A 57671-nucleotide genomic window follows, 5' to 3' on the forward strand; every position below is an offset into this window, starting at 1 on the left:
ACGAGCACGTCACCGATCATCGAAGCTAGTGACCCTGTCACCGCGACCGTGACGTGGCGCGATCAGCCGACGGTATCGACGATTGCGGTCGTACCAACGCCCTGGGGCGTCCGCATTGTGCGAGCCACCAGCGGAGGTCAGCTCACGCTCGCCGGTCGGCTCGAGGCGAGGGTGGCTCGCGGAACGTTTGGCCAGGTCGAACAGTACTCGAGGGTCGGCAGCGCCGAGACCTGGGACCCGCTGAGGGATCTGTCGGACTATCCGGCTCGCGGCATGACGTCGCTCGTTCTTGGAGCAGACCCCACCGTGTGGCCTCGTTACGGGTACGTGTTGCCGGGAGGCTTCACCTACGGGCGCGTTCGTGCGGGTTCGACGGTGTTTGATCCGCGGACGGCGGTGGTCACGTATCGGCAGAGCTTCGCGGGCGACATCCTTGAAGTCCCCGACGATAGCGACCAGTTCGTTCGCCTTGGGGCGTCGGTCACCGATAGAACCTACAGGCCGAAGGTGGCACCGCGCCTGGGGAGGCCGACCGTCGCGCAGAGAATGGGACGAGGCACGAAGTCATGGACCGCGACGATCTCGGACGCAGCGAGGGCCAAGGCGCCCGTTCGGTGGGCGCTGTATCGGAAGAAGGCCGGAGTCGCCGCAGGAACCGTCCCCGCCACGGGCTGGGCTCGCGTCGCCAGAGGCACGGCGCGCTACAGCTCTCTGTCCGGGCCGCTCTCCCGGTACCGGGTTACCGTTCCGGTGTCGAAGAGCGGAACGTACCGGCTCGACGTGACCTACCCGGGCTCGTCAGTGGCTCGTCCCGATGGCTTCTCGAAGTCCTTCAGCGCGCGATAGCCCAGGGGCATCAGGTTCAGTTCGGCAAAGGGCCTCCGCCGCCAAGGACGGAGGCTCTTGACGTGCGGCCGACAGCGGAATAGTATGTGCGTACACCATGACTTAGCACATACTAAGTCCTTCGCACAGGGAGCCTTCAATGCCCGAAACCGAGCGCACTCAGATCGACCCTCTTGCGTGCGAGACGTGCGCACTGTCCAGCGCTCGCGGTGGCGATCACATCGAGATCATCGCGGTCGAAGATGAACACGCTCGGGTTCAGGCCCTGAGATTCGGCATGGCGGAAGGTGCATGTGTGCAGTGCATCACCCGTATCCCGGCGGGCCCCATCGTGATCAGAAGCGGCCGGCAGGAGATCGCGGTCGGCAGGTCACTTGCGGACCGCATCCGAATCCGCCGCACGGCCCGCAGCTAGCGCCAGCGCGACGGCCGCGTGGAAGAGACCCAGCGACTGACCCGCAAGGAGTTACTAGATGACGCCCACATCTGACCCCACAAAGACCGCCGACGCGCTGTGCCACTGTCACCCGAGCGGCACGGAGGCGAGGCAGGGCGTCGACACCGTCGTCCTTGCGGGCAACCCGAACGTAGGCAAGTCGGTGGTATTCGCCGCCTTCACCGGCACGTATGTGGACGTCTCGAACTTTCCGGGCACCACGGTCGAGCTCATGCGGGGCCGCTTCGGCGACATCGACGTCATCGACACGCCGGGTGTGTACGGAGTATCGAGCTTCAATGACGAGGAGCGCGTCGCCCGCGACATCATCCTCACCGCTGACGTGGTGGTGAACGTGGTCGACGCGGTCCACCTCGAGCGCGATCTCTTCTTGACTCTGCAGCTGATCGACATGGGCAAGCGCATGGTGGTCGCGCTCAACATGGCCGACGAGGCGCGCAAGCGTGGAGTCGGCATCGATCGGGACCTGCTCGAAGACCTTCTGGGCGTTCCGGTCATCGAGACGGTGGCCGTCACCGGCGCGGGCATGGAGGAGCTTAAGACGTCGCTCGCACGCGGACGCTCGGGACACGCCGACCACGAGCTGGAGTCCGACATCATCGAGATGGCCACGCTCGTAGGCACGCGGGCGGAGGCCCTCATGGTGCTTGAGGGCGATACGGTCGTCAGTGAGAGACACGGCATCGAGCCGCGAGCGCTGCGTGACGAGATCTACCTCAGGCGGCGCGACCGCGTGAACGACATCTGCCACCACGTGGTCACCGAGACCACGCAGGGAGCGTCGTTCTCGGCTCGGCTCTCGCACTGGATGATGCACCCGGCGACGGGTCTGCCGATGCTTCTACTGCTGCTGTGGGGGATGTGGATCATCCTCGGGCAGTGGATAGCCGGCGGTGTGGTCGGCGTGCTCGAAGAGAGCCTGATGCTTGCCTACTGGGTTCCGTTCGTCCAAGGCCTCGTCGAATCGGTCTTCGCTACGGGATCGGCCATGTACACCATCCTGGCCGGGGAGTTCGGCGTGCTCACCATGACCCCCACGTATCTTGTCGGGGTGATCCTTCCGCTTGTCGTCGGCTTCCAGCTGCTGATGGCGCTCTTGGAGGATTCGGGCTACCTGCCACGCGTTGCGGCGCTCGCCGATCGTTCGCTTACCAGTGTGGGGCTCAACGGACGGGCGATCATTCCGCTGATCCTGGGCCTGGGCTGCGTGACGATGGGAACGCTCACCACGCGCATCCTTGGCAGCAGACGTGAGCGCTTCATCGCCACCGCGCTCATGGCCATCGCCGTTCCCTGCTCCGCGCAGCTTGCCGTCATCGCCGGCTTGATGGCCAGGACGGGCCCCTACTACTCCGCGCTGTACGTCTTCTTTCTCGTCGTGGTCTTCGGAGTCGTTGGGGCGGTGCTCAACCGGTTCGTGCCGGGGCAGTCCACCGATCTGCTGATCGACCTACCGTCGCTGCGGATACCGCGGCTGGACAATGTCGTGCGCAAGAGCGGCACCAAGGTGTGGCACTTCATGAAGGAGGTCACCCTGTTCTTCGCGGCTGGTGCGTTGATCATCTCGGTGCTCGAGGTGACGGGTGTCCTCGGCTGGATCATCACGGTAGCGGCGCCACTGACCGTGGGCTGGCTGGGGTTGCCCGCGGAGGCGGCGACCGCCTTCGTGATGGGCTTCGTGCGCCGTGACTTCGGCGCCACCGCGTTCTTCACGATGGAGCTCACCGACGCCCAGCTGCTCGTCGGCATGGTCACCATCACGCTGTTCGTGCCGTGCATCGCCTCGGCCATGGTCATCCTCAAGGAGCGAGGATGGGGCTTCTTCGTCGGCCTGTTCGCCGGATCGATCGGGGTCGCGTTTCTCGTGGGCGGGCTTATCGCCCGGCTGCTCGGGGTGGTGTAGACGATGACGATCCTGCCGGTCTGCCCCAGCTGCGGGCTCGAGTCACCCGAGGTGCGCTGCCCGCGCTGTAACGCGCTCAAGGCGATTGGTTGCAGCGGCGCGTGCACGATGTGCGGCTCCAAGAAGACCTGCTCGACCGGGAGCGCGCCCGCGGGCACTGCACGGCCCAGCGACGAGGCGCGCGAGGACGAGGAGCACCCGGGCACGCCGCTCGAGCGCTGAGGGCACCTGGCGGGTCGGGGGTGGCGGGCTGCGATACACTCGCAACCATGGACAACTCACTCTTCATCCGCCGGGCGGGCGAGGCCGACATCGGAGTGCTCGTCGACTTCAGGCTCGAGATGTTTCGCGCTATGGGCTGGACCGACGAGGGCCGGCTCGTTGAACTGGCCGAGCGCTACGACCTCTACGTCCGCGCCGCCATGGTCAGCCGCGACTTCGTGGGGTGGATCGCCGAGCTGGACGGAGAGGCGGTCGGATCGGTGGCCGTGCTGTGGGAGGTCGTGCCGCCGACGGTTCGCAATCTGAGCGGGCGGCAGGCGTACATACTGGCGCTCTACGTGGTGCCGGCAGCCCGACACCGCGGAATCGCGACCCAGTTGCTTGAAACCGCAGTGGGTTACGCCCGGGAGGAGGGCGCCGACGTGGTGTCGCTCCATTACAGCCCTGCCGGGCGCAGCCTGTACGAGCGCTTCGGGTTCGCGTCGTCTCCGGAGATGCGCCTGTTCACCGATCCGGATAGCGCCTCATGGGCGCCTGTCGCACCCGCACACACGGATGCTGACGACGCGGACTGAAGGAAGCCCCTTTCAGATCGCGGGCACGCTCCGGACCGCCGACACGCCTGAGAGCGCGGCGATACGATCGGAGGTCGCATCATCGACCTCGGCATCCGTCTCGATGAGCATGAGCGCACGAGCGCCCCGGCGTTCGCGGGACACGCTCATCCGCGCGATGTTGACCCCGCTTTCGGCGAGAATACCCGTCACGGCCGCTATCTCGCCCAGCCGGTCCTCATGCTCAACCACGAGGAGGGGCATTTCGCCTTCGATCTCGACGTCGAAGCCGTCGATGGCGGTGATGAGGACATCACCCCCTCCGAGCGAGGACCCGCATACCGACATCGTGTGACCATCGTGCGCGCGCAGCATGAGCCGCGCGGAGTTCGGGTGCACCTCGCCCAGGTCCGCTTCGGCGAACGTGACCGTGAGCCCGCTGTGCGTGGCGAGTTCGAACGCGGTCACGATGCGCGCATCGTCGGGCGTGAGTCCCAGCAGGCCTGCGACCAGTGCCAGATCGGTGCCGTGACCGGTGCCGGTGGAGGCGAAGGACCCGTGGAGTTCGATGTGAGCGGCTTGGGGCGTTCCGCCGAACACCGCGCGCGCGAGCGCTCCGAGCCGGACCGCACCCGCGGTGTGGCTGGAACTCGGTCCGATCATGATGGGACCGACGACGTCGAAGATGCTGCGTTGGCGTGCCATTCGCTCATGGTACACCGCAGTTCCATGGTGTACTCGCTGTACCCGGGAGAGTATGCTGTGTCGGCGCGTGAGCGCCGTTCAGGCAGGCAGGGAGAAGGAGAATCGAATGACAGAGCAGACCCAGAGTTCGAACCAGCAGACCATCGTCATCGGTCTGGTGGTCATCGCGGCGCTTCTCGCGGTGATCGTGGGAGTCTTGGTGTATCAGCAGACCCAGAACGCGATTCCGGCACCGACCGTCCAGTCCGCACCCACCGGCGCGGCAGGCGACGCGGCAGGACAGCAGATGCCTCCCACCGGAATGGGCGGAGCGGCGATGGGCGGCAGTGCCGCGCCGGCTGAGTTCGACCCGAAGACAGCCACCGCAGTACCGGAGGGCACCGAGCCCGAAGCGTTCGTCGAGGGCTACTACAAGGCATGCGAGGACGGCGACTGGACGGGCGCGTTCGACGCTCTTCCGGTAGACAAGAAGGCCGGCAACTCGCCGGACGCTCTGAAGGAGCAGGTCAGCGGCTACGGCATCAAGGGTTTCAAGATCACCGGTGCGACGACCGAGGGTGACAAGAGTATCGTCAAGGTCGAGCAGGTCACCGGCCAGTACGGCACGTTCGAGAACACGTGGACGTTCGTCAAGGGCGACAAGGGCGTCTGGCTTGTCGAGAGCAAGGCCGTCACCGGCATGAAGTAGTGCCCACGGCATGAGTGCACGACAGTGCGGCCGCCCCGAAAGGGGCGGCCGTTTCGTGTTCGGGGGAAAGGCCGCGCAGTCGGTGGCGAGTGCTACGCTGGCGCGTATGCATCCAGCCCTTGCACAGATCATCGTTCCCGGGACCGACGACGACGTGAGCGCCGCCTACGCCACGCTTCCCGAGCGCGCGCGCGATGCCGTCTTCGGGTTCGAGGACGAGGTGTGTATCGTCGATCTGGAGACCACCGGCTACGACGCTTCGCGAGATCGCATCATGGAGATCGCCGCAGCGGTGATGAGGGGTCCCGAGGTTCTTGACCGGTTCGCGACCTTCGTCGACCCGCTCATGCCGGTACCGCTGGAGATCACCAAGCTCACGGGAATCGACGACGCGATGCTTGAGGGGGCCCCTGGAGCGGAGGTTGCGGTGGGTCGGCTGCTCGAGTTCATCGGCGATCGGGACGTCGTCGCTCACAACGCATCGTTTGACCGCTCGTTCGTCCGGAGCGTGACGGGCTCACTTCCCGGCCGCGGCGAGTGGATCGACTCGCTGGTGCTGTGCAGGCTGGGGATGCCGCGGCTGCGGAGCCACCGGCTGCAGGATCTGCGGCTGGCGTTCGCCCCCGAGATCGATGGTGCCGCACATCGAGCAGACGCCGATGTGGAGGCGCTCTGTCACGTATGGAGATGTGCTCTTGTGGGCATCTCCGACCTCGATCCGGGGGTGTTGTCGCGAATCGTCGGCCTCGGCGACGGCGCGGCGTGGGCAGAGCGCGGCTGGCTTGCCCGGATAGCCGCCGCCAACACCAGCGCGGGCTACGACCTCAAAGAGGTGCGTCGCCGAAGGGTGGCTGCAGACAAGGCCGAGGTGCTGGACGACGCACACGAGGTCGCCTGCGTCTGCCCGGATGTCGAGAGCGTATGCGCCCACTTCAGCCAGACCGGTGCAGCCGGGCGCATGTACGAGGGATACGAGCATCGTGCCGAGCAGGTGCAGATGGCGCGCGCGGTCATCGCTGCGTTCGAGCACTCCACGATGGCCGCCATCGAAGCCGGGACCGGCGTGGGCAAGTCAGTGGCCTATCTGGTTCCGGCGGCCCTGTTCGCCCTGGAGAACCGGGTGGGCGTCGGAATCGCCACTAAGACGAACGCGCTCATGGACCAGCTCGTCTACCACGAGCTGCCCCGGCTGAAGACCGCTCTGGGCGAGGATCTACGCTACGCGGCGCTCAAGGGATACGACCACTACCCGTGCTTGCGCAAGATGGAGCGGGCGGCCGGCGAACTCGACGACACCGCCGAACCGGAGTACGTGGGGGCCCTTGCGATGCTTCTTGCCTGGTCCAGTCAAAGCGCCTGGGGCGATCTGGACGCCGTCAACCTGCACTGGCGTCGGGAGCTTCGGGCGGCGGTACAGGCGAGTCAAGCCGACTGCACCCATCGGCGCTGCCGCTTCTTTCCCAACCTGTGCTATCTACACGGCGTGCGCAGGCGGGCCGCGAGCGCACATATCGTGGTCACGAACCACGCGCTGCTCTTTCGCGATGTGGTCGCGCAGGGAGGCATCCTGCCGCCGATCAGGCACTGGATCGTGGACGAGGCCCACTCGGCTGAAGCTGAGGCGCGCAAGCAGCTGACCGTCGGAGCGGCGCACCTCGAACTGGCCACCGTGCTCTCCGGGCTTCATGGCCGGCGTGGCGGGGTCCTCGACGCTATCGGCCGCATTCTGAAGGGCCGTGAGGGCGCGGAGTCTGCGCTGGTGCCGATCGTCCGGATGGAGGAGGAGTGCCAGCGGTGCGCGACGCTCACTGACTCGCTGTTCGACTTCGTCAAGGACCTCGCACCGCTGGCTGGATCAAGCGAGTATGACTCGGCCGAGGTGTGGGTGACGCCGGAGATTCGCCAGAGTGGTCCCTGGGGCACCGTCGCATCCACGGGCGCGTCGCTCGCCAAACGGCTTGCGCGGGTGCTCGAAGAGGGCAAGACCCTTGGCGGAGCGCTCGAGGACCTTGGTCCCGAGCTGGCCGATCAGCGGGCGGACCTGAGCGGTCTGCTGGCTCGTCTGGCGGACCAGAGGGACGGGCTGGTAGCGGTTGTCGACGGCGAGGACGGGACGCTCGTGTACTCGGCCGTGCTGGACCGGCGACGGGGGGTCGATGCCGAACGGCTGGTGGCGGCTCGTCTCGACGTGGGCGAGGTGCTGGCCGACGACCTCTTCGGTCGCGTCAGCAGCGTGGTCTTCACGTCGGCCACCATCGCCGCAGGGGACTCCTTCAGTCACTTCGCACATGGGGTCGGGCTGGATCTGCTGCCCCCCGATCGCTGGGCGACGCTGCGGTTGGCCTCAAGCTACGACCTTGAGCGCCAGATGGCGGTGTTCGTCCCGACAGACCTGCCGCCGCCGAACGAAGACGGCTACCTGGAGGTGCTCGAGGGGCTGCTCGAGGAGGTGCACGTGGCGATGGGGGGCAGCGTACTCACGCTGTTCACGAACCGAAGAGACATGGAGCGCCTCCATGCCCTGCTGGAGCCGCGCCTACGTGGCGAGGGAATCGACCTGATCATGCAGCGGCGAGGCACGTCGGCCAAGCGGCTGCGCGACGAGTTCCTCGCGGACGAGCGGCTGAGCCTGTTCGCGCTCAAGAGCTTCTGGGAGGGGTTCGATGCCAAGGGCGACACGTTGCGCTGCGTCGTCGTCCCTCGCCTGCCGTTTGGGCGCCCGACCGATCCCTTGTCGTGCGAAAGAGAGCGCCGGGAGGGGAGGGCGGCGTGGTCACGGTACGCGCTGCCGGAGGCGGTCATCGAGCTGAAGCAGGCCGCCGGCAGGCTGATTCGCTCCAACGAGGACACCGGCTGTCTCGTCATCGCCGATGCACGCGTGGTGCAGAAGGGCTACGGAGCGCGGTTCCTCGACGCGCTCCCGGTGGCCGACGTGGAGCGTATGCCTCGAGCCGACGTGATCGCCGAGGTGCAGCGACGCTTCGGGCGCGCGGCGACTGACTGAAGCGTCGGGTGAGAACCGCGTGCCTGCGACGCGCCGGGCGGTCAGTTCTTCCGCGTGTGCGTTGCCAGCTCGCTCGCGGCCAACTCTCCGACAGCACGCCGCACTTCCTCGGGCGCGAGGACCTCGACGCCGCCGAGCCGCGCGACCACGTGGCGCGCGATCCAGCCAGTACCACCGTAGGGGACTTCGACGGTGAGCGCGCCGTCGCCGGCCGCTTCCGTCACGACGGCTCCCGGCCACTCGCGAGCGAGGAACTGGGCATCAGGGCCGAAGCGCAGCACCGCCGCGGGAAGCCCCGCCAGGCGTTGCAGGTTGCCGCGCTGCGGACTGCGTGCCGCGTCGGTGCGTGGCTCGAAGCGCTCGCCGGTCGGGCTGGCCGACCGGATCCGGTCCACGCGGAAGGTGCGCCAGCTCGTGGTCTGCCGGCACCACGCCGTCAGGTACCACGCGCTCCGCTCGGCGTAGAGCGATGACGGTTCGACTGCGCGCCGGGAGGACTCGCTCGCACCGGCTCGTGCGTACTCGAGGTGCACGACATCGTGGACTCCGATCGCCTGCGCCAACACGCCGAAGACCTCGGCCGAGTGACCGGTGGAGGCGGACCGGATCGTGTGTTCGAGGTCCTCAGGATCGAAGTCCGCTGCACCGGCGCCGGTAAGCAGCCTTGCCAGCAGGCCGTCGTCGGCACTGAAGCCGGCCGACCGGAGTGCCGCGGCCAGAGCCCGTGCTTCGTTTCCCGACAGGCGCACCGGGCCGCGCAGCCCCGGAAGCTCACCCGTGACAAGCAGCCACCCGTTCTGGACGATCAGGGGAAGGCAGTCGTCCGGGTCGTAAGGCGCCACACCGCAGACCGCCAGTACCTTGAGGCTCTCGGTGAGCGCGATCTCGTCGACGCCAAGCGTGATGGCGAGGTCGGAGATGCGGTGCTTGGTCATCGGTTTGAGCGTATTGAGCAGGGCTATCAGATGGCGGGCGGGCACCTCAGGCATGAGCGCCCTCCACCCTCTTGAGACCGGCGACGATCGCGTCTCTCACACCAAGGGGCTCGAGGATGGCGAGGCCGGGACCGTTCTCGACGGTAAAGGTCGCGAGCCGGGCCACCGAGCAGGCCGACACCGCCCACAAGGCAGAGCCATCGTCTTGTACCGCAATCGTCCCATGAGCGGAGGCGACAGCGGGCGCTCGCCAAGCGACCGCGGGTGCGAAGCGAATCACCGCCTCGAAGGGCGGGTCATCGCCTATCTGGAAGGGTAGCGCGACGTAGGACGAGACATCAAAGGAGTCCGGCCTGTCGAAGTCCGGGGTGCGCGGCTTCGCCCGGTTGGGGCTGACCTCGCTCATCCGGGCTACCGCGAACGTGCGCACCGCGTCCTTGGCCGGGTCTCTGGCCACGAGGTACCAGCGCCCGTCGTGGACGAACAGCCCATACGGTTGGACGGTGCGAGTCGAAGGCCGTCCACCGGCGTCGGTATAGGAGAGAGAGACCCACTTGCACGCCTCAACGGCGCCGCTGAGCTCCGCGACGACCGAGCCCTGGCGCTCCGGGTCTTCATCCGCTATGAGCGCCGTGACGGGGTCTCGTCGGGAAGCGGCGGACACCTTCGCCAGGGCGAGGCGGAGATCCTCAGGGAAGGGGAAAGAAGGGTCGTCCAGCAGCGCTGTCCCCGCGACGCGGAGCGCGGCAGCGTCGGTGCCGGTCAGGTCGAATGTCGACACATAGGTGGCCGAGACATCGAGGCGGTAGCGCCCGGATTCGTCGGATTCGATGGAGAAGCCCATGCGGCGCAGGTCGTCCTTGTCGCGCTCGAACATACGCAGGAAGGCGACCTCTTCCTGGTCGTCGGGGTAGCCGTACACTTCGCCGCGCACGTCGGCCGCGGTCACCGGCTCGCGCGCGGCAGCCAGATAGAGCGCGAGATTGACGAGTCGTTCGACAGCCATCGACACGTGGATGATCCCCTCGTTCAGCGCAATCGCGCCTCAGCGCGTCTCGACGTCGATTGTAGCGCCTGCGAAGGTCGAAGGACTCATGCCCGGAAAAGGAAACGAGGCGCGTGGGGGGCGCGCCTCGTTCAATATTCGAGCGGGCGGGCCCCACCTATGAGGGGGGGAGGAAAGGCGGGTCGCCCAGCTCGCCCATGTGGAAAGCAAGGCGCGTGCCGACTTTGCATGACTGCTGAGATTCATCTGCGTGGGAGCTCTGACCCAAGGGGACGGCTTTGCAGCAAGGCGATGAGTGCGGTACAACTCGACGGGGAGGAGAGCGATGGCGTCGGACCGCACACAGCAGCTGGAAGCGTTCTCAGTCGGCGATGCCGGAGCCGTGCTCGAGGCACTCATGCGGAGGTCGGGGGAGTGCATCCACGTGCTCGATCTTGACGGTCGGGTCGTACGATGGAACGCGGCCTGCGAGTGCACGTATGGCTGGCGCGCTGCTTCGGTGCTGGGGGAGGTACTGCCGTTTGCACTTGAAGCGCGCAAGTCGCGCGTCCTCCACGATATCCGGATGCTGGCGGCGTCGGGGAAGGTGACCGAACGTGAGGGGACCTTCGTGCGGCCCGACGGCAGTAGGATAAGGGCTCGAATGACGGTCATCCCAGTGTCTGATCACGATGGTCTGCCCTGTGGAGTGGCAGTGGTTTCGCGGGAGGCGTTGTCTGACGAGAGGCTGGATCGCCAGAGAAACGAGATCGCCGATTACGTCGCACAGGGGCTGGCGGCCCCTCTCAGTGTCATCGCCAACACTGCGGCGCTCATGGCGCGCGCTGAGGTGGGTGGCGACCCCGCCCGCCGCGCCCGCCTCGTTGCCTCGATCCAGGCTCAGGCCCGCATAGCGGGTGAGCTGGTGAACGATCTGACGAATGTGTCGCTGCTTGCGCGGGGAGAGCTACTGCTGAACCGTGAGCCTGCGGACGCACGAGCGATCGCGTCGCGGGCCGTGGCCTCGCTTGGCCAGGACGGACGGCGTGTCGTGGTCGACTTCGATCCGACGGTCCAGCCCCTACCCGTGGACGCCGCGAAGGCCGAGCGCGCCATACAGCTGTTGACGCGCCAGACGATCGACTCGCTGCCCGCCGGAGGACTCGTGAGCGTGAGTGTGCTTGATGCGGATGACGAGGTCATCATCAGGATTGTCGGCCGAACCCGGCCGCAAGGCGACGATGAGTCCAATGAGTACGTGGCGCGCCCCGCAGGAACCGACGACGGCATCGGCGCCGCCGAAGCAGGTGTGATGCGATACTTGGCTCGCGGGCTCATTGAGGCCCACGGGGGAACGATGAGCGCCGATATACTGGAGGCGGGGGGCCGAGCGTTTGAGCTTCGCCTCCCCGCCGACGGAGGACCCGCCCGCCTCAACGGAAGAACGAACCTTGGCTGAGCCGACGAACAGCCCCGACTTGACGCCAACGCGCCGTCCGCGTTGGGTCGTCTGGGTGATTGCTCTTGCGGGCGTCGCCGTCGCTCTAGGCTTGGTCTGGGCGGGGGTGACCGTCACGCAAGGGCGCGCCGCAAGCGGCGAGCTTGACCGCGCCACACAGCTCGTCGAAGAAGCCGACGTGATCGTGGTGGAAGTGGACAAGGTGATCGGGAGCCAGGTGACCTCCGAGCTTGCCACGGCGGCGGTGACGGCGCGGGCGAGCGTGGCCACCGCATCGGCCCTTCTGAATGAAGCGGTCGCGCTCATCGACAGCTCTGAAGCGGGCCTGTCCGGCAGCGAGGCCAAGCGAGGCGAGATGCTTCGAGAATCGGCCGAGGCGCGCCTGGCGATGATGCTCCAGGCGCCGGCGATCCTCGACACGAACCTCAGGGCTGCGACCGCCCTTCCCTTGGCACAAGAGGCATGGGACCACGTGGTTGAGGCGGACCGACTGTCCGACGGAGCGGTTGTCGCGTACAACCGGCTCACCGGCAAGGGAGTCAGGGAGTCCATGCGGCTGAACAAGCGCGCTGCTGCCAAGCTCGCGCAGGCCCGAGACGGGTTCGAGGCGGCGGAGCAGGCGTTTCCGGAGGCGGCCTTCGAGGCCTACCTGGCGTACGTGGCGATGAGGGTCGAGCTCAACGGGTTGTCTATGCGCTCGGACGCGGATTGGATCGCGGGCCGACTGGAGCAGGCGAACGCCGCTATCACGACGTACAACGATCTGGACGGGAAAGCCGTGGCGGCGGCCAAGGCGCTGCCGACGACCCCCGGCGACGCGGTCGCGGCGGGGTACGCAGCTGTCGCGAAAGCGGCCACCGACGAGTACTACGCAGCGCGGAGGCGAGCGACGAGCGCCGATGCGCAACTCAGGGGCCGCTAGCAGGCCAGGCGAAGGAGACACGATGACGTCGGTTGAGTTCTGGAGCAGCTGGTGGTGGCCTGCGCTGACCGCAGTGACAGGGCTCGTGTTCGCCGCGCTCGTCTTCGCGCAGTGGTTGGCGCGTCGCAAGGCTCACCAGTTGTGTTGGGCTGTCGGTCTGTTGATGTACGCGGTCGCGGCGATGATGGAGGCATGGTCCGAGTACACCGGTGTCTGGGATCCGACGGTCTATCGCATCTACATCGTGCTGGCGGCGTCACTGGTCGGATATCTCGGTAGCGGATCGGCATACCTGATGATCCACAAGCGGCGTTGGGTCGCGCATGTGTATCTCGCGTATAACATCGTGCTCACAGCGATCTTTCTGATCGGAGCCTTCACCGCCGAGCTTCGCATGGAGTACCTGGTTCCCGGGATCACCGTCGGAGGCCAGGCCCTGGGTGCGCCGGGGTCGTTCCCCCGGTACCTGTCGATGTTCATCACCATCCCCGGTACGTTCTTCTTGCTGGGAGGTGCGATCGTCTCGGTGTGGCGTTTCGCCCGCAAGAAGGAGTACGCGTACCGGATGTGGGCGAACGTTCTCATCGCCGCGGGCACGGTGCTCATCGCCTGGGCGGGCTCCCTGGCTCGTGCGGGGCAAGCGGTCGGGCTCTATCCCGCTGAGATGGTGGCGTCGGCACTCCTGCTGGCGGGATTTCTCATGGCGGGCGACCTGAAGAAGGGTGCGCATGCCGCGATCGAAGCCGGTCAACAGCGCCGAGCCGCCCAGGCCGAAGCTGCCGACGGGGCGGCCCAGAGGCCCGATCAGCCTTCGTCGTAGCCGCTGCTCACGCTGGCGAGGGCGCGCACGTCGAAGATGGTGATGGTGCCGCCGTGCACCTCGAGAATGCCGTCGTCTTTGAGGCGCGCGAACGCCCGCGAGAGCGTTTCGGGCACGGTCCCGAGCGCCATCGCGAGCTCGCTTTTCTTCATGCCGAGTTCCACGACGAGGCCTTGGGGATCGGGCTTACCTCCCTGCAGCGCGCGCTGGAAGAGGTAGCGGGCGAGTCGACCGGGCACATCGAGCGCGAGGGTGTGGACGACGCTTGTGAAGTTGACCACGCGGTTGGCCAGGTCGGCGATGAGCGTGCGGGCCACCTGCGGCTCTGACTCGAGCAGGTCGAAGAGCGCCTCAGACGGCAGGAGGGCCACCGTGGCGGCGGTCGCCGTCTCGATGTGCGCGGGGTAGCGCCCGCCGGACAACGATGCGACGGCGGCAAGCGGGTCGCCGGTCTCCATCGTCTCGAAGGTGAGCTGCTTTCCGTCTGCTCCCAGGTAGAACGCCCGGGCTCGTCCGGCGATCACGATCCCAAACTCACGCGCGGGCTCTCCTTCGACCGCGAGAGTGGTGCCCCGGGGCACGTCCCGGACCTGCGCGCGATGCGCCAGCTGCACCACCGCCTCATCGCTTGCCGTGCGCCACAGCCTGCAGGCGCGAAAGGCGGACCAGACGTCGGCTCTGAGCTCTCTCTGGGCGCTCACAGGCTCTTCCTCACTGGTTACCTGACTGCAAGGGTAAGAATTCTCCGCCCTCTTGACCTGCATCAAGGATACGGCGAAGCGGCGTGGGTAGCGTAGCAGTCGCCGGGGGCCTTCAGGGTTTGCGGCAGGAAAGGAGTTCTCAGATCGTGAACGAGCGATTCACCGGGAAGATGGCGGACAAGCAGGTGGCGCACGACGTCACCGTGCTCGCGGACTTCGTGCAGCTCTGGTGCGATGGGCACCACGCGGAAGGTAAGCGCACGCTCGTGGAGACCGATGCTGCCAGGCTGGGCGTCTACGGACGCAAGACGCCCACGTTGTGCGCAGAGTGCGTAGCCCATCTCGCGTATGGCGAGAAGCGCCGCGCCTACTGTCCGAAGGACCCCAAGCCGTTCTGCGCACACTGCGACACCCACTGCTACTCCGCCGAGGAGCGGCTCTGGCAGCAGCAGATGATGCGCTACTCCGGTCCCCGATCGTGGCGCAAGGGCCACGCGATCGATGGCATCAAGCACGTGTTAGGGGCGCGCACGTGGCGCCGAGAGATGGCGCGACGGGCCGCCCAGGCCCCCGCGAGACGAGAGGAAGACTCATGACAAAGACGGTCAACCGCCAGATCGTGCGGATCGACGAGGAACTGTGCAATGGATGCGGCGTATGCGTCAGCCCGTGTGCCGAGGGCGCCATCGTGCTCGTCGACGGCAAGGCGAAGGTGGTTCACGAGGAGCTGTGCGACGGTGCCGGCTTCTGTCTAGGGGTGTGCCCGACCGGCGCACTGACCCTTGAGTATCGCGAGACGGTCCCCTTTGACCATGACGCCGCCGCGCCGATCATCGAGGAGAAGAAGGCGAACTACATCGCCCAGCACTGCTTCAACTGCAGCGCTTCCGAGGACGAGCGGCCGCTGCTGCCTGTACGCATCAAGGGTGATTCGACGTGGGTGTGCACGAGGTGCCTGCCTGCGCTCATCCACGGCTGATTGGGTCAACGACCCTACCCAGACACCCCAGACCCGACGAGAGGAATCGCATGACAACCCAGCTATCCGAGATGTTCTGTAACCAGTGCGAGCAGACGGCCAAGGGAACAGGCTGTACCAAGGTCGGCGTCTGCGGGAAGAACCCCGACGTCGCCGCGCTTCAGGACCTGCTCGTGCACGCGTGTCGCTCGCTGGCCGCGGTTGCGGCTTCGGCCCCAGCCGGAACCGACCTGAACGTGGAGTCGCGATTCGTCGAGGATGCGCTGTTCACCACGCTCACCAACGTCGATTTCGGTGCGGAGACAGTGGCCGCGAAGGTGGACGAGGCCCTGCGCCTGCGCGACGACCTGGCACAGCGGCTCGGACTGCTCACCTCGGTGCACATGATCGACTCGGCCCTGGGGCGCGACGTGGCAGGCAAGATCGAGCTCGCGGCCTCGCTCGGCAGCCCGTGGGACATCACGCGCGACATCGACGTGCAGTCGCTTCAGGAGACCACGCTCTATGGCATGAAGGGCATCGCGGCCTACGCGCACCATGCCCGCACCCTCGGCCAGACGGACTCCGAGATCGATGCGTACCTGTTCCGCACCCTCGTTTCGCTGGATGATCAGGCTCTCGGCCTTGAGGAGTGGGTGGGCATCGCGCTCGAGTGCGGCAAGGTCAACCTGCGCACCATGGAGATCCTCGACGCCGCGAACACCGGCACGTTCGGGCAGCCCGAGCCGACCAAGGTGACCCTGGGTCAGCGTCCGGGCAAGGCGATCCTCATCTCCGGTCACGATCTGGCAGACCTCAAGGCGCTTCTCGAACAGACCGCGGGCACGGGCGTCGACGTCTACACCCACGGCGAGATGCTCCCGGCGCACGCCTACCCCGAGCTCAAGAAGTACGACAACCTCGTGGGCCACTTCGGCACCGCGTGGCAGAACCAGCACAAGGAGTTCACCGAGTTCCCCGGCGCCATTCTGCTCACCACCAACTGTCTGATGCCGCCCAAGGCCGAGTACAAGGAGCGCCTCTTCACGGCGAACGTCGTCCAGTTCCCCGGTGTGCCGCACGTGCATCGCGACGATCTGTCGGCCGTCATCGAGGCGGCGCGGGCCTCCCAGGGTTTCGCGTGGGACACGACTGTCGGTGAGGTCATGGTCGGCTTCGGCCACAACACGATCCTTTCCGTCGCCCCGACCGTCATCGAGGCCGTGAAGTCCGGTGCCATTCGCCACTTCTTCCTGGTCGGCGGCTGCGACGGTGCGCGCCCGGGCCGTAACTACTACACCGAATTCGTCGAGGAGACCCCCAGCGACACGATCGTGCTGACGCTTGCCTGCGGGAAGTTCCGCTTCTTCGACAAGGATCTCGGCGAGATCGGCGGACTGCCGCGCCTGATGGATGTGGGCCAGTGCAACGACGCCTACTCCGCGATCAAGGTCGCTGCGTCGCTTGCAGATGCGTTCGAGTGCGGCGTGAACGACCTGCCGCTGTCGATGATCCTGTCGTGGTACGAACAGAAGGCCGTAGCGATCCTGTTGAGCCTGCTGTATCTGGGCATCACCGACATCCGGCTTGGCCCCACACTGCCGGCGTTCATCACGCCCAACGTGCTCGGAGTGCTCGTCGAGAACTTCGGCATCAAGCCCATCGGGGCGAGCCCGCGCGAGGACCTGGTCGCGATTCTCGGACACGCGGAGGCCTAAGGTCATGAAGCGAGCCCTTCTCATCTCGGTCGTCGCAGTTGCCGTGCTGGTCGGTGCAGGGGGATTCGTGTACGCGTTTGGGACGCCTCAGGCACCCGACGTCGCCGCTCCAGCGGCGGTGCCGGGTGCAGCGGCGGGCTTGTCGCCCGAGGAGGCGACGGCCCCGCAGGTTTCGCCCGTACCCCCAACGGAGCCGGGAGACGGTTCGTCGACCATGGGCGGAGGCGACCCTTCTGCACGGGGCAAGAAGGCCCCGCCGGCGGACCCCAGCGCTCCGCTCGCCCTGGAGATTCCGGGGTGCGTGTGTCACAGCGATGACCCGAAGCTCGTCGAAGAGCACGCGGGCTATCGCATGAATCAGTGCGCCGGCTGCCACGTCGGCGGTACGCCGACGGGTCAGGAGTAGCACGCGCCACCGCTGTTTCAGCGACGTCGAACCTCCGAAGTGCCAGCGGGTACGATAGGATAGGGGAGGCACCCGCCACCGAGCGATTCGCCGTCTTTCGTTAGGGGAAGCGATGGCTGAACTGATCGAGCACGTCCGCGCCCTTGCGAGTGAGATCGGGCCGCGGCCCGCAACGAGCGACGGTGAGCGCCGCGCTGCCGAGTGGATCGAGCGCAGTTTCGCGGCCCGCGGACTCGCGACTGAGCTGCAGTCGTTCGATTCGATTCGCACGTACTCCTGGGCCTACGTTCTCTACAACCTGGCTACCCTGGCGGCCGCATTCGTCGCCGGTTGGTGGCCGCAGTTTGCATGGCCGGCGTTCGCGGTGTCGGCGATCGTGGCGTTCTTCCTCTGGACCGATCTTGACACGCGGTGGGGCCTGACGCGCTTGATGCCGAAGAGGCCAAGCCAGAACGTCATCGCGCGGCACGTCCCGCGAGCCCGCCGGGGCGAGAAGTTCAAGCGCATCGTGATCGTCGCCCATTACGACTCCGCCAAGTCATCGCTGGCCTTCTCGCCGGGGCTCGTGGGCAACTTCGCCACGACGATGGGCCTGATGAAGATCGCGACCTTCCTGACCCCCGTGTTCGTGCTGGCGCTGGCTCTGCCGTGGACCCGGGCCTATGAGCCGTGGGTCTGGTACGCGACGCTGGCGGTCGCCGCCTACCTGATCGTGCCCGTCGTCATCAATATCCACCGGGAGATCGCGATGCCGTTCGTCGCGGGGGCCAACGACAACGCCTCGGGCGTCGCCGCCATGATCGGGGTCATGGAGCGGCTCGTGCCGGAGGCGGACGCCACGTCGCTGTCGACGTCGCAGTTTGGTGCCGTTCGACGTGACGCGCGGGCGGCCTACGACGAAGATGTGGTCCCGTCGGGGGCTGAGCTCCGCTACACCCCTGCCGGCCCGCCTGCTGAAGAGACCGCAGCCCTGCCCGATGACTTCACGTGGGCCGAGCCGGTGGCTGCGGCTCCCCGGGGTCAGTCGGTGCTGGACTTCGACACCATCGACTTCGTTGCCGTCGCAGACAATCCCGCCGCGGCGCGCGCCACCACCGGCCCTTCTGAGGGCTGGGCCGCCGACACGGGCGGGCATGCCGCACTCCCGGTCGACGTACTGCCGGCTGACGTCGCGGGTCCCGCTGTCGACGAGATCGTTCCGGCCCGTCGCGAACGCAAGCCGCTATTCGGAGGCTTGGGACGAAAGAAGAAGGGAGCCGACGCCGCTCCGCGCGAGTGGCTCGGCGTCGACGAAGACTTCGATGCGCGCAAGGCCGGCAAGAACATCGGCAGCTGGGACAACTTCGACGAGGACGCGGATGACGACGGGTTCGGCTGGAAGGGCGGCTGGGCCGGCGATGACCCCATCGGCGACCCCGATTTCGCTGCCAGCGAGGCTGCCCGCATTCGCCGTCGTGTCACCGAGTCGATCGACCGCGAGCTGACGGAGAAGGAAGTCTGGTTTGTGGCCACCGGTGCCGAAGAGGTCGGAACACTGGGCATGCAGGCGTTCCTGAGAGACTACGGCGAGGAGCTCCGCGATTCGCTCATCATCAACATCGACGGCTGCGGCGCCGGAGTTCTGCACTGGGTAAGCGCCGAGGGGATGGCGCGCCGTTATCGCGCGAACGCTCGGCTCGTCGGACTCGCTCGTCGCGTCTCGCGTGAGACCGACACGCTCATCAAGCCGCGGCTCTACAAGGGGATGTCGACGGACGCGACCCCCGCGTTGGCCCGTGGCTACAAGGCCATCAGCATCATGGCGTTCGACCCGAACGGAATGCCGGCCAACTGGCACTGGAAGACCGACACGGTGGACGCTCTGGACCCCGAGCTCATCGAGAAGACGGCGGAGTTCGTGACCGCTATGGTGCGCGAGGCGTAAGGCCGCGCGTTTGTGGCGCCGCCCGGCCGATGCCCGGCGGTCGGCTAGAAGTCCACGTCGTGGTCGACGCGTGCGGTGCGCCGCACGGCGATGCGGCTTGCGTAGAAGCTCATCGCGGTGCCGCCGACCATGAGCACCGTGCTCGCCCAAAACACCGGCAGCATGAACGGTGAACGCTGCAACACGGCTACCACGATGCCGAACACGATGAACCCCAGATGCAGAAGCCCGCTACCGAGCTTCGTGAAGCGCCCCTCAGTGAGGTAACTCGGACCCTTGGCTCCGACGGCGGTCATGACCACCACGGCCACCTGAATGAGGGCCGCGAGTGCGAGGTAGACCGCGATGCCGTCTGCGAGCGAGCGCGTCACGAGGTAGGCTCCGACGCCTCCCGCCACCATGAGTGCGGACACCACGATGAGGGTGCGGCGGGCAAACAGGCGCTTGGGGACGCACAGGCCCATCACGACGACCAGCCCCATGAGCTGCGGGGCCGCGATCGCGTTCATGGCCTCCACGTAGCCCGTGTAGGAGACCTGCTCCCAGCCGGGAATCGTGCGCTGGGCCCACCACACGTAGATCGTCCCGAGGAAGCTTTGCACACCGAGCCCTCCCAGCAGCACCACCGTCAGAACCGTGAGGCCGAAATCCCAAGAGCGCTGGCGCGTAGTCTCTAGTTCGCTCACAGCCCTCTCACCGCCTCGAGGACGAGCGCTGCGAACTGCGTCGGTGCCGCCAGGGCGTAACTGTGGGCACCGGGGACGACGTAGGTGGTCACGTAGGTCAACACCAGAATCGCGAACGATAGCAGCGACAGGCCGGCCACCGTCTTCCACATGCCCTGGCGGCGCAGGTACAGCCGGGCGTGCAGGTAGGCGGTGTACAGAAGCCACATCATGAGCGACATGTTGACCTTGCCGCTCCACCACCAGGAGTCGCCGCTCCACGCCAGGATCGCCCACGGGAAGCCGATGAGCATGCCGAACGTCAGCGGTAGGTAGCCGAAGCGCGCCCACCGGTAGGAGGTCGTCTCGTACGCAGAATGGCGATGCGAGATCATGAGCAGCGTGGCCAGGAACGACAGCGCAAACGCGCCGTAGCTCAGAAACAGAAGCGGGGGATGCACCCACATGTACCAGGCGTTGTAGTAGTACTGCATCGCGTTGTACATGCCCTCGAAGGCCTGCTGCGCGGGCACGCCCCCCATCGAGGTTGCTTGCAGATAGCCGGTGAACTGCCCGATGAAGCCGGGTACGGGATCGGTGAAGGGCTGGCCCACGAGGGCGGCACCTGCGGCCAGAACCGCGGTGATGAGCATCGCGCCCGGCAAGAGTTCTTCTCGGTGGCGCCGCATCACGCTGCCCAGCACCGCGACGGCGAGCGCCCAGACGAAGAGCTTCTCAGACTCCACCCACAGAGGCACCGCCACCCGCCCCGCGATGACGCCGGTAGCGGGATCGACCACGGCCGAAAGCTGCCAGAGCTCGAAGTGGAACCAGGCCAAGACGGCCTCACCCATAAGCAGCAGCCCGGTCATGCCCCCAAGGACCCATCCGCGCCAGCGGCGGGCAGCCGGAAGCACCGCGGCCAGGCCGAGAAGCAGCGCGGCTGCAACCAGTAGCGCTTGGTACGGAGTACCGATCAGCGCAAGCGTCTGCGTCAGCGACTGCAGCTCGGCATAGGTCTGTTCGGGCGAAGCGGGCATCCGCGCTCCAAGATCGGCGACCCCCACAGTATAGATGCTTGGCCCGTATCAGCGGTTCTCGTTAGCCCTATCGCGTGACCCGAATCGTTCGGGAGGTGGCCGATTTCGCGGCAGCGTAGCGGCTGTCGCCCGAGTGCGAGGCGTAGATCCGCCACGTGCCGACGCTGGCGGACAAGAACCGTACCGACGCGCTGTAGCGGGAGTACGTCGAGTAGTTCGTGACCTTCGCCGGAAGGTAGCCACGCGTCTTCCACGTGCCGTTGGCCTGGCGTTGCTGCAGGTAGACACGCATGACCTTCGTCCCCGCCACGTGCCGCGGCTTGAGGTTGCCGTATACCGTGAAGGGTCGGTTGACCTTCGCGCTGGCCGGCACGACGGGGGTTCCTATCGCCGGTCGCGTCTTTGCGATCAAGTTCCAGCCGGACACGTTGCACTGCCCCTTGCCGTTGTCGCCGGTGGCGAGAACCTTGCCGGCCGAGGTCAGGGCGACGGTGTGATACGAGCCGCCCTCGACAGCGGTGACGCTCTTCCAGGAGCCGGTGTTGCGCTGGCCCTCAAGGTTGCGACCGAGCGCCACGACGGTGCCGTCCGTCTTGAGGGCGACCGTGTGCCATCCACCGCCGGCGATGGCCTTGACTCCACTGAGGCCGGAGGTGTTGCACTGGCCGGAGTCGTTAGCGCCCACCGCCACGACGGTGCCGTCGGTCCTCAGCCCAATGGTGTGGGTGATTCCGCACGCGATCGCTTTGATGCCGCGCATCTCGGAGACGTTGCACTGGCCATGGGGGTTCTGGCCGGTTGCTACAACCGTCCCGTCCCTCTTGAGGCCCACGGTGTGGTTCCCGCCGGCAGCGATAGCGATGATATCCCGCCACGTGGAGACGTTGCACTGACCGTAGGCGTTGTAGCCCACAGCGACGACGGTACCGTCTGTTTTCAGGCCCACCGTATGGCCGCCGCCGCCAGCCACTGCTTTGACGTTGCTCCACGCAGATGTGTTGCCTTGTCCGTCGTTGTTGTGGCCGACGACCTTCACCGTGCCGTTCGAAAGCAGGGCGACCGTGTGATAGCCGTGCGCGGAGATCGCGACGACCGACTTGAGGCTGGCTACATTGGTCTGGCCAGCGAAGTTGGAGCCCACTCCTACCGCGGTGCCATTCGACTTGAGCCCGATCGTGTGATCCACTCCGGCGGCCAGCCCCGGCGTTGCCGCGACGGCGGCAGTCGGACTGAGCATCCCCACCGTCCCGAGCACGAGGACGGTGAGTACGGCGACCACTGCTACCTGTCGCTGACTCAGGGTGATAAGCGGCGTGTGAGTTCGCATGCGCGTTCACTCCGTTCGGCCAAGAGGCTTCCCCTGCGTTGGTCCTTCCCCGGGCTCGATAGTAGCAAACGATTGTCGGCCCACGAAATCGAGGTCTGTTGCGCCCTGTGTGCCCGCGGCGCCGGTTTGCTGCTCTTCCCGCGCCACGGGTACACTCACATTCCGTGCACGGGCCGAGGGGTCGTGCCGTCGAAGGGAAGCGCCGCACCCCATGTGGTTCAGCCGATTGCGCAAACGTGTCGAGCGCGCGCTCATCGTTTCGTGGCGCGAGCAGCCCAGCCGTCACGACATCGAGGCTCTGCAGGCGAACATCCGCCGCGTCGGCCTTGTGATCAGGGTCCGCTGGACCCTGATCGGCGTACTCGCGATCTTCTCGTTGCTCGCCGCCTCGGCGTACATGACGCTCATGGACGTCAGCGAACTAGCGAGTCTCATGGCCATTCCGGCGCTCAGCTTGGGCTTCGTCGTCGTCTATAACGCCTTCTACGCAGCGAACTACCGCCGGCTTGGCAACATCGCGGTATGGAACAACCTGCAGCTGGCCCTCGATGCGGTGGTCGTCACCGTCCTCGTCTACTTCAGCGGAGGCGTGAACTCCTGGTTCTGGTCGATGTATGCGCTGTTCATCCTTGAAGCGGCGTTCATCCTGCCGCGAAGCAGGTCGGCGTGGCTGCACGCCGCCTTCAGTCTCGCGTTGCTCACCGTGGTCGAGTGGGGGGAGTTCTTCGGACTCTGGCCCCACGTGGCCATTCCCTTCGCCAACGCCGAGGTCCACACCGATTTCGTGTTCGTCTCAGTGCGTTATCTGTGGCAGGTCGCCGTGCTTCTGGGGACCGCCTCGGTGGCGACTCAGCTTGTCGGTGAGTTCCGGCGGGAACTGGCAAGCCGCCGCTCCCAGGCGCTGATGGATGAGATGACCGGCTTGTACTCGCGTTCGTATTATCTGCGCTCCCTCGCCTCCGAGATCAGGCGCGCCGAGCGCGACGGCAGAGAGTTGCACGTGCTCTTGGTCGACATCTACCGCTTCGGCGAGTTCAACACGCGTTTCGGATACGAGCGGGGCGACGAGATGCTCGTTGCCGTCGCTGGGGCGACCTCAGCCGCGCTGATACCGACCGGCGATGCGATCGCCACCACGAACCTGGTTTCCCGGTTCGGCGGCGAGGAGTTCGCCGTGCTCTACGCCGAGGACGAGCGACTCGACGCGGCCCCGCTGACGGCTGATGCGCTCGGAATGGGCGAGCACATATGCGAGACGGTCGCGCGCGTGCTCGTGCAAGACGTCGGGGTGGTGGTGTCGGTAGGCGTGGCGTCGTACCCACTCGACGGGCGAACGGCCGATGAGCTGCTCGACGCCGCTGACGTCGCGCTGGGATGTGCGGCGCGCGAGGGCGGGAACCGGGCGGTTGCAGCCGCCGACTGCGTGCCGGACGACTCCGAGGACGTCTAGTGTTCCGCTGGACCGTGAGGGCGCTCATAGCGCTCGCGCTTGCCCTGTTCGCCCTCGGTGTGGCGGTCGTGCCCTTGCAGGCCCCGCAGTTCACGCACGCACTCTCGTCGCGCTACTCGCGCGCGCAGGAGGCAGGGCTCTCAAGCGATCAGATGCTGAGCGTAGCCCAGAGCGTTCGGGTGTTCGTCGTGCAGGGGACGGGCGCTCTCCCCGAGCGGGTCGCCGGTCGCGAGGGGTTCGACGAGGCCGCCGTCGCGCATCTGGTTGACGTGCGTCGGGTGCTCGACGGGGCTCGTGTCGCGACGGGCCTGCTCGGCCTGGTGCTTGTGGCGTGGTTCGCCGTTGCGTGGAGGGCCCGCAGGTACGATGAGGTCGCAGCCGCCCTCGGGCTTGGCGTCCTAACGACGCTGCTCGTGCCCATGCTGGCGGTGCTCGTGGGCGTGGTGGATTTCGACGGATTCTTCACGGCGTTTCACGGCGTCTTCTTTGCGAGCGGCACGTGGACGTTCCCCGCGGATTCCCTGCTCATCTTGACTTTCCCCGAGCCGTTCTGGGTGCTCAGCGGCTTAGCGTGGGGGGTCGGAGTCCTCTCCGTGGCGGGCGTCTACGGCCTCGCGTGGGTGCTCGTGCGGCGGCGGGCGACGACGACGACGGACTGATGCGTGTCGACGATTGAGATTAAGAAGCGTGACAAACGGCCGAGCAGGTGTAGACTTTCCTACGAAGCGGGCCATGTGAGCCCGAATACGGGGGAAAGACCGCAATACCTTGCCACACCGGCGAGTGCCCCACGCGGTCATTACGTGAAGGAGGCGACTGCGAATGCCAGCCAAGGAAGGTTACTGCGTCAAGTGCAAGTCCAAGAGGGAAATCAAGGACGCCCAGGATATCACCATGAAGAATGGTCGCCCTGCGACTCAGGGCCTGTGCCCCGAGTGCGGCACCAAGATCTTCAAGATCGGCAAGTCGTAAGCCGACCGCATATCCTGTTCAGGATGTGATCAAGCGCCGTCAGCCCGATAGGGCAGGCGGCGCTCTCATTTGTTGACACCTGTGAGAGCACAGGCGTAGCGTGTCGCCGGTGCGCATGACTGCGCACGATTCGCGGGGAGGCCGAAGCCATCACATGAACGTCATCGTAGTGGGATGCGGGCGCGTCGGCTCACAGCTTGCGACGCTGCTCTCGATCGAGGGCAACAACGTAGCCGTGATAGACAAGGATGCGGACTCCTTCCGCAGACTGGGTTCCGCCTTCAACGGCGTCACGATCAGGGGGCTGGGCTTCGACGAAGAGGTGCTGCTCGAGGCCGGCGTTGAAGAGGCGGACGTGTTCGCGGCCGTCACCAACCTCGACAACACGAACCTCATGGCGGCCGAGGTGGCGCGCAAGCTCTTTCACGTACCGCACGTCGTGGCGCGGCTGTACAACCCCCAGCGCGAGCGCACCTACCAGCAGCTCGACCTCGACTATGTCTGCGGAACCACCCTTGTGGCCGAGTCGCTGCTCGACAAGATCAAGTCGGGGCACGGGCATCACGTGGACACGTTCGGTGACGTCGAGATCGTCGTGTTCAAGCTGCGCTCGGATTGGGCCGGCAAGAGAGTCCGTGAGATGTTCATCGAGGGACAGATGCTCCCGGCGATCATCGCGCGAGGTAACCGGACATTCATTCCCAGCCTGGACTCTCAGTTCGAGCTGGGCGACGTGGTGCGGGTTGCCGTGAAGAACGAAGTGGTGCCCAAGCTCTCGCGTTTCATGGAGGAGTAGCGGTGTACATCGTCATCAACGGCGGCGGCAAGGTGGCATCGTACCTAGCGCGGACCCTTGCGGAGTCCGGGCACGATGTCGCGGTGATCGAGAAGCGCGCGGACGTGGTGGACAAACTCGTGGTGGAGCTTCCGCGCAAGGTGCTCGTGATCCTCGGGGATGGATGCGATGCGGCGTATCAGGATGACGCGGGCGTGTCGCGCGCCGATGTCTTTGCGTCGGTCACCGGTGACGATGACGACAACCTCGTCGCGTGCCAGCTGGCCAAGGTCGCATTCGGCGTGCCGCGTGCGATCTCTCGCGTCAACAACCCGAAGAACGAACACATCTTCAACGCGCTCGGAATCGAGGCGATCTCGTCCACGACCATCATCAGTCGCATGATCGTCGAAGAAGCCACCGTCGGTGACATACGCACCCTCACCACGTTGCGCGAAGGCAACATGGCGATTGTCGAGATCGAGCTGCCCAAGGACCGCTGCACGGTGTGCAACCAGCCCGTGGCGGACCTCAACCTGCCCAAGGACTGCGTGCTGATCGCGGTGCTGCGGGAGGACGGAAGCACCGAGACCGTGCGCGGCGATACGCTGCTCAACGCCGGTGACACGGTTATCGCATTCACCGCCGTCGAGTCGGAGCGCAACCTCAAGAGAGTGTTGACAGGGGAGTAGCGTGGCGAGCGGGCATTCGGGCTGGGGCGAAAGCCGAATTCAAGCCATCACGTCCCGGGTACACTGGCGCGGTTACGCGCTGGGAATCGCGACCGAGGTACTGTTCGTGCTGGCTCTGACCGGTGTCGGGTTCGCGTTGGCCGTGATCGCGATGGTGTTGTGGGGATGAGCGTCCGCCCCCGCGCAGAGGACCATCTGCTCATCGGCAAGTACACGGGCAAGGTGATCGTCGGTGTCGGCATGTTGATGATCGTGCCGCTCGTCGTCTCCCTGGTGTTTGCAGAATGGGACACCGCGCTGGACTTCGTGATCTCGATGATGACGTGTTTCGTCTTCGGGTTCGGAGCCCAGGTGTTGTGTAGGACCGAGAAGGATCTGGCGTGGAGCCATGGGCTCGTCGTGGCATCCGGCTCTTGGATCTGGGCAACCGCGATCGGCTGCCTGCCGCACTACCTGTCCGGCCACATGGGCAGCTACGTTGACGCGACGTTCGACGTGATGAGCGGCTACACGACGACCGGTCTGTACCTGCTGCAGGATCTCGATCACATCAGTCACGGGCTGAATATGTGGCGTCATCTGCTCACCTACGCCGGCGGCCAGGGGATCGTGGTCATCGCTCTCACGTTTCTGTTCAAGGGGACAGCGGGCGCCTACAAGATGTATGTCGGCGAGGGCAAAGACGAGCGGCTGTTACCGAACGTCGTGCAGACCGCACGCGCCATCTGGCTTGTCTCGCTCACGTACCTCGTGATCGGAACACTGGCTCTCTGGGCGGTCTCGCTCTACTTGGGCCAGGCGCCGATACGGGGATTCCTGCACTCCATGTGGGTCTTCATGGGCGCATGGTCTACCGGCGGGTTCGCGCCGCAGTCCTACAACACCATGTGGTTCCACTCCTTGAGCCACGAGTTGGTCACCATCGTCATCATGGTCGCGGGCTCGTTCAACTTCGCTCTGCACTGGGCGGTCTGGAAGGGAAACAGAAGAGAGATCGTGCGCAACATCGAGACGGTGAGCTTCGCCATCACGCTCACGGTGTTCACGATGGTGGCGACGTTCTGGCTCGCCAGATTGGGCGTCTACCCTGACGCGATGGCGCTCGGCCGCAAGGTCTTCTACCAGTTGGTTTCCGGGCACACGACCACGGGGTTCTCCACCATCTACTCGCGAGCGTTCGTCACGCAGTGGGGCGCCGTGGGCCTTGTGGCGGTTTCTGCGGTGATGGCCATCGGGGCCTCGGCCTGCTCGACCGCGGGCGGCATCAAGGGCATTCGAGTGGGCGTCATCGCAAAGGCTCTGGTGGAGGACGTTCGTCGCATGGTCGCCCCGGAGTCAGCGGTCATCCGCGAGCGCTATCACCACATCAAGGAGAACTGGCTTGATGACCGAGTCGTGCGCACCGCGATGACCGTCACCATCCTGTACCTCGTCATGTACCTACTGACGGCGCTCCTCGGCGATCTCTACGGATACGAGTTCAGCCAGGCGCTCTTCGAGGGCGTCTCAGCGGGCTCGAACACGGGCCTCAGTTGCGGCGTGACTTCGCCGTTCATGCCGACCCCGATGAAGATCGCCTACATCGTTGCCATGTGGCTCGGGCGGCTTGAGTTCATGAGCGTGTTCGCGCTGCTCGGGTACGGCATCTCGATCGTAAGGGGGCGGTAGCGTGAATCGCCTGGCACGCCTCGCCGCTGTCGTGGTCCTGTGCGCGGTCACCTTCGCGGCCGGCGCCGCGCCCGCTTTCGGGTTCGAGAGCCCCAACGACCCGTCGAGTGCGGAGCTCGTGGAGAGCCCGAGGGAGTTCGATGGCACCACGATCACCTTCGAGGGCGAGGCGATAGGCGAATCGATGGTCCGCGGGGATCACGCCTGGCTGCACCTCAACGATGATGCGTACATGTACGAGAACGTTGAGGAGGGTGCCCGGCTCGAGGGCTACAACAGCGGCATGCCGGTCTGGCTGCCGGCCGATCTCGCCCGGCGCGTCGAGGTGTTCGGCGACTACAAGCACGAGGGCGACGTCGTCCGGGTGATCGGCACCTACAATGCCGCATGCGCGGAGCACGGCGGCGACACTGACATCCATGCGACAGAACTCACCGTGCTCCTTCCCGGTCGCGACGCTGAGGATCCCGTCGAGCCGTGGAAGATAGGGTTGACGCTTGTCATGACGGGGGCGGCCGCTGCGGTCATTCTGGCCGATCGCCGCCTCGGGCGCAGAGAGCTCCTGGGCATGGCACGCGCACGTCGTTGACCGGTTCGATGGAGCGGTGCTAAGGTTCGCCCACACCGCAGCCCGTTGTGCGGACGAATGAGTGAGAGCACGAAGGACGTGAGGGAAGAGGGCATCATCGGCCCAGCCACCCCTCCGAAGAGTCCCCCGCCAGGAACGCGCGGAGAGCGCGGATCGGAAGCGGGTCGGTCCCGGACCGGTATCCCGGGAAACGAGGCTCGCAGCGCCGCAGACCGCGGCTCGGGCGAGCGAAGATAGGTGGTACCGCGACGCCCCCTCGCCCTATCAGGCCGAGGGGGCTTTTTGTGTTCCGGGCGCTGATGGGCGCCCGAAGGGGTAGGTGTTGGTCATGGGTACCGCACGGGTAGTCTTCGATCGATGGGGTGACAGGTACGCCTCGCGGTTAGCGGGAGTGCGCTCGAGCGCCGTACGCGACCTGTTCGCGGCAGCGTCTCGCCCGGACATGATCTCGTTTGCCGGTGGCATGCCGGAGGTGTCGCAGGTCCCCGCCTCTGCCGTCGCGCGCGCGGCGCACGACGCGATGCTGCATCAGGGTACGCAAGCGCTCCAATACGGGTCGAGCGAAGGGCGCCTTGAGACGCGCGCGCTCATCGTCGAGCTGATGGCAGAGAGCGGCGTGCGAGTGAGCACCGATGACGTCGTGGTGACGGCGGGAGCTCAGCAGGCGCTCGACCTGCTGGCCAAGACATTCATCGACCCGGGCGACGTGATCATCACCGAGGGACCCACGTATCTGGGTGCGCTCCAGGCATTCTCGGCGTATCAGCCGGACATCCATTGCGTTGCGCTCGACCGTGACGGGATGCGCATGGACCTGCTCGAAGCCGAGCTGAGGCAGCTCGGTCCGCGCGGCGCGAAGTTCATCTACACGATTCCGAACTTCCAGAATCCCGGCGGGGTCACGATGAGCGCGGAGCGCCGCCGCCGCCTGCTCGAGCTCTCGCGCGAGTACGACATCCCCGTGGTCGAGGACGATCCGTACGGGCGCCTGAGGTTTGAGGGCGGTCACGTGAAGGCGTTGCGCGCTCTTGACGACGAAGTCATCTACCTCGGCACCTTCAGCAAGATCTTCGCACCGGGGCTGCGGTTGGGATGGGTCGTCGCGCCGCACCCGATCCTCACCAAACTACTGCTGGTGAAGCAGGGAGCGGATCTGTGCGGCAGCAACTTCGCGCAGGTGACAGCCGAGCGCTACTTCTCGGGAACACGATGGCGGCGCGTTCTGCAGGGGCTGACGGCGACCTACTCCGAGCGCCGCGACGCCATGCTGGCGGCACTCGACGAGCATTTCCCGCCCGAGGCGGTCTGGACGCGCCCGGAGGGCGGCTTCTTCGTCTGGGTGGAGTTGCCGCCGTACGTAGACTGCCAGAACATGCTGGCCGAGGCGGTCGAGCACGGCGTGGCATTCGTGCCGGGAGACGGCTTCTACCCCGATGGTCGCGGCCGCAACTGCATGCGTCTGGCGTTCTGCTACGCCGAGCCGACGGCCATCGAGGAGGGCATCCGTCGGCTTGGTGAGGTGCTGGAGGACAGGTTGGAGCTCTACCGAGCGTTCATCGCCGCCGGCGCCCTCGAAGCGCCCACGACCGACGCGGCATGAGCCGCAGATAACGATTCGCACACCGGCTGGGAAGTCATCAGGAGGAATCAGAACGATGAAGCACAAGATCGCGGTTCTGATGGGGGGTCGATCGCTTGAGCGCGAGGTCTCGCTCGCAAGCGGCAAGCGCGTGTGCGAGGCCCTGGAGGCGGCCGGGTATATCGTCTTGGCGCTGGACGTGACGGCCGACCTCGTATCGACGCTCAGGTCAGAGCGGCCGGATGCCGCCTACATCGCGCTGCACGGCAAGTACGGCGAGGACGGCACCATCCAAGAGCTGCTCGAGTTCCTGTCTATCCCCTATACGGGGCCAGGCGTCGTCTCATGTGCCCTGTCGTGGGACAAGTCAGTCACCAAGCATCTGCTGGCGGAGAATGGGCTCGCCACTCCGCAGTGGATCACGCTGACCGCTGACGCATTCAAGCAGATGGGGGCGGCCACGGCGGTCGACCTGATGGGAGCGGCCGTGGGCGGGTACCCGGTGGCCGTGAAGCCGGCGCGGCAGGGCTCGGCGCTTGGATTCTTGCGCGTGGACGAGGAGGCGCGACTTGCCGAAGCGCTTCTCGACGCTCTGTCGTACGACACTGCGGTGATCGTCGAGCGGTGGATCGACGGGACCGAACTCGCGGTCAGCGTACTCGGCGACGGCGAGGGCGCCGAGGTTCTTCCGGCGGTCGAGATTGCTCCCAAGTCGGGCACATACGACTTCTCGGCCCGCTATGCCGAGGGCGAGACGGACTTCTTCGTGCCGGCCCGCCTCGAGGAGCCGGTGCTCGCCGAGGCGGCGCGTGTCGCGGCGAAGGTGCACTCGCTGCTCCGGTGCCGCGATGTGAGCCGCGTCGACCTCATCGTCGATGCCGCGGGGACGCCGTGGGTTCTGGAGGCCAATACGTCGCCCGGAATGACGGAGACCTCGCTCCTCCCGATGGCTGCAGCAGCAGCAGGCATGTCCTTCCAAGATGTGGTATCAAGAGTGACTGAGGCTGCGCTTACTCGAGGGGAATCGGGTATAGAGTACTAGTGAGGCCCGGCAGGCACGAGAGCCGGGCCGGGTGCGCTTCATCGGAATCAGCTGCATCGAATACGGAGGTGCGTGACCATGTACGACTATCGCCGCGGGGGTTCGGTCTTTGGCGCGTTTCTGCTGGGCGGTCTGGTGGGGGCCGTCCTGGGCCTGCTGTTCGCCCCGCGCTCAGGCAAAGAGACGCGCGAGATAATCACGGCTCGGGCTGAGGAGTACTGGGGCGAGGGGCTCGAGATGTATGAGTCCGGACGCGAGAAGGTGACCGAAGCCTACTCCAGCGGCAAGGAGAAGGTCGTCGAGTCGAGCGAACAGCTGCGCGGCAAGATCGACGAGGCCCGTGGCCGGCTGCAGGAGCAGGTTGCCAAGTCCGCTGAGATCGGCCGCGACAAGGTCGCCGGCGCGGTTCCCGTGGTCAAGGACGCCGTCGACAAGGCTGCGGATGCGACCAAGAGCGGCGTCGAGGTAGCAGGCGTGAAGACGGCGGAAACCCTCGACTTCGTGGCCAAGAAGGCGCAGGGAAGCGCGGCGCCCGAGGCGACGTTGGGCGCCGATGAGTTCCTCGCTGGCGCGGCGGATTCCAAGCCCGAGGCGTAGGCGCTTCGAAAACCTGTAACATCGAAGGCCGGTCCCGGGCGCAGGGGGGCCGGCCTTGCTGTCTGAGTGGCACCCGTGGAGGTCGCAAGCGTGCGTTCGCTCATAGAAATCGGCAGACTCCCGGTGGTCAATGAGGCCGGCAAGCGCATCGGTCGTGTGCTGGATGTGCTGTTCGCGCCTGAGGGTGCGCGGGTCATCGGCTTTGCCGTTGCGCGGCCGCGCATCCTGATGCTGCTGGACCGCAAGGATCTCTATCTTGCGTTGGACCGTGCCACGCTGGAGCCCGACCGAGTCGTGGCGGCCAGGGGAGCGGCCTCATGGGGCCGCAGCGCCGCAGCCCGCACGGGAATCTCGTGGGACGATTCGGTCATCTGGGTCGGCATGCCCGTGCGGTCCGAATCCGGTGCGTCACTGGGGACGGTGCGCGACGGGCTCTTCGACCCGCAGACGGGTCAGCTGGATGCGATCGGTCTGACCGGTGGGATCGCGGCTGACATCGCGGTGGGAGTTCGCGACCTTCCGGTCGAGGTGGTCAGGGGGTTCGATGGGCAAGCCGTCGTGCTCTCTGATGACGCCGCTGACACCGACACCTCCGGCGGCGCCGCTGCTGCGGCAGGGCGCGGGGTGGCCGTGGCCAAGAAGACCGGAAGCGATCTAGGCAAGCAGGCAACGGGCGCCGCTCGGACCGCCGCGGTCTATGGGGCATCCGCCGTCCGAGCGGCCGCGAAGAGCGAGACAGGCAAGAAGACCATAGGCTGGTTCAAGTCCATCAAGGACGAGGTCGTCGACGCGATGGGTGATCCTGACGATGACGCGTAGACTGCGCCCACTCGAGTTCGCCGACCTTGCTCGCCTGCCCGGTGAGTGCGGCGGCTGTGTGTTCTGGGAGTCCGCAGGAGAGCGCGAGCGGGTCTGCGGTTCCGTCCTGGATGTAGAGCTCGCACAGGCATGGCAGCGGCGCGTGACTGACGAGTGGGGTGACTGCGGACGCGTGGCCTACGAGGACAACGACGTTCTCGGTTTTATCAAGTACGCGCCAAGTGGCTACTTTCCGCAGGCGGCAGCGTTTCGGGCTGCTCCGAAGGACCCGGTTGTGCCGCTTATCGCATGCATGCACGTCGCGCCGGAGGCGCGCCAGCACGGGTTGGGGACGCTGTTGCTGCGTTCGGCTCTGAGGGATCTGGCTGTGCGAGGAGAGAGGCGCGTGGAATGCATCGGCAGCGTGCGGAAACCCGCGGTGCTCGAGGCTTCGCCCTTTCTGGGGGTCGACTTCCTGCTTCGCAACGGGTTCACTGTGGTTACTCCCGACCCGGAATACCCCCTGCTCAAGCTCGACCTGCGCTCACTTGCCATGATCACGGAGAACCTGGAGGTCGTCTTCGATTCCCTCAGGTTCCCGACGCGCGTGCCGAAACGAGAGCCCGCCACCTGGATGAAGGGACGCTAGGTGTCTGATTCACCGAAGAGGACCAGTTCGCGCGAACGGGTCAAGACGTTCCTCGAGGCGCACGGGCTTGCCGAGGGCTTGACCGAGTTCGCTCAGTCGACCAAGACCGCCGCCGAAGCAGCGGAGGCCATGGGCTGCGAGCTCGGGCAGATCGTGAAGTCGCTCGTCGTCACCGTTGACGGCAGCCCGGTACTGGCGCTGGTAGCGGGAGACCGACGGGGCGACCTCGTGGCGATTGCGGCTGAGTCTGGCGGCACCAAGGCGCGCATGGCCGACGCCGACACGGTTCGGGCGGCAACAGGGTACGCCATCGGCGGCGTTTCGCCGTTCGATCTTCCCGCGCAGCTGCCGGTGCTCATCGATGACTCGCTTGCGCGCTTTGACGTGGTGTTTCCGGCTGCCGGAACGCCTACGTCGATGGTGCGCTTGGCGCGCGCGGACCTGGAGGCCGTGGTGGTCGGTCGAGTGGCACGTATCTCGCAGTGATTTTCTAGGATGCATTCGCGACGCAAGGGGAGGAACGTTTCGCCCAGTGCCTTACTATTTCGTTGAGAAACCTCGCAGAGCACGCCTGACGATGACCGTCGTGCTGGTCGGTATGGGCGTGGTGGCCGTGGCCGCCGCAGCGGCGAGCTTCGCGCTGGCGCGTCCGGTGACGGTCGCGGTCGACGGAGTGAAGCGCCAGGTCGAGCCGGGGATGACGGTTGCCATGCTCGAGTCCGCGGGAGCCTTCAAAGCTGCGCCGGGAGACCTGCTCGCGGTCAACGGCAGCATCGCCGAGACAGCGGCCGGGGCACCTCCGCGCATCTTGCGCAACGGTCAGCCGGCCAATCCGGCAGAGAGGCTGGTCCGCGGTGACGTGCTCGTGAGTCGGCGCGGCGCTGACGTACCCGAGTCGCTCGAGGAGACGACGGTGCCGATCGACTTTCCCACGCGCGTGGAAGGGAAGGGCTCGCTCTCCGAGGTGAGCCGGGAGGGAAAGCCGGGGATGCGGCTGGTCAAGCGAGGAGTAGTGTCGCGCATCGAGTTGGAGAGCGTCGTCCTCACCGAGCCGGTGGCGCAGGTGGTCACACGATTCACGCCGCGCCCGGGTTCGAAACTCGTGGCGCTCACCTTTGACGATGGCCCGTGGCCCACCCATACGGACCAAGTGCTCAGGGCGCTCAAGAAGGCTGACGTTCCGGCGACGTTCTTCCTGCTGGGCGGCAACGTGAAGCGCTACCCGGCGATGGCTCGCCGTATCGCCTCCGAGGGGCACCTTTTGGCCAGTCACTCATTGGGCCACAAGGATTTCGCACGCAGCACGCCCGCCCAGATTCGGCGTGAGGTCAACGGCGGACGCAATGCCATCAAGAAGGCGACGGGGGTCACCACCAACTGGATCAGGCCCCCGTATGGAGCCATGGACGAAGCGGCGTGGAAGGTGGTGCGCCGCAGTGGCGGGCGTGTCGTGATGTGGGATGTCGACAGCAACGACTGGCGCAAGCCCGGCGCGGGCAACATCGTGAACACGGTGGTCAAGAACACGCGCCCCGGGTCGATCGTGCTCCTGCATGACGGCGGCGGGGATAGAGCGCAGACCGCAGCCGCCATCCCCGGAATCGTGAAGAAACTCAAGGCGAAGGGCTACACGTTCGTCACCGTTGAGGGCCTCGTTTCGGCCAGGGGCGTGGCCAAGGCTCCGGCTACCAAAGCGGCTGAAGAGAATCGCCCGAAGTAGCGCCCCCCAATCTTCCGCCGCTCATCCCCCCATAGCGTAACCCGTCCGTATTCTTCGCCGTTCGGCGTCGAAATGCGACCGCTTAGAACAGCGACCTGTGCTCGTGCGCGCGTGCGCACGATACTGAAGGGTGGAGCTATGCCCGAATGAACGCTCGCGGTTGACCGCGGGTGGAGGGAGCGCGTCTTGAATCGAGCACGCCGTAGTCCGATTGCGCCCGTATCCCGACTCGCTCGATTCGCCCTCGCTTGGGTGATTGCGACTTCGTCGGTGGTCATGCCGGTCCTGACCCCGGCACCGGTCGCCGTCGCCGCACCGAGCGTCGCACTCTCCGCATCGGTGCCCGACGCCCTTCTCGGCGATCAGGTCACCGTCCGTGTCACCGTCACCAACGACACGAGCGACACCGCGATCACGGCCAAGGGCTACAACCTCGACATCGCGGCGTCGTTCGACTCCAGCCTGACGAGCCCGAACGGCCAGGTCACGTTCGTGTCCGCATCGGACGGTTCGGGTGCGCAAGTGCCCGTTGGCAATGTGCTCGACCCGGTCACGGGGATTCGCTCACTCACTTTCACGAACCTCAAGGACCTCGCGTACGGCGAGTCGTACTCGCTGAACCTCGTGCTCGACACAGCCGGCGACCCGACGTGGGAGGTCGGCCAGAAGATACTCGGAGCGTTCTCGGCCACGCTGTACCAGAGCCCGACGGGCGTGGGTCCGGTTGTTGGTGCGGCTGCGGCGAGTGGCACGCTCGTGCCGCTGAGCCTCACGAAGTCGGCGAACCAGTCGACCGCCCTCGACCAGGCCAGCGGCACGCAGACGAGGACGTTCACCCACACAGTGGTCGTCCAGAACAACTACGTGCGTCCGACGGCGAGCGTCGTTATGACCGACGTCGTGCCCGACGGGATTGAGTATCTCGGCATGGTGTCCGGCCCCGCACCGGACGCCGGGTTCCCGACGACGAACACCGTGACCGGCGAGAAGACACTGCGCTGGACACTCGGCACGTTCGCGCCCGGCCAGAACACGACGATCGTCTATCAGACGGGCATCCGCTACGACTGGTACGGCACAGCGAACGGCGGCACGAACCGCCCTCACGACTCGGCGCTCGTGCCGACCGGCACGGCGATCCCGAACCATACCCAGCTCCAGAACCGCGTTGACTTGGACGCGCGCTACCGGGGGACACTGCCCGCGACCATCTCGGTGGTCGCTTCGGACACGGCGCAGGTCCGGAGCGCCTACGTCACCTTGGCGAAGACGGGCGGACCTGGAACGGTCGGGTACAGCGATGAAGTGACGTTCGACCTCACCCTGTACGCGAGCCAGTACTACTCGAGTGACGGTATTGAGATCCGCGATACGTTGCCCGACGGACTGACGTTCACGACAGCGACAGTGGCTCCCTCGACGGTCACGACGTTCGCCGACGGAACCACGCTGCTGACCTGGCTCCCCAGTGTCGTCGGCACGCTGGCGGCGTCTACGGACTACACGATTCAAGTCAAGGCGACCGTCGACAAGACGTGGCAGGGTGCCGGTGGGCCGGCCGGCGAGCCGATCAGGGCGAACGACGGGTTCACAAACCGCGTCGAGTTCGACGGGACGTGGCACGACGAGTACTACCCCGCGCGTACCTTGGCGGAGACCATCATCAACGAGGCCTCGGTCCCCATGGGTACGGGTCTGCCCGAGATCGCGAAGGACGTCTACGACCCTGCGGCCGGAACGTGGTCGAAGGCGACGAGCGCGACCGTCGGCGACGTGCTCACCTTCCGTGTGCGCTTCAACACCGACGACGGGGCAACAGCTCTGCGTGACGACATCACGATGGGCTACACCGAGGTCACCGATTGGTTGCCGCCGGGACTCGCCTTCAACAACGACGCCGCCATAACCCGCTCGCCGGACACTTCATTCAGCGTGCCTTCAACCGGCACGCCCCGGCCGCTCAACCTCGACTCTCCCGACTTGGTGACCCTCGCAGGTCTCGACGGCGTGCAGTGGTTCTTGGGCGACGTGGGCGAGGACGCGTGGTGGGAGGCGACGTTCTCTGCGACGGTCACCGACACCGTCGGCGTGCAGGACGGCGTGGTGGATACCAACTACTGGAAGCTCACCGGCCTCGATACCAGCGGCCAGACCTACTCGAAGCGCGACGCGAATACCATCTCGTACCAGCTGCCGGACCTCACGCTGACGAAGACGGCACCGGCTGCGCCGGCGTTTCTCCTTCCCGGCGTGCCCGCGGCGTACACGATCTCGGTGACGAACACGGCGTTGGAAGCCGCGCGTGATGTCGCGATAGTCGACACGCTACCCGTCGGCATGCGCGAGACCTCGCCAACCGTGACCTCGGTGCTGCGCGGCGGCGTGCCGCTGGTCCAGGGTGTGGACTACAAGGTCGCGCCGTACGATCCGGTCACAGGCGTTCTGGCCTTCGACTTCTTCGATACTGCCGCACCGGCCGTGGACACGTCGTTGCCGGGCGGATCCAACTTCGTGATCACGTACTCGGCTGCGGTGGATCAGGGCGTTGGTGCCGGCACGTCGCTGACGAACACCGCGTCGGTCAGCTACTCGACGCAGAATGTGGGTGGGCGCAGGGTCGAGCTCACGGGCAACCCGGCGGACCTGAACACGGATGTGTCGACGAAGCAGGTGCAGCTCGTCACGATCGTCAAAGGAATTGAACCACCCGGCAACCGCACGGTCGGCGACACGATCTCGTACAACATGACGATGACGGTCCCGCCTGGGACGCGGGCGTACTGGCCGTCTCTTCGTGACGTCTTCACGCGTGATGGCGTCCAGTACGTACCGTTGTCGAGCACGCTCGTGACGGTTTCGGGGAACCCGCCCTCGCCGGCGAGCTTCGTGACGCTGCCCGAGCCAGCGATCATCACCACCGCGGGCACACCTTCGACGCGTCTGGACTGGAACCTCAACACGATCGACAACTCGGGGACCGCGACTCCCTACGTGTTCGCGCTGAAGTTCCAGGTTGTCTACACAGGACGGCTCGACAACGGCAACGCGGAGATGGTGATCGCCAACACGGGGTCTACGGACAACAACCTGTCGAACACCGGCAGTGTGCGCTGGAACACCGTGGATGCGGGCCCGGGTGCCACCAATCAGACCGCTTCGACGGCCCTACTCAACGTCTCAATCAGGCAGCCGCGTCTCATCAACTCAAAGGCCGTCATCAGTCCGGGGCCGTACACGGGCGGCATGCCCATCTCCTACGAGACCACCTTCACGAACACGGGAACGTGGCCGGCTTACAACGTGTCTTGGCAGGATCTTCTGCCGTCGCAGCTAGGGACCGCGACCTTGACCTTTGTGCGCCACAGCACGGTCGGGACGCTGACTGCGGGTGTCGACTACACGGCGAACTTCTCGTCGTTGCCGACGCTGACCATCAGTTTCGAACCGTCCGTGACGGTGGGGGCCGGCCAGAACATCGCCGTTCGCTACGTGACGTCGGTGATCCCCACCGCCGGCGCCGGTGCGCAGCTGACGAACACGAGCGATGTGGACTGGTACTCGAGGGTGACCACGGCGTCGCCGACCCGGGTGTACAACGACCAACCATCGACGGCACAGGGCGAGAACGTCACGAACGACACGCGCACCGTCACGATCCCCATCCAGTCCGTCTCGGCCGTCAAGAGCATCGACTCAACCCCGAACCCCACGATCGGCGATGAGGTCACGTACCGGGTGCGGGTGACCGTTCCGACCGAGACGATCATGTACCAGAACCCCTACATCCTCGACTCGATCGCCACGACCGGGCTCGCCTACGTTGCGGGCTCTGCCACCCTGACCGATGTTTCGGGCAGTGCTGTCACCTCAGCCGCCATCTCCTCGGTGGTCACGAGCAGTGCGGGCGCCCCCGGCGGAACGGTGCGATTCAACCTCGGACCGATCGTGTCGAACGCGAGCGTCCTCTCGCCGGAGGGTGACTCCGCCTACGTCTTCGACATCGTCTTCCGGATGAGGGTCACCGGTCGACTCAACTCCGGAGTCGAGACGTGGGCTCCGACGGCAGCCGTGTCGAGCCTCGACACGATAACCGCCACGTGGTTTGATCAGGCATCCGGCGGCACGAGTCGATCGAGCGCGGCCTCGACCCGCACGGTGTCGATCGTGCAGCCGCGGCTCGTGACCACGAAGTCATTCAGCGCCGCTGTCGTTCCCGCCGCTGGCGTCGTGACCGCGACGGTGACGGTGACGAACTCGGGGCTCTCGACCGCCTATCCGCTGGTCGCTGCCCCGTCGCTCGTCGACGCGCTACCGTTCCAGCTCATCGATCCGGTGATGGTCTCCGCGACGAAGAACCCCGGGGCCATTCCGTTGATTGAGGGCGTGGACTTCTCCACAGCCTACGCGGGTGGTCAGCTGCGGCTCACGTACCTGACAGCTGCGATGGAGATGGCTCCCGGTGACTCGATCACGTACGTGTACACCTGCGACCTGAATCCGTTGGCGGGTGCTGGCTCCATCGCCACCAACACCGCCGATGCGGACTGGAGTTCGCTTCCGGGCGATCAGCCCGACGAGCGCATCTACGACGACACCAACGAGCCGCTTGAGGGCACACAGGACACCGCCGTCTCCTCGGTGAACGTGCCCGGCGCCACCGTCTCCAAGGGGCTCGTGTCGCTGCCGACCACCTACACCATCGGCGACACGGTCACCTACGACGTGACGGTGACGATCCCGCCGGGAACGACCGCGTACTCGGCTGTTGTGACAGACACCGCGGTCGACGGGCTGAGCATCACCGGCGCCACCGTCCCCTTTGGCGCGGTCGGAGTCGGGCCCAAGACGGGCGCCGGGACGGTTATCACGTGGGCCTTGGGCGATGTCAGCAACGCGCCCAGTGCCACAGCCACCATGCGGGTGACCGCGCGCGTCGACGATACTCGCAGCGTCGGCGGGCCCCCGGTGGCCGGACAGACCTTGACCAATACCGCGCTGCTCGGTTGGTACGATGCGCCGGTCGCAGGCGTACTGCGCACGAGCACGCAGGCGGTGAACGTGACCGTCGTGGAGCCCCGCCTTTCGATCGTCAAGGCCGCGAACGTGACCACTGTCGCGGCGGGCGGCCTCATCGACTACACCCTCACGATGGCGAACTCGGGCACCGCCCCTGCCTTCGGACCGCGCGTCCTCGATCGTCTACCCGACGAGCTGTTCTCGGCGAGCAGCCCGGTACTACTCGACGTTACGCTCGACTCGGTGCCCGTCGCTGGCGCCGACTACACGGCCGACCTGACGACTTCGCCGACGTTGACCGTCGACTTCGACCCTGCGTGGTCCGTGCCCGTTGGTTCGACGCTTCGGATCCGGTACCGCGCGACAGCCGAGCCGGGCGTCACCGCAGGGCTTGTTCTTGTCAACCGCGCCTCGCTCACGGAGTACTCCACCCAGCCGGGGACCCCGTACGAGCGGGTCTACGCGCCCCAGGCCGCGCAGGCCACCGTGACCGTGCAGGCGCCCGCCCTGGTCACCGCCAAGACGGTGCTGGGTGATGCGACGCCGCAGCGAGGCGGCACCGTCAACTATCGGTTCACCGTACGAAACGTGGGCTCGGCTCCCGCCTATGCGGTGGAAGCGACCGACACCTTGCCCGCCGGGTTCGAGTACGTGGCCGGTTCGACGTCGGCCGCGTGGCCCTCCGGTTCCTCGACCGCTGATCCTGGCGGCGGCACCGGTCCGGCCTTGAGCTGGCCACTCGGCGCCGTACTGGCACCCGGTGAGACGCTCACGCTCACTTACGATGCGCTGGTCACGCCAGGCGCGCCCACCGGCACCGCGACCAACACCGCAGGTGCTGTTGGCGTGGATGGCGGGGGAGCGGCGATCGCCGCGAGTACCACAATCCCGGCCGACACTGACGCCGATGACCGCTCGCAGGCTACCGTGCTCGTGACCGATCCCAAGGTCACCGTCACGAAGGCTCTCGCGGTCGGGCAGTTGAACCCGGTCCGCCCGGGTGACCCGGTCACCTTCACCATCAATGTAGCCAACACCGGCGACACCACTCTGACCACGGTGCCGCTGGTGGACACGTTCGACGAAGCGACGCTGTCGTTCGTCTCGGCGAGTTTGACGCCGAGCGCGACCATTCCGCTGGGGACGCTCACGTGGAACGACATCACCGGGTCAGGCTCGCTGGCCCCGGGCGTCTCGACCACGATCACCGTGCGCTTCAACGCGCTCGCCTCATCGCCGAGCAGCGTGGATACGGCGACCGTGTCGGGCGCCGTGGACGTGAACGGGGACTCGCCGCCCACAGCCACCTCGAATGCTGATATCGCTATTCGCAGAATTGCGGTTGCGGTCAACAAGGTGCTCTCCTCGGGTAGCGCAGCCGTGTTGGTGGGCTCCCCGGTCAGCTATGACATCGGCGTGACGAACACCGGCGATACCACGCTGACCACGGTGCCACTGTCCGACACCTTCGACACGCGTTTGGGCTTCGTGAGTGCGACGCCGGCGCAGACCTCGATCAGCACGCCGACCGTTTCGTGGGCCAACCTCGGTTCCCTCGGCCCCGGCGTCACGACGACGGTCACCGTCACCTTCACGGTACTGGCGACCGGTACCGCGATCACGGACACCGCAAGGGTCGCGGGAGCCACCGACGGCACCTACACGGCGCCCACAGCCGAGGCCACGAACTCGGTGCTCACCGGAATCGCGCCGCATCTCGTCGTGACCAAGGCATCGAGCGTCACCACGGCCGAGGCCGGCCAGGTCGTCACGTACACGGCCACGATCCACAACGACGGCACCGCGCCGGCTTACGATGTCCACTGGTACGACACGATGGATCTTGCGCTGGTCAACTTGTTGTGGCCCTCACCGATGCCCGTCTCGGTCTACCGTGACAGCACGCTTCTGATCCATACGGTGGACTTCTGGGCCATCTTCATGGGGATACAGTCACCTTCGGTTGACTTCACGGATCCACTTCCGGTTGGCTCAACCTTCACTATCACGTATACCGCACGCGTGAACGGCGGCGTCACTCAAGGTCAGACGCTTTCGAACACGACGTATGCTGACTACGCTTCACAGACAGGGCTTCCGTACACGTCCAACAACGCCGATGTCACGGTGACCGCCGTCAGCCCGGCACTCGTCACCAACAAGACGGTCAGTGACACGCACGTTCAGCGCGGCGAGGCCGTGACGTGGACGTACGCGGTCACCAACGTCGGCGGCGGCTCGGCGCGCTCGGTCAACCTGAGCGATACGCTGCCGGCCGACTTCGCCTATGTGCCCGGCTCGACGAGCATCACGTGGCCGTCGGGCTCGAACTCTGCCGATCCCGCCATCTCCGGACAGGACCTCGCGTGGGGCAGCGGCGCGACGCTGGCACCCGGCGAGACGCTGACGCTTACCTTTGATTCCACGGTCACCGCAGGCGCTCCGCTCGGCACCGCCGTCAACACGGCACAGGCCACGGCAGTCGATGGCGCCGGCTCCACGGTGCCCGCCGACGCGAGCGTGTGGCTGCCCGCAGACACCGACCCAGACGACACCGACACGGCGCAGGTGCGCGTGACCGAGCCCGACGTCGGTGTCTTGAAGACCGTCGTCACCGGCCAGGACACCGCCGTGCAGGTGGGCGAGGCCGTATCCTTCGACATCCGCATCACCAACACCGGTGACACCACGATCACGACCGTGCCGCTTCACGACTCCTACGACGCGACGCGTCTGACCTTCGTGTCCGCCACGCCGACCGAGGACGCGAGCTCGACGGGTTCGCTTTCCTGGAACAACATCGGGCCGCTCGACCCGAGCGCGTGGGTCACGGTCACCGTGCACTTCACCGCTCGCGCCACCGGAGCTGCGCTGAACTCCGCCGAGGCCTCCGGCACCGACGAGTTCAACGACCCGGTCCCGCCCGACTCAGACTCCGACGGCGTGCGCGTGACCCACCCCGCCATCACCATCGACAAGATCCGCACCTCGGCGGCGAGCCTGCCTGTGGGCGGCGCGGCCACCTACGACCTCGTCATCCGGAACTCAGGCGACACGACCGTCACCACGCTGCCGCTCTTCGACACCTTCGACTCCACGCACCTGGCCTACGTGACGGCGAGCCAGCTGCCCGACACCGTCGGCGCCGCCCGGCTCGACTGGACCGACGTCACCGGAGCAGGCGGGCTCGCCCCGAGTGCCACCACCACGGTGAGCGTGACCTTCCAGGTCACCGCCCCGGGCTCGGCGATCACGAACTCGGCCGAGGCCTCCGGCACCGACGAGTTCTCAGACCCCGTGCCGCCGGTGACCGACACCGACTCCACCCTGACCGGTACGCGCCCGATCCTGTCCATCGACAAGATCGCGAGCCGCGCCACCGCTCCGGCCGGCGCCACCGTGACCTACACCGTCACGATCGAGAACTCCGGTGACTCCGCCGCCCACGACATCGCCTTCCAAGACACGGTCGATGCCGCACTGCACACCGCCCCGACCTCGCCGCGCCTCATCGGTGCAGCCATCGACGCCGTACCGCTTCCCCCGGCCTCCTACACCGCCGTCTTCGGAGCAGGTCCGGTCTCCACGCTCACCTTGGGTGCGGCAGCCCCGCTTGCGGCCGGCTCCACGCTCACCCTCGTCTACGAGGCCACGGTGGCAGGCGGGGTCAGGAGCAATCAGACCCTCGACAACACCGCGACCGTCACCTCCTACACCTCGATGCCGGGTGTGGTGGCGGGCGAGGGCGTCTACGGCCCGCTCTTCGACACCGCACGAGTGACCGCTCTCTCGCCTGCGCTGATCGTCGACAAGACGGTCACCGGCGACACGCACCCGCAGCGCACAGGCACCACGAGCTGGCGCTTCACCGTGACAAACGTCGGTGACGCGGCCGCCTCCTCGCTCACCGTGACCGACACGCTGCCCGCGGGCTTCAGCTTCGTCGCGGGCACGGCGTCGGCGACCTGGCCGACCGGCTCGACCTCGGCCGACCCGGCCGTCGCAGGCCAGACACTCACCTTCGCCACCGGCGCGACGCTGCAGCCGGGCCAGACCCTCACGCTCGACTTCACGAGCCTCGTGGGGGCCGCGACTCCGCTCGGCACGGCCGTCAACACGGCACAGGCCACCGCGGTCGACGGCGGATCCTCGCCGGTGCCCGCCGACGCGAGCGTCTGGCTTGCCGCAGACACCGATGCAGACGACACCGACACGGCTCAGGTGCGCGTGACGAACCCGCACGTGAGCGTCACAAAGGCGCTTTCGGCAGGGCAAGACCCCGTGATCCAAGCGGGGCAGACCGTTCGCTTTGACGTTGTGGTCACCAACAGCGGCGATACCACGCTCACGCAGGTTCCTCTCACCGAGACGTTCGATGCGACGCGTCTCGAGTTCGTCGCAGTGACCGCACCGTCGGGTGCCGCCGGCGGCGCGCTGCAGGCGTCCAGCTACACCTTCGCCAATGTGGGCCAGATGGCTCCGGGCGCAACAGCGACGTTCACGTTCACGTTCCGCGCGCGTGGCGCGACCGGCGTGGCCGTCGACACGGTCACGGTCTCCGGCGCCCGCGATGAGTTCGCTGATCCCGTCCCGACCGCGACTGCTACAGCCAACGTGCTGATCACGGCCCCGTCGATTGCCGTTGCGAAGACCCTGAGTGCGGGCAGCCCCAACCCCGTTCGCCTCGGCGAGAACGTAAGCTTCGACATCCGCGTCACCAACACCGGCGACACGACGGTGACGACGCTGCCGCTGACCGATCTTGTCGACGCAGGGTTGCGCTACGTCTCGGCGACGGTTCCGCCGACCTCGGTGACCGCCTCCTCAAGCGGCGGCACCGACCTCGCTTGGGCTGACATCACCTCGGCCCTCGGCGACATCGCCCCTGGGCGTTCGGTCACGCTGTCCGTGACGTTCGCCACCGAACGCGCGGGCACAAGCCTGGGCGACAGGGCCGTCGCCGGGCCGGGCACCGACGTCAACGGCGACCCCATCCCCAGCGACGATGCTCGCGCTGAAGTGGGCGTGTACGACGTGCGGAGCCTCGTGTGGGCCAAGCGGGCCGAGTCGCCGGGTGGAACGATCATGCTTCCCGGCCAGCAGATCACCTATTACCTCGAGGTGACGAACAACACAGGCGTCGAGGTGCCGGGGCTCTCGCTCGTGGATACGTTGTCGCCGATGGCTGATTTCAACAGCGGATCGCTCGCCATCTCGATGAACGGCGGCACCTACTCGCCGCTGACGGATGCGGCTTCAGATGACGCTGGCGAGTACTCGCCTGCGACGCGCGTGCTCACCGCTCGCTTCGCCCCGGTTGCTGCGGGGGCGACGGCCAGCGTGCGCTTCAGCGTGACCGTCGGTCCCGAGGAGATCTCGCGTGCAGGCGTCCTCAACACCGCGTCGCTGCTGGCGGGCGGAGCGCTCGCTTCCGAGTCTGGGCCGGTGTATCACCCCGTCGATCCGATCGCCATCGAGAAGACCGGCACCGACCTGAACGGTGGCTCCCTTGAGGCCGGCGACAAGATCCTGTGGACTATCGTTGTGGGCAACACCGGCCTCGTGCAGACGACTGACGTGGTCGTCACCGATGATGTGCCGGCTCAGACGACGTTCCTCAGTGGAAGCATGACCGGTCGCGGAGCCGTCGAGTCGGCGGCGCCTCGCCTGAGGTGGAACGTCGGAGTGCTCCAGGTGGGCGAGAGCGCACAGCTCACGTTCATCTCCACCGTGAATGCGGGGCTGGCGAATGGGACCAAGATTCGGAACCAGGCAACCGTGACGTCAGACCAGAGCCTGCCCAAGTCCTCGGATGACCCGATGACCAGTTCTGCCGACGATCCGACGCTGCTTCAGACCGGCGATGACGAGCGCTGGACGCTGGGGCTGTCGCTCATGGCGCTCGTAGCGGGTGCGGTGCTGATTCTGGCGGGCCGTGGTGGCAGGGGCAGCCGGAGACGGCGTCGCCTCGCGTGACGAAGAGCCGCACGTGGATGACCGTGGCCGGGGCACTGCTGCTCGGCCTCGGTCTCGCGGGCGTGCTAACCGTGTACCTGCCCGATATCGAGTACGGCATCGGCACGCTGGTTGAGCGTGACCCGCTGCCCGCGCTTGCGGTCGAGACGAGCGCGGCGTCGGCACCCGGCGCCATCACGCATGCAGGCACCCGCGTTCGGCTCCCGCGCGTCGGCATCGACGTGTCGGTCGGCGGCGGGACCGCGCGCGTGCGCGAGGAGGTACTGCTCGTCGGCGCTTGGTGGCACGCGGGCACCCCGGAGCCCGGACGCGGATCGGGCAACACCGTGCTCGCCGGGCACCGCGTGCGCCGTCTGTTCGCCAAGCTCGCGCACGTTCGGCCCGGTGACGAGGTGGTTGTGGATTGGAATGCGCGCCGCTACCGCTACCGCGTGGAGCGCGTCTTCACCGTGGCGCCTGAGGACACGTCGATTCTCGATCAGAACGGCGAGGAGCGCCTGACGCTCTACACGTGTCTGCCGCGGGCGTTCGGCAACAAACGCAGGGTGGTTGTCGCTACGCCCGTACGATGACCCGCGTCGGCGTGACCACCGCGTCGAGACGCACGTCGTGGTCCGCGGACGGGATTTCGGGCAGCAACTGCTCGTCGTAGGCGAGTCCGACTCGTGCGCACTCCGGCCGCAGTAGCGCGAGCAGGCGGTCGTAGTAGCCGCCCCCGTAGCCCAGCCGCCAGCACCCCTCGTCGAATGCGACGCCCGGCACGATCACGGCGTCGACGGCCGCGGGCGACACGCGAGGCGCGTCGGCCGCCGGCTCACGGATGCCGAACATGCCGGCGACGAGGTCCGCGGGTCGTGCGATGAGGTGCAGCCCCAGCTCGCCCGGGGCTTCGACGCGGGGGTAAGCGATCGCGATGCCGCGCTGTCGCAGGAGCGTCACGGCTGGCGCGGGGTCGATCTCCTCGACCGACGCGCCGTACGCGAGCACGAGGCGTGCGGTCGCGAACGCCGGCAGCGCGACGAGGCGCTCGGCCGCGGCCCCGGTCGCCGCGCGACACACCGCAGCGTCGAGAGCGCAACGGGCCTCACGCGCCCGCATACGTGCGGAATGCTTGGCGGATTCGACGTCATCGGCCGCATGCGGTGCCGTTTCTCGCGGATCGTTGCTCACAGCAGGCCTACCGCCTTTCCAATCTGCATACCGAAGAGCATAACCGTAAGCGCGATAACGGTGACGATAGTCCCGTAGGCGAAGATGTTCTGGAGGCGGGAGTTGACGTGAACACCCATGATTCGCCGATCGTTGATGAGCCGAACCATGAAGATGAGCAGGAACGGCAGCAGGATGCCTCCGAGGGTCTGCGAGAGCACCATAAGGGTGATGAGCGGGGCATTCGGCAGCAGGACGATAGCGGCGCCGGCGAAGATGACGAACGTGTAGATGGCGTTGAACGCGGGCGCTTGTGACCACGTGTGGTCGATGCCGCGCTCCCACCCGAACGCCTCGGTGATCGCGTAGGCCGAGGTGAGCGGCAACACGCTCGCGGCCAGCAAGGAGGCGCCGAAGAGCCCGACGGCGAAGAGGAGACCGGCGTACTGACCGGCGACGGGCGCCAGTGCCGCTGCCGCCTGTTCGGCTGAGGTGATCTCGATGCCCGCCGGGTAGAGCACCGTTCCGGTCACGATGATGATGAACCACGCGACGATGCACGCGGCGGCGACCCCGACGTAGGTGTCGAGCCGTTGCGACGGGAGGTCCTCCACGCCCAACCCCTTGTCCACGACGTTGCTCTGAGCGAAGAACTGCATCCACGGCGCGATCGTCGTGCCGATTGCGGCGATGACGATGGCGATGAAGCCCACCTCCGGCACGAACTGCGGGACGAAGGTGGCGTGAATGACCTCGCCCCAGTCAGGCTTGGCCATGAACGCGGCGATCGGGTAGAGCACGAACACCGCCGACAGGCCCAGCAACAGCTTCTCGACGCGCGAGAAGTCCCCGCGAACGACGACCAGCCACACCAGGAGCGCGCACGCGGGCACGGAGAGGTACTTCGAGACGCCGAGGAGTTCAAGGGCCGCAGCGATACCGGCGAACTCGGCCACACTCGTCGCGGTGTTGCTGACGAGGAGTACGAGCATGGCCAGCAGCGTCGTGCGCACGCCGAAGCGTTCGCGGATGAGCGAGGCCAGGCCCTTGCCCGTGACCGAGCCCATGCGCACCGCCATCTCTTGCACGACGGCCAGCGCAAACGCCATGACGAGGATCATCCACAGCGTCGCGTAGCCATAGCTGGCTCCGGCCACCGAGTAGGTGGTGACGCCACCGGCGTCGTTGCCAGCCATCGCGGTGATGATGCCCGGTCCGATGATGGCCAGCGTGGCTATGATGCCGGTCCGACGACGGGTGCTGTTCGACGTGGCTGCCATGAGGCTACCCCAGCGTCACAAGCCAGCCGCCAGCGAACGACAGCGCGGTGTAGACGGCGGCGGCGAACACCATCGAGGTCGTAGCGAGCATGGTGGACGAGACGGGCTTATCGGCGTCGCGGCGCCTCAGGGCAAGTTCGGCGAGCAGTCCTCCGAACAGCACGGTGAGCACCACCGACAGAGCGGTGACGCCGCCGAATACCGCAGCGGATCGCTCGCTACCGGTCTGCAACTCGAGCAGAGCGAACGCGATGAGTCCGGCGATCACGCTCACGACGACCCCCACGCCGCCTTCGGTGAGCAGCCGTCTCCCGAGGGAGGGCCGCTCGTCCTCCGCGGAGCCGGTGATGAGCTCAGCGACCGCACGCGAGGAAGACTCCTCGCCGGTGCGGAGCAGCAGGGGCATGAGCACCGAGGCGACAGTGGCGAAGGCGAGCCCGTAGAGAATCCATGGCTGAACGGCGAAGGGGTCAACGTCTCGCATGCGTGTGCGCACGATCTGGTCGGCGAACAGGACCACCAACCAGATGATCGCCCACGAGCTGCGCCTCACGACCCACCAGCCGAGCGAGGCGGCGTTGCCGCGCTCGTGGGATGAGCCGGTCGCCAGTGCGAGGTCTTCCTCCGCCTCCTCCTCAAGCACGTCGAGGGCATCGTCGACGGTGACGATGCCCAGCAGCGTGCCGCGCTCGTCCACGACGGGCAGCGCGAGCAGGTCGTACTTGGCCATCTGCTCGGCCACATCTTCCTGGTCGTCGTCGGGATCCGCCGTGAACAACTCCGTCTCTGCGATCTGTGCGACCGTCGTTTCGGGCTGAGCGAGCAGCAGATCGCGCAGTGAGATGACGCCCGCGAGCTTGCGCTCGCCCTCGACCACGTAGACGTAGTAGATGCTTTCGCGCTCTTCGGCGACCTCACGCAGGTGCTCGATGACCTCCTGGACGGTCATGTCCTCGGTCACGATCGTGACCTCGGGTGTCATGATGCCGCCCGCCGTCTTCTCCTTGTAGCCGAGCAGACCGCGGATCGCGCTCGCGTCATCGAGCCCCATGAGCCGAAGGAGTCGCTCCGCCTTGTCGTAGGGAAGGTCACCGATGATGTCGGCCGCATCGTCCGGGTCCATCTCGGCCAGCAGTGACGATGCGCGCGTCTCGGACAGGTCATCGATGACGTCTGCCTGCAGATCGTCTTCCAGCTCCGAGATGGTGTCGGCGGCCGCCTCGTTGTCGAGGTGCGCGAAGACCGCCGCCCGCTGCGAGGGCGAGAGCTGCTCGAGGATGTCTGCGACATCGGCCGGGTGCAGCTCGTGCAGGCGCTTGTGCGTGACCGACAGCTTGACCTGCGACAGGTCGCGGTCGAGCAGATCCATGTAGTTCCACGCGATGAGGTTCTCGTTGAGTTCGGTGCCGAACAGGCGCGTCGCGCGCGCCACGAACGTCTCGAGCACCGGGGAGACCCCGCGCAGAATCCCGCGCATGCCGACCTCGGCACCCAGGAGCCTCAGTTGGTTGCGGCTCTCGGAGAGCTTCAGGTCGTTGACGCGCACGACCTTCATGCCCTGGGTGTCGACGATCTGCTTGTTGAGCAGGTCGCGATGGAGCAGTACCTCGTCGGGCTGCAGGTAGCTGAAGCGGATCTCGGGCGCGGGGACGGTGAGCGTCACCTGGTCGTCGTCGATCTCGCCCACGTACTTGCGCCACGAGAGCATGAATGGCGTCTTGTCCGGACCAAGGAAGGCAAGCGAGGTCACGCGCGGGAAGACCTCGCCGGTTGCGATCGCGATATCTGAGATGGTGCCGATCCGGCTGCCGGCGGCATCGACCACCGGCTTCCCGAGCATCTGGGACAGGTAGATCATCAGGCTCCCTCCTTCCCGCGTGGTCCTCTCAGTGTCGGGGCCCGGCGAGTGAGGCCGGCGTACTGAAGGCGCAACGGGGATGGCTGTAGGTGCGAGGTCGGCCTCCGGCCGGCACCGCACCTAGGCGGGAGCTCGTCCGGAGGGCTACGGACTGTGAGGCTTCACGTAGACCCTGTCTCTTCGGTTACAGATCGGACGGCAAGAGAAAAGCCCCTGCATCCGGTGGGATGAGGGGCGGCGAGAGGCGTGTGCCGTGGCGGCACAAGCCAGCGAACGGTCGCCCCGAGGGGCCGACACGAACGCGACACCACTCTCATCCCTCGTCTGTGGATTTGGCACTGTCCGACGTAAGGACCGCAAGGGTATCGCGGCCGGCACCCCGTAGGGGCCGCACGCCCAGCCACCTTAGCCTTCGCCTTAAGCCGGCGAGGGCTGTTCTACCCATTGGCGTCTCTCGACATTTCCGGGCAGTGGCCTGTGTTCGAACAGGAGCCGCACCGTAACGGATTCAAGTGCGTTTCCTTGCTGTCAACTGTTTGCAGGCGAACCTGCGCAACAGACGTATTATACCCTACTCGCCTCGGGCATCCATCCAGAGGCGCGCGAACGCTGCCCACCCGTCCCCGCGACTGCCGCGCACGAAGGCGGCGTTCGCGTATCCAGCGGCCTCGGCTGCAAGCCCGGGCACTTCAAGGGCGTTCTCGACGAGCAGGGCCAAGCCCACTGAAGGTGCGCTCTGCAGGTCGGTCTGCGCGTCACCGATGATTGCCGCTTGATGGGGAGCCAGGCCACGCTCGGCAAGGTCGAGTTCGATGGCTCGACGCTTCGATACACCCTTGGGGACGACGTGGTAGGCGTGAAGGGGCCCGTCGCACGTCAGGCCGTGTGACGTGCGGCGCACGAGTCCGTTGTCCAGCAGGTCCATAGGCAGCTCGAAGGTGTCGAGCACCGCTTGGGCGGCGGTCGTGTCGAAGCAGCCGCGCAGCACGTGGGTCGCATCCCGGTGCAGATGCCACGGGTCGTGGTACTCGACTTGCCGCGGGAACGCCTCGACGAGCGCTTCGTAGGCACCGGAAGCCTGAATCTCCTCGAATACCGTGCGGCCGTCGGTCGGCAGATCCTGTGGCCAGTGCGGCGTATCGAAGATGAGCGCGCGGGTGGTGCCGTCCCAGCGCGAACGGATGGCGCCGGCTTCGGCGATGAAGTCGTTCCAGCCACAGATCCGTGCGAGTTCGACAAGCTGCAAGCGCGAGCGTCCCGAGACGATCACCACGGGAAGACCCGCGCGGTTGACGTCGACCACCGCGGTGGCAGCGGTGGTGGAGGGTGAGCCGGCGCCATCGACGAGCAGAGTTCCGCCGGGGCCCAGCAGTGTGCCGTCGAGGTCGGTGTAGAGGATCTCGACCCTAGCGAGCGCTTCGAGGTGTTCGGCGGACTCAGTGAGGTAGATCGGGGTGTCCATGAGCGCTCCGGGTCGGTGGCTGCTGCGCGTCGGGCTCGACGCGAGTCGGCACGCCGATGATAGCGCACGCACGCCGGCTACCCGCCGGGGTGGCGCGGCGGCGCCGCTGACCGAACTCGCGCTGCAGCGTGCGAGGTCATGCGGTATAACAAGTGAATGCGTTTCGCTCGGTGGGGCTGATCGCCGCCCCGAGCCTTTCGAATCCAGTGAGGGAGCTGCCCGATGAACTCCGAGTTCGATCTTCCTTTCCCGCAGTACCGCTGCCCCACGTGTGGCAAGGATCTCCCCTTGGGCGAGGCGCGCATGTCCGTGACGTGCGCCGGGCATACTGAGAAGCCTCCCGTCGAGTTCACAGTGCGTCGCGGTGAGCCGTCCGACCGCGGTGCGATCGAGACCATCTGCGACCGGGCCATCGGCGAAACGGTCGTCGATGTGTTCGGCGAGACGGTCGACGTGCTGGAAGGCGTGAACCTCATCGGAGAGTCCGACGGCGAGCTGATCGGACTCATGTCGCTTGTTGTACGACGCGGAGAGGCGACCGTCGTCTTCATCTCGGTCTACCCCGAGCATCAAGGGACCGGCGTGGGTGCGGCGCTCTTGGACGCAGCCGACCGTTTCGCAGCCGAGCGCGGATTGAGCTTCCTGCGTGTCGCTACCACCAACGACGATATCCCGCTCATCTACTTCTACCAGCGGCATGGCTTTGCGATCTATGAGGTCGCCGTAGGCGAGGTGGCCGACAAGTTCGGCTCGGCCACGCCGGGGTTCTCGAGCATTCCTGTGCGCGATGAGATCCGGCTGCGCCGCGCTGTCTGCGCCGACTGACCACAACGAAGGAGACCCGCCCATGATCCGACAGTTCCGTTTCGCACGCCTTGCGGTTGCCGGTGCAGCCGCGTCGCTTCTGCTCGTCGCGGGGTGCACCTCTCCGGCGCAGCCGACACAGACCAACCCCGAGCCGCCCGCCGCCGTCCCGCCCATCGCCATCAAGATCGGCACCCTGCCGACGGAAGACTCGCTTCCCCTGTGGGTGGCCGAGGACAAGGGCTACATCGGCGAGGAGGGCGTTCCTGGTTTCGAGATCGTGGTGTTCCAAAGCGCCCAGGAGCGAGATGTGGCCTTTGCCTCCGGTGCCATCGATGGCTACATGGGCGACATCATCGCTTCGGCGAACCTCGAAGCCGCCGGAACCGGCGTGACGCTTGCCACGGTCATGCTGGGAGCCGACCAGAGTCAGGGGCGGTTCGGCATCGCGGCGCCGAAGGGCTGGAAGGGCGCAACGGGCATCGAGGCGCTGACCGAACTTGCCGGTGTGCCGGTGGGCACCTCGTCGGCGACCATCCAGGAGTACGTTCTCGACGGGCTGATGGCCGAGGCGGGCGTGCCAGCTGATCAGGTGAAGGTCGAAGAGGTCAAGAAGGTGCCGGTCCGCTACGAGCTGCTGATGTCGGGCAAGCTCAAGGCCGCAGCGCTGCCCGAGCCGTTCCTGTCGCTTGCGGAGTCGGAAGGCGCGGTGCTGGTTGCCGACGACACGACGAGCAAGTCGAACCTCTCGCAGACGGTTCTCGGGATTTCGGACACGTTCATGAGCGAGGCAGGTGGCACCGAGACGGTCGACGCCTTGATGAGGGCGTGGGATCGCGCCGTCGCCGACATCAACGCGGACCCCGAGGCGTACCGGCCCCTACTGGTTGAGCAGGCGAGGCTTCCCAAGCCGCTCGAGACTACCTACCAGGTGAACACCTATCCGACGCACACACTGCCGACGAAGGCCGAGGTGGACGCCGTCATCACGTGGATGAAGGGCAAGGGCTACCTGGAATCCGAGGTCACGTATGAGGACCTCACGCTGGTGCTGCCGAAGAACTGACGCCGGTGTACGCACTCGAACTGATCGAACTGACGCTCACCTATGAGGGCTCGGGCCGCAGTGTCCGGGCCCTCGAGTCGTTGTCGGTCAGCGTCGAGGCGGGCGAGCCGGTCTCCGTGATCGGTCCCAGCGGCTGCGGGAAGTCGACGATGCTGCTGGTGGCAGCCGGGCTTTTGCAGCCGACGGGCGGCGGCGTCAGCGTGGCGGGCTCACCGCTGAAGGCGGTTCGCCGAGAGACTGCGCTCATCTTGCAGGAGTACGGGCTGCTCCCTTGGAAGACCGCGCTGGAGAATGCGGCGCTCGGGTTGCAGCTTCGCGGGGGCAGACGGGCCGACGTGGTTCGCGCGGCGACGGAGGCGCTTGAGCGTGTCGGACTCGCGGAGTTTGCGCGGGCGTATCCGGCGGAGCTCTCGGGCGGCATGCGTCAGCGGCTGGCGCTTGCACGCGCGGTAGCGCTCGACGCCGACCTGCTGCTGATGGATGAGCCGCTGTCTGCGCTCGACGCGTTGACCCGCGAGGACCTGCAAGATGTCCTGCTCGACCTGTGGCTTCGTCGCGGGCACGCTCAGGTGCTGGTGACGCATTCGATCGAGGAAGCGGTGTACCTCGGGCGGCGCGTGCTGGTGATGTCACCACGGCCGGGCCGCGTCGCGGCTGTCGTCGACAACCCGGAGATGGGGGAGGTCGGCTATCGGTCCACGACTCTGTTCCACGAGCGCTGCGTGGCGCTGCGCGCGCTGCTGGCCGGCGAGGGCGCGCTGCATCCGGGCGCGACGGCGACAGGGGGTGCGACGCTGTGAAGAACGTCGCATCCAAGCTCCTCGGATACGCGGCGGCCGTGGCGGTGCTGCTGGTTGCGTGGGGGGCTATCGCCCTTGCCATCGACTCGCCGGCGTTGCCCGGTCCGGTGCTCGCCCTGACCGAGTTCGTCACGCAACTGCCGGCGCTCGTGCCCGAAGCGATCGTCTCGCTGCTGCGCGTGGTGGCCGCCATGGTCCTTGGCACGGTGCTGGCGGTCCCGCTCGGCCTGGCGCTCGGTCGCTCGAAGAGAGCTGACGCGGTGTTCGCTCCGCTGGTGTTTCTGCTGTATCCGATCCCCAAGGTGGTCTTCCTTCCGGTGTTTCTCGTGTTGCTCGGGCTGGGCAACGCCCCCAAGATCGTGTTGATCGGCCTGATCGTGTTCTTCCAGATCCTTGTCACCGCGCGCGATGCGGCGAAGAGCGTTCCTGAGCCGAGCGTGTTGTCCGTCCGCTCTTTGGGCGCCTCAGGACTCGACGTCGCTCGCCATGTCGTGGTGCCCGCGGCGATGCCTGAGATCTTCACGGCGCTGCGCATCGGGACCGGTACTGCCATAGCGGTCCTGTTCCTTGCAGAGTCGATCGCGGGCACGAACGGGCTGGGCTGGTACATCGTCGACGCGTGGGGACGAATCGACTACCCGGCGATGTTCGCGGGCATCATCGCGATGGCGCTGCTGGGCGTCGTGCTCTATGAGGCGCTCAACGCGATCGAGTCTCGCGTCACACGGTGGAGGCATGCAGGGCGCTGACGCCGTGCTCTAGCGTTGTTAGTGCGACACCTCCGTTCTACAACGAAATAGTTGTATCAACATCGAAATCATTGTAGAATCCCCCTATGACATCGCTCATCGCCATAGGGAATCGCCTTGTCGAGGCGCGGGTGGCTCAGGAGCTCACGCAGCGCCAGCTCGCTGAACGCGTGGGCGTCCACCAGCAGCAGATAGCCCTTTGGGAGCGGGATCGGTACGCATGCGTGTCGCTTGCGCGGCTCAGTCACGTTGCCGACGCTCTTGGGGTGACGTGGGCACCGCAGCCTGAAATGCCGCTGATGGCCGCGGAGGCGGGGGGAGAGTACGGCGGGGCCCTGGGCGCCGCGTCCGCTACCGTCGTGCAGCTTCCCGTACGTGATCTCGGCGAGGTCGTGACGCGCATACGCTCGCACGTGCCGGAGCTGGTAGACCGCTATGGCATCACACGCATCGCGGTGTTCGGCTCCTTTGCTCGTGGGCAACAGCGGGCAGATAGTGATGTCGACCTGATCGTGGAAGTCGAGCACCCGACGCTCGAGACGGTTTTCGGTGCGGAAGAGAGACTGGCGTCGATTCTTGGCCGAAAGGTGGACGCCGGGTCGCTTGAGTCGCTTCGCCCTCGCGTGCAGCCGCACGTGGTCAGGGAGGCGGTAGATGTCTGGAGTGCGTGATGTCGGGGCGCACGTGGAGGACATGATCGACGCGTGCGAGAAGATCCTGTTGTTCACCCAAGGGCTGGACGACGCGGACATACTCATCGAGACATCGCCGTTGTGGGGCTCAGTACTGCACCACCTTGTGGTGATGGGCGAGGCAGCCAAACACGTTCCCCCGGCAATCCAGGCACGCAGGCCCCAGATCAACTGGCGCCGCATAGCGGGAATGCGCGACAAGCTCGTGCACTACTACTTCGGCGTTGATGCAGGACTCGTCATCAACGCGGTCAGGCAGTCGGTTCCAGAGGCATTGCCTCAGCTTCGCAGCCTCCTTGTCGAACTCGACGCGTAGGGCGAGCGCTGATTTGTCAGTCCGGGGTGCTACGGTGAACTCACGGTGGTCGGCACCCTTTCGGGGACCGACTCACGAGGGGAGAGGGATTGAGGTTCCTACACACGGGTGACTGGCATCTCGGGCGGACGCTTCACGGCCGCTCGCTCATACAGGACCAGGCGTGGTGGCTCGAGCGCTTCGTTGAAGCGGTAGCTGAGACGAAGCCCGATGCCGTCGTCATCGCAGGTGACGTCTACGACCGAGCCGTTCCTCCCGCCGAGGCGGTGGCCCTGCTCGATGACGTGATCACGCGAATCGTGCGCGGACTCGGAGTCCCGGTGCTTATGGTCGCGGGCAACCACGACGGACCCGAGCGCGTGGGGTTCGCGTCGCGCGTGCTCGATGAGGCCGGCCTGCACGTTGCCGGCGTCATCGGACCAGAGGTGCGCTCGTGCGTGATAGGCCACGGTCAGGACGCCGCCCGATTCTGGCTGCTGCCGTATGCCGATCCCATCGAAACCAGGGCGGCGCTCCAGCAGCCTGAGGTTCGTGACCACGAGGCAGCGGTAGAGGCCTCGGTGGCGCGCATCCGCGCGGCGGCGGCCTCCGAGCCCCTGCAGGTGCTGGTCACGCACCATTTCGTGGCCGGAGGCCTCACAAGCGACTCTGAGCGAGGGCTCACGGTGGGGGGAACGGGCGCCGTCGGTGCATCGGTCTTCGACGGGTTCGACTACGTCGCGCTTGGGCACCTCCATCGGCGGCAGTCGCTTGCCGACGGGCGCATCCACTACCCGGGTTCGGCGCTCAAGTACGCCTTCGACGAGAGCGCGCAAGCCAAAGCGGTCTCGCTCGTCGAGTTGACCGCAGGCGAGCCTCCCCGCGTCGAAGCGGTCGAGCTCGGTGCCGCTCGGGATGTGCGGCGCATCAACGGCACATTCGCCGAGCTGCTCGCTTCCGCCGCAGCCGACGCGCGCCGCGACGACTACATCGAGGCGGTGCTCGACGAGACCATGATGCCGCCGGATGCGCGCGGGCGGCTTGCCGAGCTCTACCCCAACCTCATGCGCGTCGTGCGCCGACTGGAGGCGAGCGACCCGGATTCTGACATCGGCGAGCCCGGCACGGTGCACGTGGAGCGCCTCTCGGACGAGCAGGTGTTCGAGCGCTTCTACGAGTTCGTGACCACGGGAGTGATCGCTGAAGCGCAGCGCGCCACCCTTCATGCGTTGCTCGCCCAACGCAAGGCGGGTGAGACGCGATGAGGCCGATTGTGCTCACCATCTGTGCATTCGGACCTTATGCGGCCACTCAGACCGTGGACTTTCGCGAGCTCGGCGACAAGCGCTTCTTCCTCATCCACGGCCCCACCGGAGCGGGCAAGACATCCGTGCTCGATGCGCTGACTTTCGCGCTGTACGGCGCCACCACCGGCGACGAACGCAGCGGAAAGGAGATGCGCGCACTGCAGGCCGATGCGGCGCAGCTCACCGAGGTGACCTTCGACTTCGGCGTGGGCCCGGACACCTATCGCATCTGGCGCCAGCCCGAGCAGGAGCGGCCGAAGAAGACGGGCGGCGGCACCACCGTGGAGAAGCCCAAGGCGGCTTTGTGGAAACGCACGGGGTGCGCCTCGGATGCGGATGAGGGCGAGGTGCTCGCCACCAAGATCGGCGAGGTCGATGCGCGCGTTCGCGAGATTCTCGGGTTCGACTGCGACCAGTTCCGCCAGGTGGTCGTGCTGCCGCAGGGGC

51 protein-coding genes and 1 riboswitch (2 of these 52 cut by a window edge) are annotated in these 57671 nt (G+C 66.5%); of the genes, 40 read left to right on the forward strand and 11 right to left on the reverse strand.

Features of this window, described 5'->3' with window-relative positions:
* The 5 genes from U1E26_02060 to U1E26_02080 form a co-directional block, all read left to right on the forward strand.
* Positions 1–846: the 3' portion of a hypothetical protein gene (locus tag U1E26_02060; GenBank protein ID MDZ4168427.1), read on the forward strand. The gene continues 432 nt to the left of window position 1, outside the view; the window shows 846 of its 1278 coding nt (coding positions 433–1278); its start codon lies off the left edge, out of view; it ends in the stop codon at positions 844–846.
* Positions 847–985: 139 nt separating this feature from the next.
* A complete protein-coding gene (locus tag U1E26_02065) occupies positions 986–1261 on the forward strand; it encodes a ferrous iron transport protein A (protein ID MDZ4168428.1) in 276 nt (91 codons plus the stop codon).
* A 58-nt stretch (positions 1262–1319) separates the two neighbouring features.
* Positions 1320–3206: a ferrous iron transport protein B gene (gene feoB, locus U1E26_02070; protein ID MDZ4168429.1), complete on the forward strand. Its 1887-nt coding sequence runs from the start codon at positions 1320–1322 to the stop codon at positions 3204–3206.
* Between the two features lie 3 nt (positions 3207–3209).
* Complete coding sequence (locus U1E26_02075; GenBank protein ID MDZ4168430.1) at positions 3210–3428, forward strand: hypothetical protein; 219 nt, start codon at positions 3210–3212, stop codon at positions 3426–3428.
* Between the two features lie 47 nt (positions 3429–3475).
* Positions 3476–4003, forward strand: coding sequence for a GNAT family N-acetyltransferase (locus U1E26_02080; protein MDZ4168431.1), 528 nt, complete (start codon positions 3476–3478; stop codon positions 4001–4003).
* A 12-nt stretch (positions 4004–4015) separates the two neighbouring features.
* On the opposite strand, the gene sdaAB is transcribed toward U1E26_02080, so the two are convergent.
* On the reverse strand, positions 4016–4687 hold the full coding sequence (sdaAB, locus tag U1E26_02085) for an L-serine ammonia-lyase, iron-sulfur-dependent subunit beta (protein MDZ4168432.1): 672 nt from the start codon (positions 4685–4687) through the stop codon (positions 4016–4018).
* Positions 4688–4793: 106 nt separating this feature from the next.
* On the opposite strand from sdaAB, the gene U1E26_02090 reads away from it, so the two are divergent.
* Entirely contained in the window at positions 4794–5375 is a 582-nt protein-coding gene (locus U1E26_02090; protein ID MDZ4168433.1) for a hypothetical protein, read from the forward strand.
* Between the two features lie 55 nt (positions 5376–5430).
* Complete coding sequence (locus U1E26_02095; GenBank protein MDZ4168434.1) at positions 5431–8379, forward strand: helicase C-terminal domain-containing protein; 2949 nt, start codon at positions 5431–5433, stop codon at positions 8377–8379.
* A gap of 41 nt (positions 8380–8420) precedes the next feature.
* On the opposite strand, the gene U1E26_02100 is transcribed toward U1E26_02095, so the two are convergent.
* Both U1E26_02100 and U1E26_02105 read right to left on the reverse strand, forming a co-directional pair.
* Complete coding sequence (locus tag U1E26_02100) at positions 8421–9368, reverse strand: WYL domain-containing protein (GenBank protein ID MDZ4168435.1); 948 nt, start codon at positions 9366–9368, stop codon at positions 8421–8423.
* Positions 9361–10320 carry a WYL domain-containing protein gene (locus tag U1E26_02105; protein ID MDZ4168436.1) on the reverse strand — a complete coding sequence of 320 codons (960 nt, stop codon included), beginning with the start codon at positions 10318–10320 and terminating at the stop codon, positions 9361–9363. Before U1E26_02105 ends, U1E26_02100 begins: the two co-directional genes overlap by 8 nt.
* A gap of 325 nt (positions 10321–10645) precedes the next feature.
* Between U1E26_02105 and U1E26_02110 the strand changes: the two genes are divergently transcribed.
* Genes U1E26_02110 through U1E26_02120 form a run of 3 tightly spaced genes read left to right on the forward strand, consistent with a single transcriptional unit; the run spans position 10646 to position 13500 of the window.
* Positions 10646–11758: a PAS domain-containing protein gene (locus tag U1E26_02110; GenBank protein ID MDZ4168437.1), complete on the forward strand. Its 1113-nt coding sequence runs from the start codon at positions 10646–10648 to the stop codon at positions 11756–11758.
* Positions 11751–12680 (forward strand): hypothetical protein, encoded by a 930-nt coding sequence (locus U1E26_02115; protein MDZ4168438.1) that lies wholly within the window; start codon positions 11751–11753, stop codon positions 12678–12680. Before U1E26_02110 ends, U1E26_02115 begins: the two co-directional genes overlap by 8 nt.
* A gap of 22 nt (positions 12681–12702) precedes the next feature.
* Positions 12703–13500 (forward strand): hypothetical protein, encoded by a 798-nt coding sequence (locus U1E26_02120; protein ID MDZ4168439.1) that lies wholly within the window; start codon positions 12703–12705, stop codon positions 13498–13500.
* On the opposite strand, the gene U1E26_02125 is transcribed toward U1E26_02120, so the two are convergent.
* Entirely contained in the window at positions 13485–14201 is a 717-nt protein-coding gene (locus tag U1E26_02125; protein MDZ4168440.1) for a Crp/Fnr family transcriptional regulator, read from the reverse strand. The genes U1E26_02120 and U1E26_02125 overlap by 16 nt on opposite strands.
* Positions 14202–14347: 146 nt before the next feature.
* On the opposite strand from U1E26_02125, the gene U1E26_02130 reads away from it, so the two are divergent.
* From U1E26_02130 to U1E26_02150, 5 genes are all read left to right on the forward strand, one after another.
* Entirely contained in the window at positions 14348–14797 is a 450-nt protein-coding gene (locus U1E26_02130; protein ID MDZ4168441.1) for a nitrous oxide-stimulated promoter family protein, read from the forward strand.
* On the forward strand, positions 14794–15180 hold the full coding sequence (locus U1E26_02135; GenBank protein ID MDZ4168442.1) for a 4Fe-4S binding protein: 387 nt from the start codon (positions 14794–14796) through the stop codon (positions 15178–15180). The genes U1E26_02130 and U1E26_02135 overlap by 4 nt, the downstream gene beginning before the upstream one ends.
* A 71-nt stretch (positions 15181–15251) precedes the next feature.
* Complete coding sequence (gene hcp / locus U1E26_02140; GenBank protein ID MDZ4168443.1) at positions 15252–16877, forward strand: hydroxylamine reductase; 1626 nt, start codon at positions 15252–15254, stop codon at positions 16875–16877.
* Positions 16878–16881: 4 nt separating this feature from the next.
* Positions 16882–17283 carry a hypothetical protein gene (locus tag U1E26_02145; protein MDZ4168444.1) on the forward strand — a complete coding sequence of 134 codons (402 nt, stop codon included), beginning with the start codon at positions 16882–16884 and terminating at the stop codon, positions 17281–17283.
* Positions 17284–17395: 112 nt separating this feature from the next.
* Positions 17396–19207, forward strand: a complete 1812-nt coding sequence (locus tag U1E26_02150; protein ID MDZ4168445.1) for a M28 family peptidase — start codon at positions 17396–17398, stop codon at positions 19205–19207.
* Between the two features lie 44 nt (positions 19208–19251).
* Here the strand turns inward: U1E26_02150 and U1E26_02155 are convergent, their stop codons facing one another.
* The 3 genes from U1E26_02155 to U1E26_02165 all read right to left on the reverse strand — a co-directional run bounded on the left by U1E26_02155 (position 19252) and on the right by U1E26_02165 (position 22239).
* Positions 19252–19893, reverse strand: coding sequence for a hypothetical protein (locus U1E26_02155; GenBank protein ID MDZ4168446.1), 642 nt, complete (start codon positions 19891–19893; stop codon positions 19252–19254).
* Complete coding sequence (gene ccsA / locus U1E26_02160) at positions 19890–20912, reverse strand: cytochrome c biogenesis protein CcsA (protein ID MDZ4168447.1); 1023 nt, start codon at positions 20910–20912, stop codon at positions 19890–19892. The genes U1E26_02155 and ccsA overlap by 4 nt, the downstream gene beginning before the upstream one ends.
* Positions 20913–20979: 67 nt before the next feature.
* The gene (locus U1E26_02165; GenBank protein ID MDZ4168448.1) at positions 20980–22239 is read right to left on the reverse strand and encodes a hypothetical protein; all 1260 of its coding nucleotides are present in this window, start codon (positions 22237–22239) and stop codon (positions 20980–20982) included.
* A 211-nt stretch (positions 22240–22450) separates the two neighbouring features.
* On the opposite strand from U1E26_02165, the gene U1E26_02170 reads away from it, so the two are divergent.
* The 17 genes from U1E26_02170 (at position 22451) to U1E26_02250 (ending at position 46334) form a co-directional block, all read left to right on the forward strand.
* On the forward strand, positions 22451–23689 hold the full coding sequence (locus U1E26_02170; GenBank protein MDZ4168449.1) for a GGDEF domain-containing protein: 1239 nt from the start codon (positions 22451–22453) through the stop codon (positions 23687–23689).
* Positions 23689–24348 carry a DUF1461 domain-containing protein gene (locus U1E26_02175; GenBank protein MDZ4168450.1) on the forward strand — a complete coding sequence of 220 codons (660 nt, stop codon included), beginning with the start codon at positions 23689–23691 and terminating at the stop codon, positions 24346–24348. Before U1E26_02170 ends, U1E26_02175 begins: the two co-directional genes overlap by 1 nt.
* 163 nt (positions 24349–24511) lie before the next feature.
* Positions 24512–24661 (forward strand): DUF5679 domain-containing protein, encoded by a 150-nt coding sequence (locus U1E26_02180; GenBank protein ID MDZ4168451.1) that lies wholly within the window; start codon positions 24512–24514, stop codon positions 24659–24661.
* A 154-nt stretch (positions 24662–24815) separates the two neighbouring features.
* Positions 24816–25457: an NAD-binding protein gene (locus tag U1E26_02185; protein MDZ4168452.1), complete on the forward strand. Its 642-nt coding sequence runs from the start codon at positions 24816–24818 to the stop codon at positions 25455–25457.
* Positions 25458–25459: 2 nt separating this feature from the next.
* Entirely contained in the window at positions 25460–26128 is a 669-nt protein-coding gene (locus U1E26_02190; GenBank protein ID MDZ4168453.1) for a TrkA family potassium uptake protein, read from the forward strand.
* Between the two features lies 1 nt (position 26129).
* A complete protein-coding gene (locus tag U1E26_02195) occupies positions 26130–26297 on the forward strand; it encodes a hypothetical protein (GenBank protein MDZ4168454.1) in 168 nt (55 codons plus the stop codon).
* Positions 26294–27796, forward strand: coding sequence for a TrkH family potassium uptake protein (locus U1E26_02200; protein MDZ4168455.1), 1503 nt, complete (start codon positions 26294–26296; stop codon positions 27794–27796). The genes U1E26_02195 and U1E26_02200 overlap by 4 nt, the downstream gene beginning before the upstream one ends.
* A 1-nt stretch (position 27797) precedes the next feature.
* Positions 27798–28385, forward strand: coding sequence for a hypothetical protein (locus tag U1E26_02205; protein MDZ4168456.1), 588 nt, complete (start codon positions 27798–27800; stop codon positions 28383–28385).
* Positions 28386–28713: 328 nt separating this feature from the next.
* Positions 28714–29985 (forward strand): PLP-dependent aminotransferase family protein, encoded by a 1272-nt coding sequence (locus U1E26_02210; GenBank protein MDZ4168457.1) that lies wholly within the window; start codon positions 28714–28716, stop codon positions 29983–29985.
* A gap of 55 nt (positions 29986–30040) precedes the next feature.
* The gene (locus tag U1E26_02215; protein ID MDZ4168458.1) at positions 30041–31006 is read left to right on the forward strand and encodes a D-alanine--D-alanine ligase; all 966 of its coding nucleotides are present in this window, start codon (positions 30041–30043) and stop codon (positions 31004–31006) included.
* A gap of 78 nt (positions 31007–31084) precedes the next feature.
* Entirely contained in the window at positions 31085–31603 is a 519-nt protein-coding gene (locus U1E26_02220; protein ID MDZ4168459.1) for a YtxH domain-containing protein, read from the forward strand.
* Positions 31604–31693: 90 nt separating this feature from the next.
* Complete coding sequence (locus U1E26_02225) at positions 31694–32422, forward strand: PRC-barrel domain-containing protein (protein MDZ4168460.1); 729 nt, start codon at positions 31694–31696, stop codon at positions 32420–32422.
* Positions 32412–33050 (forward strand): GNAT family N-acetyltransferase, encoded by a 639-nt coding sequence (locus U1E26_02230; protein MDZ4168461.1) that lies wholly within the window; start codon positions 32412–32414, stop codon positions 33048–33050. Before U1E26_02225 ends, U1E26_02230 begins: the two co-directional genes overlap by 11 nt.
* Positions 33051–33536, forward strand: a complete 486-nt coding sequence (locus U1E26_02235) for a YbaK/EbsC family protein (GenBank protein ID MDZ4168462.1) — start codon at positions 33051–33053, stop codon at positions 33534–33536.
* A 46-nt stretch (positions 33537–33582) separates the two neighbouring features.
* Positions 33583–34770, forward strand: coding sequence for a polysaccharide deacetylase family protein (locus U1E26_02240; GenBank protein ID MDZ4168463.1), 1188 nt, complete (start codon positions 33583–33585; stop codon positions 34768–34770).
* Between the two features lie 186 nt (positions 34771–34956).
* Positions 34957–45762 (forward strand): isopeptide-forming domain-containing fimbrial protein, encoded by a 10806-nt coding sequence (locus tag U1E26_02245; GenBank protein ID MDZ4168464.1) that lies wholly within the window; start codon positions 34957–34959, stop codon positions 45760–45762.
* A complete protein-coding gene (locus U1E26_02250; protein ID MDZ4168465.1) occupies positions 45759–46334 on the forward strand; it encodes a sortase in 576 nt (191 codons plus the stop codon). Before U1E26_02245 ends, U1E26_02250 begins: the two co-directional genes overlap by 4 nt.
* Here U1E26_02250 and U1E26_02255 read toward each other — a convergent pair.
* From U1E26_02255 to U1E26_02270, 4 genes are all read right to left on the reverse strand, one after another.
* Entirely contained in the window at positions 46318–46932 is a 615-nt protein-coding gene (locus tag U1E26_02255) for a 5-formyltetrahydrofolate cyclo-ligase (protein MDZ4168466.1), read from the reverse strand. The genes U1E26_02250 and U1E26_02255 overlap by 17 nt on opposite strands.
* Complete coding sequence (locus tag U1E26_02260) at positions 46929–48191, reverse strand: Nramp family divalent metal transporter (protein ID MDZ4168467.1); 1263 nt, start codon at positions 48189–48191, stop codon at positions 46929–46931. Before U1E26_02260 ends, U1E26_02255 begins: the two co-directional genes overlap by 4 nt.
* A 4-nt stretch (positions 48192–48195) precedes the next feature.
* On the reverse strand, positions 48196–50049 hold the full coding sequence (mgtE, locus tag U1E26_02265; protein ID MDZ4168468.1) for a magnesium transporter: 1854 nt from the start codon (positions 50047–50049) through the stop codon (positions 48196–48198).
* Positions 50050–50358: 309 nt separating this feature from the next.
* Positions 50359–50563: riboswitch (M-box (ykoK) riboswitch) on the reverse strand.
* Between the two features lie 57 nt (positions 50564–50620).
* Positions 50621–51511 (reverse strand): hypothetical protein, encoded by an 891-nt coding sequence (locus U1E26_02270; GenBank protein MDZ4168469.1) that lies wholly within the window; start codon positions 51509–51511, stop codon positions 50621–50623.
* 222 nt (positions 51512–51733) lie between these two features.
* Here U1E26_02270 and U1E26_02275 point away from each other — a divergent pair, with 222 nt between their 5' ends.
* From U1E26_02275 to U1E26_02310, 8 genes are all read left to right on the forward strand, one after another.
* Positions 51734–52336, forward strand: a complete 603-nt coding sequence (locus U1E26_02275; protein MDZ4168470.1) for a GNAT family N-acetyltransferase — start codon at positions 51734–51736, stop codon at positions 52334–52336.
* A 22-nt stretch (positions 52337–52358) separates the two neighbouring features.
* Positions 52359–53381, forward strand: a complete 1023-nt coding sequence (locus U1E26_02280) for an ABC transporter substrate-binding protein (GenBank protein MDZ4168471.1) — start codon at positions 52359–52361, stop codon at positions 53379–53381.
* A 5-nt stretch (positions 53382–53386) separates the two neighbouring features.
* A complete protein-coding gene (locus tag U1E26_02285; protein MDZ4168472.1) occupies positions 53387–54181 on the forward strand; it encodes an ABC transporter ATP-binding protein in 795 nt (264 codons plus the stop codon).
* Positions 54178–54930 carry an ABC transporter permease gene (locus tag U1E26_02290; protein MDZ4168473.1) on the forward strand — a complete coding sequence of 251 codons (753 nt, stop codon included), beginning with the start codon at positions 54178–54180 and terminating at the stop codon, positions 54928–54930. The genes U1E26_02285 and U1E26_02290 overlap by 4 nt, the downstream gene beginning before the upstream one ends.
* Positions 54931–55016: 86 nt before the next feature.
* Positions 55017–55601 carry a helix-turn-helix domain-containing protein gene (locus U1E26_02295; GenBank protein MDZ4168474.1) on the forward strand — a complete coding sequence of 195 codons (585 nt, stop codon included), beginning with the start codon at positions 55017–55019 and terminating at the stop codon, positions 55599–55601.
* The gene (locus tag U1E26_02300; GenBank protein MDZ4168475.1) at positions 55585–55938 is read left to right on the forward strand and encodes a HepT-like ribonuclease domain-containing protein; all 354 of its coding nucleotides are present in this window, start codon (positions 55585–55587) and stop codon (positions 55936–55938) included. The genes U1E26_02295 and U1E26_02300 overlap by 17 nt, the downstream gene beginning before the upstream one ends.
* 89 nt (positions 55939–56027) lie before the next feature.
* Complete coding sequence (locus tag U1E26_02305; GenBank protein ID MDZ4168476.1) at positions 56028–57182, forward strand: exonuclease SbcCD subunit D; 1155 nt, start codon at positions 56028–56030, stop codon at positions 57180–57182.
* Positions 57179–57671, forward strand: partial view of an SMC family ATPase gene (locus U1E26_02310; GenBank protein MDZ4168477.1) — the 5' end (the start) only. 2156 nt of this gene lie beyond the right edge of the window; the window shows 493 of its 2649 coding nt (coding positions 1–493); it begins with the start codon at positions 57179–57181; its stop codon lies off the right edge, out of view. The genes U1E26_02305 and U1E26_02310 overlap by 4 nt, the downstream gene beginning before the upstream one ends.

This window comes from Coriobacteriia bacterium (assembly GCA_034370385.1).
Classification (GTDB): domain Bacteria; phylum Actinomycetota; class Coriobacteriia; order Anaerosomatales; family PHET01; genus JAXMKZ01.

What these genes read in the sequence shown, in the direction of transcription:
- U1E26_02065 (MDZ4168428.1), top strand. Translation starts at nt 986, where the DNA reads ATGCCCGAAACCGAGCGCACTCAGATCGACCCTCTTGCGTGCGAGACG.
- feoB (MDZ4168429.1), top strand. Translation starts at nt 1,320, where the DNA reads ATGACGCCCACATCTGACCCCACAAAGACCGCCGACGCGCTGTGCCAC.
- U1E26_02075 (MDZ4168430.1), top strand. Translation starts at nt 3,210, where the DNA reads ATGACGATCCTGCCGGTCTGCCCCAGCTGCGGGCTCGAGTCACCCGAG.
- U1E26_02080 (MDZ4168431.1), top strand. Translation starts at nt 3,476, where the DNA reads ATGGACAACTCACTCTTCATCCGCCGGGCGGGCGAGGCCGACATCGGA.
- sdaAB (MDZ4168432.1), bottom strand. Translation starts at nt 4,687, where the DNA reads ATGGCACGCCAACGCAGCATCTTCGACGTCGTCGGTCCCATCATGATC.
- U1E26_02090 (MDZ4168433.1), top strand. Translation starts at nt 4,794, where the DNA reads ATGACAGAGCAGACCCAGAGTTCGAACCAGCAGACCATCGTCATCGGT.
- U1E26_02100 (MDZ4168435.1), bottom strand. Translation starts at nt 9,368, where the DNA reads ATGCCTGAGGTGCCCGCCCGCCATCTGATAGCCCTGCTCAATACGCTC.
- U1E26_02105 (MDZ4168436.1), bottom strand. Translation starts at nt 10,320, where the DNA reads ATGGCTGTCGAACGACTCGTCAATCTCGCGCTCTATCTGGCTGCCGCG.
- U1E26_02110 (MDZ4168437.1), top strand. Translation starts at nt 10,646, where the DNA reads ATGGCGTCGGACCGCACACAGCAGCTGGAAGCGTTCTCAGTCGGCGAT.
- U1E26_02120 (MDZ4168439.1), top strand. Translation starts at nt 12,703, where the DNA reads ATGACGTCGGTTGAGTTCTGGAGCAGCTGGTGGTGGCCTGCGCTGACC.
- U1E26_02135 (MDZ4168442.1), top strand. Translation starts at nt 14,794, where the DNA reads ATGACAAAGACGGTCAACCGCCAGATCGTGCGGATCGACGAGGAACTG.
- hcp (MDZ4168443.1), top strand. Translation starts at nt 15,252, where the DNA reads ATGTTCTGTAACCAGTGCGAGCAGACGGCCAAGGGAACAGGCTGTACC.
- U1E26_02145 (MDZ4168444.1), top strand. Translation starts at nt 16,882, where the DNA reads ATGAAGCGAGCCCTTCTCATCTCGGTCGTCGCAGTTGCCGTGCTGGTC.
- U1E26_02150 (MDZ4168445.1), top strand. Translation starts at nt 17,396, where the DNA reads ATGGCTGAACTGATCGAGCACGTCCGCGCCCTTGCGAGTGAGATCGGG.
- ccsA (MDZ4168447.1), bottom strand. Translation starts at nt 20,912, where the DNA reads ATGCCCGCTTCGCCCGAACAGACCTATGCCGAGCTGCAGTCGCTGACG.
- U1E26_02165 (MDZ4168448.1), bottom strand. Translation starts at nt 22,239, where the DNA reads ATGCGAACTCACACGCCGCTTATCACCCTGAGTCAGCGACAGGTAGCA.
- U1E26_02170 (MDZ4168449.1), top strand. Translation starts at nt 22,451, where the DNA reads ATGTGGTTCAGCCGATTGCGCAAACGTGTCGAGCGCGCGCTCATCGTT.
- U1E26_02180 (MDZ4168451.1), top strand. Translation starts at nt 24,512, where the DNA reads ATGCCAGCCAAGGAAGGTTACTGCGTCAAGTGCAAGTCCAAGAGGGAA.
- U1E26_02185 (MDZ4168452.1), top strand. Translation starts at nt 24,816, where the DNA reads ATGAACGTCATCGTAGTGGGATGCGGGCGCGTCGGCTCACAGCTTGCG.
- U1E26_02200 (MDZ4168455.1), top strand. Translation starts at nt 26,294, where the DNA reads ATGAGCGTCCGCCCCCGCGCAGAGGACCATCTGCTCATCGGCAAGTAC.
- U1E26_02210 (MDZ4168457.1), top strand. Translation starts at nt 28,714, where the DNA reads ATGGGTACCGCACGGGTAGTCTTCGATCGATGGGGTGACAGGTACGCC.
- U1E26_02215 (MDZ4168458.1), top strand. Translation starts at nt 30,041, where the DNA reads ATGAAGCACAAGATCGCGGTTCTGATGGGGGGTCGATCGCTTGAGCGC.
- U1E26_02220 (MDZ4168459.1), top strand. Translation starts at nt 31,085, where the DNA reads ATGTACGACTATCGCCGCGGGGGTTCGGTCTTTGGCGCGTTTCTGCTG.
- U1E26_02230 (MDZ4168461.1), top strand. Translation starts at nt 32,412, where the DNA reads ATGACGCGTAGACTGCGCCCACTCGAGTTCGCCGACCTTGCTCGCCTG.
- U1E26_02260 (MDZ4168467.1), bottom strand. Translation starts at nt 48,191, where the DNA reads ATGGCAGCCACGTCGAACAGCACCCGTCGTCGGACCGGCATCATAGCC.
- mgtE (MDZ4168468.1), bottom strand. Translation starts at nt 50,049, where the DNA reads ATGATCTACCTGTCCCAGATGCTCGGGAAGCCGGTGGTCGATGCCGCC.
- U1E26_02270 (MDZ4168469.1), bottom strand. Translation starts at nt 51,511, where the DNA reads ATGGACACCCCGATCTACCTCACTGAGTCCGCCGAACACCTCGAAGCG.
- U1E26_02275 (MDZ4168470.1), top strand. Translation starts at nt 51,734, where the DNA reads ATGAACTCCGAGTTCGATCTTCCTTTCCCGCAGTACCGCTGCCCCACG.
- U1E26_02280 (MDZ4168471.1), top strand. Translation starts at nt 52,359, where the DNA reads ATGATCCGACAGTTCCGTTTCGCACGCCTTGCGGTTGCCGGTGCAGCC.
- U1E26_02295 (MDZ4168474.1), top strand. Translation starts at nt 55,017, where the DNA reads ATGACATCGCTCATCGCCATAGGGAATCGCCTTGTCGAGGCGCGGGTG.
- U1E26_02300 (MDZ4168475.1), top strand. Translation starts at nt 55,585, where the DNA reads ATGTCTGGAGTGCGTGATGTCGGGGCGCACGTGGAGGACATGATCGAC.